Annotated in this window: 54 protein-coding genes, 2 tRNA genes, 4 pseudogenes and 1 riboswitch (2 of these 61 running past the window's edge); of the genes and pseudogenes, 22 read left to right on the forward strand and 38 right to left on the reverse strand. The window is 36.6% G+C overall.

Annotation, left to right across the window (positions count from 1 at the left end; genetic code table 11):
• A protein-coding gene (locus SUCMO_RS0107970; RefSeq protein ID WP_019880144.1) for a DUF3369 domain-containing protein crosses the window boundary here: on the forward strand, nt 1–13 show its 3' end. 1,550 nt of this gene lie to the left of the window's left edge; the window shows 13 of its 1,563 coding nt (coding positions 1,551–1,563); its start codon lies off the left edge, out of view; it ends in the stop codon at nt 11–13.
• A 116-nt stretch (nt 14–129) separates the two neighbouring features.
• Here SUCMO_RS0107970 and SUCMO_RS0107975 read toward each other — a convergent pair whose 3' ends face one another.
• Nucleotides 130–1,419, reverse strand: a complete 1,290-nt coding sequence (locus tag SUCMO_RS0107975; RefSeq protein WP_019880146.1) for an SH3 domain-containing protein — start codon at nt 1,417–1,419, stop codon at nt 130–132.
• 392 nt (nt 1,420–1,811) lie between these two features.
• Between SUCMO_RS0107975 and SUCMO_RS0107985 the strand changes: the two genes are divergently transcribed.
• Nucleotides 1,812–3,167: an anaerobic C4-dicarboxylate transporter gene (locus tag SUCMO_RS0107985; protein WP_019880148.1), complete on the forward strand. Its 1,356-nt coding sequence runs from the start codon at nt 1,812–1,814 to the stop codon at nt 3,165–3,167.
• Between the two features lie 55 nt (nt 3,168–3,222).
• Here SUCMO_RS0107985 and budA read toward each other — a convergent pair whose 3' ends face one another.
• A complete protein-coding gene (gene budA / locus SUCMO_RS0107990) occupies nt 3,223–3,969 on the reverse strand; it encodes an acetolactate decarboxylase (protein WP_156819273.1) in 747 nt (248 codons plus the stop codon).
• 58 nt (nt 3,970–4,027) lie between these two features.
• Nucleotides 4,028–4,702, reverse strand: a complete 675-nt coding sequence (locus tag SUCMO_RS0107995; protein ID WP_019880150.1) for a uracil-DNA glycosylase — start codon at nt 4,700–4,702, stop codon at nt 4,028–4,030.
• Between the two features lie 174 nt (nt 4,703–4,876).
• On the opposite strand from SUCMO_RS0107995, the gene SUCMO_RS0108000 reads away from it, so the two are divergent.
• The 6 genes from SUCMO_RS0108000 (at nt 4,877) to SUCMO_RS0108025 (ending at nt 11,763) form a co-directional block, all read left to right on the forward strand.
• Nucleotides 4,877–6,181, forward strand: coding sequence for a Na+/H+ antiporter NhaC family protein (locus SUCMO_RS0108000; protein ID WP_019880151.1), 1,305 nt, complete (start codon nt 4,877–4,879; stop codon nt 6,179–6,181).
• 212 nt (nt 6,182–6,393) lie between these two features.
• A riboswitch (adenosylcobalamin (AdoCbl) riboswitch) is annotated at nt 6,394–6,524 on the forward strand.
• Between the two features lie 93 nt (nt 6,525–6,617).
• The gene (nikB, locus tag SUCMO_RS0108005; RefSeq protein WP_028953959.1) at nt 6,618–7,562 is read left to right on the forward strand and encodes a nickel ABC transporter permease; all 945 of its coding nucleotides are present in this window, start codon (nt 6,618–6,620) and stop codon (nt 7,560–7,562) included.
• 1 nt (nt 7,563) lies between these two features.
• On the forward strand, nt 7,564–8,394 hold the full coding sequence (gene nikC / locus SUCMO_RS0108010) for a nickel transporter permease (RefSeq protein ID WP_019880153.1): 831 nt from the start codon (nt 7,564–7,566) through the stop codon (nt 8,392–8,394).
• 79 nt (nt 8,395–8,473) lie between these two features.
• A complete protein-coding gene (locus tag SUCMO_RS0108015) occupies nt 8,474–10,000 on the forward strand; it encodes an ABC transporter substrate-binding protein (RefSeq protein WP_051084579.1) in 1,527 nt (508 codons plus the stop codon).
• A gap of 37 nt (nt 10,001–10,037) precedes the next feature.
• Nucleotides 10,038–10,826, forward strand: a complete 789-nt coding sequence (locus SUCMO_RS0108020; protein WP_019880156.1) for an ABC transporter ATP-binding protein — start codon at nt 10,038–10,040, stop codon at nt 10,824–10,826.
• Nucleotides 10,819–11,763: an oligopeptide/dipeptide ABC transporter ATP-binding protein gene (locus SUCMO_RS0108025; protein ID WP_019880157.1), complete on the forward strand. Its 945-nt coding sequence runs from the start codon at nt 10,819–10,821 to the stop codon at nt 11,761–11,763. Before SUCMO_RS0108020 ends, SUCMO_RS0108025 begins: the two co-directional genes overlap by 8 nt.
• A gap of 168 nt (nt 11,764–11,931) precedes the next feature.
• On the opposite strand, the gene SUCMO_RS0108030 is transcribed toward SUCMO_RS0108025, so the two are convergent.
• The 18 genes and pseudogenes from SUCMO_RS0108030 to SUCMO_RS0108105 all read right to left on the reverse strand — a co-directional run bounded on the left by SUCMO_RS0108030 (nt 11,932) and on the right by SUCMO_RS0108105 (nt 24,759).
• On the reverse strand, nt 11,932–12,975 hold the full coding sequence (locus SUCMO_RS0108030; RefSeq protein ID WP_019880158.1) for a PocR ligand-binding domain-containing protein: 1,044 nt from the start codon (nt 12,973–12,975) through the stop codon (nt 11,932–11,934).
• Nucleotides 12,976–13,513: 538 nt separating this feature from the next.
• Nucleotides 13,514–13,589, reverse strand: a tRNA-Thr gene (locus SUCMO_RS0108035).
• 65 nt (nt 13,590–13,654) lie between these two features.
• Nucleotides 13,655–14,209, reverse strand: coding sequence for a phosphoribosyltransferase family protein (locus SUCMO_RS0108040; RefSeq protein WP_019880159.1), 555 nt, complete (start codon nt 14,207–14,209; stop codon nt 13,655–13,657).
• Between the two features lie 49 nt (nt 14,210–14,258).
• Nucleotides 14,259–14,777 (reverse strand): GNAT family N-acetyltransferase, encoded by a 519-nt coding sequence (locus tag SUCMO_RS0108045; protein ID WP_019880160.1) that lies wholly within the window; start codon nt 14,775–14,777, stop codon nt 14,259–14,261.
• 1,204 nt (nt 14,778–15,981) lie between these two features.
• Nucleotides 15,982–16,524, reverse strand: coding sequence for a hypothetical protein (locus SUCMO_RS0108050; protein WP_019880161.1), 543 nt, complete (start codon nt 16,522–16,524; stop codon nt 15,982–15,984).
• A 36-nt stretch (nt 16,525–16,560) separates the two neighbouring features.
• Complete coding sequence (locus SUCMO_RS0108055; RefSeq protein ID WP_156819274.1) at nt 16,561–16,872, reverse strand: hypothetical protein; 312 nt, start codon at nt 16,870–16,872, stop codon at nt 16,561–16,563.
• 117 nt (nt 16,873–16,989) lie between these two features.
• A complete protein-coding gene (locus tag SUCMO_RS0108060; protein WP_019880163.1) occupies nt 16,990–17,196 on the reverse strand; it encodes a hypothetical protein in 207 nt (68 codons plus the stop codon).
• 130 nt (nt 17,197–17,326) lie between these two features.
• Nucleotides 17,327–17,497: pseudogene (locus SUCMO_RS11640) on the reverse strand (tyrosine-type recombinase/integrase); the annotation flags it as partial.
• Nucleotides 17,461–17,757: pseudogene (locus tag SUCMO_RS11775) on the reverse strand (tyrosine-type recombinase/integrase); the annotation flags it as partial. The pseudogenes SUCMO_RS11640 and SUCMO_RS11775, both read right to left, overlap by 37 nt.
• A 397-nt stretch (nt 17,758–18,154) precedes the next feature.
• The gene (locus SUCMO_RS0108070) at nt 18,155–19,789 is read right to left on the reverse strand and encodes a hypothetical protein (RefSeq protein ID WP_019880168.1); all 1,635 of its coding nucleotides are present in this window, start codon (nt 19,787–19,789) and stop codon (nt 18,155–18,157) included.
• 12 nt (nt 19,790–19,801) lie between these two features.
• Nucleotides 19,802–20,149 (reverse strand): annotated as a pseudogene (locus tag SUCMO_RS0108075) (type I restriction enzyme endonuclease domain-containing protein); the annotation flags it as partial.
• A gap of 48 nt (nt 20,150–20,197) precedes the next feature.
• Nucleotides 20,198–20,683 (reverse strand): annotated as a pseudogene (locus tag SUCMO_RS11645) (IS3 family transposase); the annotation flags it as partial.
• Between the two features lie 19 nt (nt 20,684–20,702).
• Nucleotides 20,703–20,852, reverse strand: a complete 150-nt coding sequence (locus SUCMO_RS11705; RefSeq protein ID WP_342664659.1) for a hypothetical protein — start codon at nt 20,850–20,852, stop codon at nt 20,703–20,705.
• Between the two features lie 194 nt (nt 20,853–21,046).
• A complete protein-coding gene (locus SUCMO_RS11650; RefSeq protein WP_019880171.1) occupies nt 21,047–21,340 on the reverse strand; it encodes a transposase in 294 nt (97 codons plus the stop codon).
• Between the two features lie 701 nt (nt 21,341–22,041).
• Nucleotides 22,042–23,094, reverse strand: coding sequence for a phage/plasmid replication domain-containing protein (locus tag SUCMO_RS0108090; protein WP_019880172.1), 1,053 nt, complete (start codon nt 23,092–23,094; stop codon nt 22,042–22,044).
• Nucleotides 23,095–23,289: 195 nt separating this feature from the next.
• Complete coding sequence (locus tag SUCMO_RS10625; protein ID WP_019880173.1) at nt 23,290–23,517, reverse strand: helix-turn-helix domain-containing protein; 228 nt, start codon at nt 23,515–23,517, stop codon at nt 23,290–23,292.
• A 213-nt stretch (nt 23,518–23,730) separates the two neighbouring features.
• On the reverse strand, nt 23,731–24,132 hold the full coding sequence (locus SUCMO_RS0108100) for a helix-turn-helix domain-containing protein (protein ID WP_019880174.1): 402 nt from the start codon (nt 24,130–24,132) through the stop codon (nt 23,731–23,733).
• A 63-nt stretch (nt 24,133–24,195) separates the two neighbouring features.
• Nucleotides 24,196–24,759 (reverse strand): hypothetical protein, encoded by a 564-nt coding sequence (locus tag SUCMO_RS0108105; protein WP_019880176.1) that lies wholly within the window; start codon nt 24,757–24,759, stop codon nt 24,196–24,198.
• A 502-nt stretch (nt 24,760–25,261) separates the two neighbouring features.
• On the opposite strand from SUCMO_RS0108105, the gene SUCMO_RS0108110 reads away from it, so the two are divergent.
• From SUCMO_RS0108110 to SUCMO_RS0108120, 3 genes are all read left to right on the forward strand, one after another.
• Nucleotides 25,262–25,609: a hypothetical protein gene (locus tag SUCMO_RS0108110; protein WP_019880177.1), complete on the forward strand. Its 348-nt coding sequence runs from the start codon at nt 25,262–25,264 to the stop codon at nt 25,607–25,609.
• Nucleotides 25,610–25,909: 300 nt separating this feature from the next.
• Nucleotides 25,910–26,128, forward strand: coding sequence for a helix-turn-helix domain-containing protein (locus tag SUCMO_RS0108115; RefSeq protein ID WP_019880178.1), 219 nt, complete (start codon nt 25,910–25,912; stop codon nt 26,126–26,128).
• 80 nt (nt 26,129–26,208) lie between these two features.
• Nucleotides 26,209–27,387 (forward strand): tyrosine-type recombinase/integrase, encoded by a 1,179-nt coding sequence (locus tag SUCMO_RS0108120; RefSeq protein WP_019880179.1) that lies wholly within the window; start codon nt 26,209–26,211, stop codon nt 27,385–27,387.
• Between the two features lie 292 nt (nt 27,388–27,679).
• On the opposite strand, the gene SUCMO_RS0108125 is transcribed toward SUCMO_RS0108120, so the two are convergent.
• From SUCMO_RS0108125 to SUCMO_RS0108180, 12 genes are all read right to left on the reverse strand, one after another.
• Nucleotides 27,680–27,754 (reverse strand) — tRNA-Gly (locus SUCMO_RS0108125).
• Nucleotides 27,755–27,811: 57 nt separating this feature from the next.
• Nucleotides 27,812–28,813, reverse strand: a complete 1,002-nt coding sequence (locus tag SUCMO_RS0108130) for a methyl-accepting chemotaxis protein (RefSeq protein WP_019880180.1) — start codon at nt 28,811–28,813, stop codon at nt 27,812–27,814.
• A gap of 52 nt (nt 28,814–28,865) precedes the next feature.
• Nucleotides 28,866–29,300, reverse strand: a complete 435-nt coding sequence (locus SUCMO_RS0108135; RefSeq protein WP_342664666.1) for a flavin reductase family protein — start codon at nt 29,298–29,300, stop codon at nt 28,866–28,868.
• A 529-nt stretch (nt 29,301–29,829) separates the two neighbouring features.
• Nucleotides 29,830–31,659, reverse strand: coding sequence for a glutamine--fructose-6-phosphate transaminase (isomerizing) (glmS, locus tag SUCMO_RS0108140; RefSeq protein ID WP_019880182.1), 1,830 nt, complete (start codon nt 31,657–31,659; stop codon nt 29,830–29,832).
• Between the two features lie 274 nt (nt 31,660–31,933).
• Nucleotides 31,934–33,283: a phosphoglucosamine mutase gene (glmM, locus tag SUCMO_RS0108145; RefSeq protein ID WP_019880183.1), complete on the reverse strand. Its 1,350-nt coding sequence runs from the start codon at nt 33,281–33,283 to the stop codon at nt 31,934–31,936.
• Nucleotides 33,284–33,304: 21 nt separating this feature from the next.
• Nucleotides 33,305–34,909, reverse strand: a complete 1,605-nt coding sequence (locus SUCMO_RS0108150; RefSeq protein ID WP_019880184.1) for an NAD(P)/FAD-dependent oxidoreductase — start codon at nt 34,907–34,909, stop codon at nt 33,305–33,307.
• A gap of 15 nt (nt 34,910–34,924) precedes the next feature.
• Nucleotides 34,925–35,845 (reverse strand): CdaR family protein, encoded by a 921-nt coding sequence (locus tag SUCMO_RS0108155; protein WP_019880185.1) that lies wholly within the window; start codon nt 35,843–35,845, stop codon nt 34,925–34,927.
• Complete coding sequence (cdaA, locus tag SUCMO_RS0108160; RefSeq protein WP_019880187.1) at nt 35,842–36,672, reverse strand: diadenylate cyclase CdaA; 831 nt, start codon at nt 36,670–36,672, stop codon at nt 35,842–35,844. Before cdaA ends, SUCMO_RS0108155 begins: the two co-directional genes overlap by 4 nt.
• A 55-nt stretch (nt 36,673–36,727) precedes the next feature.
• Nucleotides 36,728–37,255 (reverse strand): YqeG family HAD IIIA-type phosphatase, encoded by a 528-nt coding sequence (locus tag SUCMO_RS0108165; RefSeq protein WP_019880188.1) that lies wholly within the window; start codon nt 37,253–37,255, stop codon nt 36,728–36,730.
• 57 nt (nt 37,256–37,312) lie between these two features.
• Entirely contained in the window at nt 37,313–38,848 is a 1,536-nt protein-coding gene (locus SUCMO_RS10630) for a sensor histidine kinase (RefSeq protein WP_019880189.1), read from the reverse strand.
• Entirely contained in the window at nt 38,849–39,544 is a 696-nt protein-coding gene (locus tag SUCMO_RS0108175; protein WP_019880190.1) for a response regulator transcription factor, read from the reverse strand.
• A gap of 100 nt (nt 39,545–39,644) precedes the next feature.
• Nucleotides 39,645–40,109 (reverse strand): NanQ anomerase/TabA/YiaL family protein, encoded by a 465-nt coding sequence (locus SUCMO_RS0108180; RefSeq protein ID WP_019880191.1) that lies wholly within the window; start codon nt 40,107–40,109, stop codon nt 39,645–39,647.
• Nucleotides 40,110–40,210: 101 nt separating this feature from the next.
• On the opposite strand from SUCMO_RS0108180, the gene SUCMO_RS0108185 reads away from it, so the two are divergent.
• Nucleotides 40,211–41,767, forward strand: coding sequence for an ABC-F family ATP-binding cassette domain-containing protein (locus SUCMO_RS0108185; protein ID WP_019880192.1), 1,557 nt, complete (start codon nt 40,211–40,213; stop codon nt 41,765–41,767).
• Here SUCMO_RS0108185 and SUCMO_RS0108190 read toward each other — a convergent pair.
• Nucleotides 41,760–42,047 (reverse strand): hypothetical protein, encoded by a 288-nt coding sequence (locus tag SUCMO_RS0108190; protein WP_033297141.1) that lies wholly within the window; start codon nt 42,045–42,047, stop codon nt 41,760–41,762. The two genes, SUCMO_RS0108185 and SUCMO_RS0108190, sit on opposite strands and share 8 nt — an antisense overlap.
• A gap of 36 nt (nt 42,048–42,083) precedes the next feature.
• Complete coding sequence (locus tag SUCMO_RS0108195) at nt 42,084–42,869, reverse strand: tRNA 2-thiocytidine biosynthesis TtcA family protein (protein WP_019880194.1); 786 nt, start codon at nt 42,867–42,869, stop codon at nt 42,084–42,086.
• Between the two features lie 129 nt (nt 42,870–42,998).
• Between SUCMO_RS0108195 and pcrA the strand changes: the two genes are divergently transcribed.
• The 5 genes from pcrA to gatB all read left to right on the forward strand — a co-directional run bounded on the left by pcrA (nt 42,999) and on the right by gatB (nt 50,539).
• Complete coding sequence (pcrA, locus tag SUCMO_RS0108200) at nt 42,999–45,221, forward strand: DNA helicase PcrA (protein ID WP_019880195.1); 2,223 nt, start codon at nt 42,999–43,001, stop codon at nt 45,219–45,221.
• Nucleotides 45,222–45,236: 15 nt separating this feature from the next.
• Nucleotides 45,237–47,231, forward strand: a complete 1,995-nt coding sequence (ligA, locus tag SUCMO_RS10635) for an NAD-dependent DNA ligase LigA (RefSeq protein WP_019880196.1) — start codon at nt 45,237–45,239, stop codon at nt 47,229–47,231.
• A gap of 77 nt (nt 47,232–47,308) precedes the next feature.
• Entirely contained in the window at nt 47,309–47,599 is a 291-nt protein-coding gene (gene gatC / locus SUCMO_RS0108215; RefSeq protein WP_019880197.1) for an Asp-tRNA(Asn)/Glu-tRNA(Gln) amidotransferase subunit GatC, read from the forward strand.
• A 12-nt stretch (nt 47,600–47,611) separates the two neighbouring features.
• Nucleotides 47,612–49,075, forward strand: coding sequence for an Asp-tRNA(Asn)/Glu-tRNA(Gln) amidotransferase subunit GatA (gene gatA / locus SUCMO_RS0108220; protein ID WP_019880198.1), 1,464 nt, complete (start codon nt 47,612–47,614; stop codon nt 49,073–49,075).
• Nucleotides 49,076–49,078: 3 nt separating this feature from the next.
• A complete protein-coding gene (gatB, locus tag SUCMO_RS0108225) occupies nt 49,079–50,539 on the forward strand; it encodes an Asp-tRNA(Asn)/Glu-tRNA(Gln) amidotransferase subunit GatB (protein WP_019880200.1) in 1,461 nt (486 codons plus the stop codon).
• A 184-nt stretch (nt 50,540–50,723) separates the two neighbouring features.
• On the opposite strand, the gene dcuC is transcribed toward gatB, so the two are convergent.
• Together dcuC and SUCMO_RS0108235 are read right to left on the reverse strand one after the other, a co-directional pair.
• On the reverse strand, nt 50,724–52,085 hold the full coding sequence (dcuC, locus tag SUCMO_RS0108230) for a C4-dicarboxylate transporter DcuC (protein WP_019880202.1): 1,362 nt from the start codon (nt 52,083–52,085) through the stop codon (nt 50,724–50,726).
• Between the two features lie 24 nt (nt 52,086–52,109).
• Nucleotides 52,110–53,201, reverse strand: a complete 1,092-nt coding sequence (locus SUCMO_RS0108235; protein WP_019880203.1) for a mandelate racemase/muconate lactonizing enzyme family protein — start codon at nt 53,199–53,201, stop codon at nt 52,110–52,112.
• A gap of 232 nt (nt 53,202–53,433) precedes the next feature.
• Between SUCMO_RS0108235 and SUCMO_RS0108240 the strand changes: the two genes are divergently transcribed.
• The 5 genes from SUCMO_RS0108240 to SUCMO_RS0108260 all read left to right on the forward strand — a co-directional run bounded on the left by SUCMO_RS0108240 (nt 53,434) and on the right by SUCMO_RS0108260 (nt 57,401).
• Complete coding sequence (locus tag SUCMO_RS0108240; RefSeq protein WP_019880204.1) at nt 53,434–54,879, forward strand: sodium:solute symporter family protein; 1,446 nt, start codon at nt 53,434–53,436, stop codon at nt 54,877–54,879.
• On the forward strand, nt 54,854–55,288 hold the full coding sequence (locus SUCMO_RS0108245) for a HutP family protein (RefSeq protein ID WP_028954003.1): 435 nt from the start codon (nt 54,854–54,856) through the stop codon (nt 55,286–55,288). Before SUCMO_RS0108240 ends, SUCMO_RS0108245 begins: the two co-directional genes overlap by 26 nt.
• A 143-nt stretch (nt 55,289–55,431) precedes the next feature.
• The gene (sdaAB, locus tag SUCMO_RS0108250) at nt 55,432–56,094 is read left to right on the forward strand and encodes an L-serine ammonia-lyase, iron-sulfur-dependent subunit beta (protein ID WP_019880207.1); all 663 of its coding nucleotides are present in this window, start codon (nt 55,432–55,434) and stop codon (nt 56,092–56,094) included.
• Between the two features lie 9 nt (nt 56,095–56,103).
• A complete protein-coding gene (gene sdaAA / locus SUCMO_RS0108255; RefSeq protein ID WP_019880208.1) occupies nt 56,104–56,976 on the forward strand; it encodes an L-serine ammonia-lyase, iron-sulfur-dependent, subunit alpha in 873 nt (290 codons plus the stop codon).
• Nucleotides 56,977–57,020: 44 nt separating this feature from the next.
• Nucleotides 57,021–57,401 (forward strand): RidA family protein, encoded by a 381-nt coding sequence (locus SUCMO_RS0108260; RefSeq protein WP_019880209.1) that lies wholly within the window; start codon nt 57,021–57,023, stop codon nt 57,399–57,401.
• Between the two features lie 52 nt (nt 57,402–57,453).
• Here SUCMO_RS0108260 and SUCMO_RS0108265 read toward each other — a convergent pair whose 3' ends face one another.
• On the reverse strand, nt 57,454–57,671 hold the 3' portion of the coding sequence (locus SUCMO_RS0108265; protein ID WP_019880210.1) for an FAD-dependent oxidoreductase. 1,237 nt of this gene lie beyond the right edge of the window; the window shows 218 of its 1,455 coding nt (coding positions 1,238–1,455); its start codon lies beyond the right edge, outside the window; it ends in the stop codon at nt 57,454–57,456.

Genomic DNA, 57,671 nt, shown 5'->3' on the forward strand with positions numbered 1-57,671 from the left:
ATTACCAGATTAAAAACACAGGTATTCCAAAAATAAATTGCTAAAATTATAGAGCATATTAATTCATGCTTCATGTTCTGCATTTATTTTAGTTGGATACCTGTGTTTTTTCTTTTTTAATTATTCCTATCAACGATAGTCTACAGCTGTAGTCAAGGTCTCTAGTAAAGATTTACCAGTGCGCATTAAAATATCTAAATCGGTAACAACAACTTTCATAATTGGAAGCCTTACTATTTCACCTTGAGCATTATATCTGCCTTGACTACCAAGTGCATGAATAACATATTGTTTTTCACCTTTCTCTCCCAAATACAACATTGTATGTCCATCCTTAAACAGTACTGTTGCTGGGGGTAAGCCTTTTATCAAAGCAACTTTATCGGCGTTAGACTTATTATTCAAACAAACAATACTAGCACTAGCAGTTTCTTGTTGGTCAGCATTACGTGGTAATTGTAAGCCAACCGTACGATATATATTTTCAATAAAGCTAGAACAATCTACACTATCATGTAAACCACCCCAACCATAAGGTTCTCCCTGAAATTTAAAAGCTTGCCTTATGATATTGGCTCTATTATAAGCAATATAACCTTCATTTACACCCTGAAGGCGTATTTTTTTACGCTGTTCTTGCAAAAAACCCTGATTATCTCGTTTTGGTAAAATAATTTCATACTCAGAACCTTTGGGTTTTTTAGTCAAAATTATTTTACTCCCCATCTGCCAAAGTAATTCTTCTTTTAAATTCATCATCTTCAAAAGTGGCTCTGTAACAATTAAAAATTTATCTGGGTTCGCATACTTTAACCAATCATTTTTATCTTTAGCTATTGCCAAATCTCTACTGTTTACCCATCCACGATAATTTTTAGTTTGCACGAAATAAAAATTTAAATCTTTACTTTGCCATAGTACTATTACAGCTTCACTTGGATCTATTGCTGTTTCTTGAAATAAGTCAAATTCCAAATCGTTTTTACTTTCATATACAGCTTCATCGCTCGGGAAAGTTCTTATATTACTGCGTCTAATAGTTACTGCATATTTAATCATTACTGTCGCTGGCAAATTTTCGATGTTTCTTTGCAATTCTAAATTTGCTTTCCAACCTGCATTTATCAATTCTCCTCGCCGATAAAGTTCTTCTCTAGGCATTTCCGCCGCACTCAAATAGCGAACTACCTCTTCTCTGTTTAAGTATTTAGGATATTCTATTAAATTTGGCATATCGCCAACTTGTAGCTGTTGAATTAAATAATTATAGCTTTTTATCTCCTCCTTCTCTAAAACAATTTCATTCAAACTTTCCTGTTCTAACCAAACTTTTAAATCTATTTTTTCCGCGACAACAAGACTATTGTTAGAAATAATTATCCCCATGAAAACTAGACTAATAACCACTATTTTTAACATATTATCTTCCTCCTATCAACGAAATATTATATATTTCTATTTGCAAATTATCAAGCTAACAATACTATTAAATTTATAATTATTAATACCATAATATTTTCCACTTAAACTAAAAATAAGCTATTTCCCAGAAAATATTCTTGTATTCTTGTATACTTTTCTATCTCTCTTGCCAAATTTAATATTTTGTTGTAAATTATATATTGTCATCTCAGTACTTCGTTTTTTCATACCAGATATACTCCTCTAAAAATTGCAATACTTAAATTCAAAACTATAAAGATTATTATATCTAATTTTTTTAAAAATTAGATATAATAATCAATTATGCAAAATATTTCAGTGTTGCTAATTGATTTTAAATTTAAAAGTTAAAGAGGAGTGTATTTTTTATGACCATGTTTTTAGGCTTTCTAGTTCTAATTGCTTGCTTAATCGTAGGCGTGCGTTTCGGTGGCTTAGGACTAGCAGTTGTATCTGGTATTGGCTTAACTATCTTCACATTTGTGTTAGGCTTAGTTCCAGGTAAACCACCTATCGATGTAATGTTAACAATTATGGCGGTTGTTACATGTTCTGGTTTTTTACAAGCCTCTAAAGGCTTGGATGTAATGCTTAAATTCGCAGAGAAATTTTTGCGGAGTAACCCCAAGTATGTAACAATACTTGCCCCAATGACAACTTGGTTCTTAACTGTTCTTTGTGGAACAGGACATATTGTTTATACGTTATTTCCAATAATTTATGATATTGCGATTAAACAAAATATTCGCCCTGAACGTCCTATGGCTGCTGCTTCTATTGCCTCACAAATGGGGGTTTGTGCCTCTCCTGCTTCTGTTGCAGTTGTATCTGTAGTTGCTATGTTAGCTAAATCGCCAATTCATTTCGGGGTTATCGAAATTCTTTCTGTTTCTATTCCAGCTAGTTTTTGTGGCGTTTTAGTTGCCAGTCTCTGGAGTATTCGTCGTGGCAAAGACTTAGATAATGATCCTGTTTTCCAAGCTAAAATTGCTGATCCTGAGCAAAAAGCTTATATATATGGAACTTCCGAAAATAGCACTATTGCAACTTTAGCCGATCAAAAACTGCCTTCTTCCGCTTATTTGGCTACGGGAATTTTTTTAGCCGGCATTGCGGCTATTGCTTTATTCGGTAGTTTCCCTGAACTCCTACCGCATTTTCCTAATGCAAAAGGCGCTTTAAAACCACTGTCTATGACCCTTACCATCCAAATAGCAATGCTTTTTATTGCAGCACTAATCATGATTGCTTGCAAAGTTAAAGTTGCTGATGTAACCAACGGTTCAGTGTTTAAAGCTGGAACTATTGCTGTTGTTTCTGTCTATGGTGTTGCTTGGATGGCAGACACTTATTTTGGGGCGTATTTACCCTTACTCAAAAAATCTTTAGGCCAAATTGTTATAGCTTATCCTTGGCTGTATGCTGTAGTTTTATTACTTGTTTCCAAATTAGTAAATTCACAAGCTGCAGCTTTAGCAATTATTGTGCCCATGGCTCTTAGTGTTGGCGTAAGTCCTTTAGTTATTGTTTCCTTTATAACGGCTTGTTATGGTTATTTTATTCTTCCTACCTATCCATCAGACTTAGCCTGCATAGGCTTTGACCGCTCTGGTACCACTGGAATTGGTAAGTTTGTAATTAATCATAGCTTTATCATCCCTGGATTAATCGGAATTTTCACTGGTTGCAGTGTAGGTTATATTTTAGTAAAAATTTTATATTAATGAAATTCCAAAATTTTAAGAGGTAAGATAGAATTCTATCTTACCTCTTTTTATACTACTTCTCTACCACAAGTAATTCTTTAGAATAATCTTTTAGGAGTTCTAACTTTTCCAGCTTATTTTCCCGAGGTAATTGCATCGTAAATTTGTCTATTTTACAAACTTCAACTTGTGCTTTACCCAAACTAGCCGCTAATAAATGCCCCCCTTTAGTTTTGTCTTGCGACAGAAAATGCAAATGATAACCTGGAACATTCACTCCTGCAACATATGCTGGACAATAAAATCCTAAAATTGTGCCCTTTATATTTTTATATTCAAAAACAGGTTGGTTTTTAGTTATTTCAACCAAGGGTTTATATGGTTTTTCTTGACTAGGCACACTTCTTGTTTTTATTTCTTTAAAATCCCCAGATACTTTAATAGCATAAAAATAATTTTTATCACTTACTACTTCATTTAATTTAGTTTGCAACTGTTCATAATTTTCCACATTAAAAATAACCCGACTAATCTCAGGGGTAAAATAAGTTACTGCGGCAAAGGGAGTTTTTACTTTATTAGCTACAAGTTCTACTTTTCCACTTGCTTTTACTTTATAAACCTGTCCATCTAAAAAAATCATTTCTCCATCTAATTTATCGAAAGTTCCTATGCCAAAATCTCCATATTTACTTAATGTCTGCATATCTATTTCCCCGTCATAATGACCACTCAACAAGGCATTTATAGTCGAGACTTGGTACAAACTTTTTAGCTCTTTGGCCTCCGCCCAACTAAAATTTAAAAATACTAAACACATAACTATTATTAATTTAAAACATTTTTTTTGCAATACATTCACTTCCTTGTTATCATTTTTAGATATTTTCAATTTGCCAATCAATAGGCTCTAAACCATGCTTAGTTAAGAACTCGTTAGCCTTGCTAAAATGTTTACACCCAAAAAAACCTCGAAATGCTGATAGTGGACTTGGATGAGGCGCTTGCAAAATCAAATGTTTAGGATTATTTAACAATGAAATTTTTTGTTGGGCTGGTCTCCCCCATAAGAAAACAACTACAGGACGTTCTATTTTATTTACAGCCTTAATTACCGCATCAGTAAATAATTCCCACCCCAATCCTTGATGCGAGTTTGCTTGGTGCGCTCGTACTGTTAACACTGTATTTAACAATAAAACTCCTTGTTTTGCCCATTTTTCAAGATAACCATTATTGGGAACATAACAGCCTAAATCTGTTTGTAATTCTTTGTAAATATTCATCAAAGAAGGCGGAATTGTTTCTTTAGGTGCTACGGAAAAACTAAGCCCATGGGCTTGACCTGGATTATGATAAGGATCTTGCCCCACTAACAGAACTTTTACTTTCTCTAAAGGCGTAAAGTGAAAGGCGTTGAATATATCTTCAGCTATTGGATAAATAACTTTACTATTGTATTCTTTTATTAAAACCTGTCTTAAATTCAAATAATATTGCTTTTCAAATTCTTCGCCAATTACAGTTAACCAATCATTATTTATTTTCGCCATTCATACTGCTCCTTCCTAACCTACTATGCTAAATTTTACTATTGAAAATCATATTTTACAATAGCTTACTTTATCAAAGGTGTTCAAAAGTAAATTGGCAGTCACCCTAATTTTATGTTACAATAATTTTGTTTTGTTTTTTATAGGTAAACATTTTAATGAAAGGACTAATATATGAACCAAGGAAATTTCAGTGGCTTGATGCCTATTATCGTCTTTCTTTTGTTATTTATCGGTAGCGGGATTATTGCAAATAGTTTCTATGCACTACCGACAATTGTTGCTTTTTTAATTGCCTTAGTTATTGCATTTTTACAAAATCGCCGGCTTAACTTCAACCAAAAACTTGCAGTTGTTGCCAAAAGCATGGGCAATGAAAACATTATGATTATGTGTCTAATATTTATTTTAGCAGGAGCATTTTCTGGGGCTGTGCAAGCTGCTGGTGGTGTAGAAAGCACTGTAAACTTAGGATTATCAATTTTACCAGCCAAAATAGCCGTAGCGGGCTTGTTTGTTATTGCCTGTTTTATTTCTTTGGCAATGGGCACTTCTGTAGGAACCATAGTAGCTTTAACCCCTATTGCCGTAGGCATCAGCGAAAAAACCGGCTTTCTCGGTGCAATGTGCATTGGCGCAGTAGTTTGCGGTGCAATGTTTGGAGATAATTTATCAATGATTTCTGATACCACAATCGCTGCCACTCGTACACAAGGCTGTGCCATGAAAGATAAATTCAAAGAAAATTTCTTTATTGTCCTGCCAGCTGCAATTATAACTATCGCTTTATTTCTTTTTTTAGCTTGGAATGCTAATTATCGCATTAGTGAAAACTTAAACTATGATTTACTGAAAATCTTGCCTTACTTAGTAGTTCTAGTTGGTGCACTATCCGGATTAAATGTTTTTTTAATTTTAATCGCAGGCACAATTTTATCTATTATAATAGGTGTGTTTACTAATTCGATTGCTGCAAGTAATATTTTTTCCGTTATCGCGAGCGGCAAAGACGGTACTGGTGGAATTATGAGTATGTATGATATAACCGTTATTTCAATTGTTGTCGCTGGAATCATTGGTTTAGTTAAAGAAAATGGTGGGATTGATTATTTACTTACGACCATAAAAAACCGTGTTCGCAGCAAAAAAGGTGCTGAACTAGGTATCGCTGCGCTTAGCTCCTTGGTAGATATTTCAACTGCCAATAACACTATTGCCATTGTTATGGCTGGTCCAATTGCAAAAGATATCGCTGATGAATATAAACTTTCTCCGAGCCGTACAGCGGCACTTTTAGATATTTTCACTTCTGTCTGGCAAGGGATTATTCCTTATGGAGCCCAACTATTGTATGCTAGTGCTGGCGCTACTGCTGTGGGCTTAACCCTTGCCCCCATTGAAATTCTGCCTTATTTATTCTATCCAATTTTAATGGGAATATTTGCTTTAATAAATATTATCAGCAAAAAAAACACCTAACAATTCATCATCACTGTCTCCATTTGACACTATATTTAAGCTAAATAAGTTACATCAGTAAAATAATTTTTATTATTTTGTTGCTTTTTTTACAAAAATATTTGTGTTTTTTACAAAAAGTAATTTCCAGCTTTACTATATATCTGGTATATGCTAAAATGTCCTTATCTTATTTAGTTTCTTAAAACATAATATTATAGTTAAAGGTGCCTAATTAGGCTTAAATCAAGGGAAGTTCGGTGTAAATCCGACACGGTCACGCCACTGTAAACACAATTTTGTGTAAGTCAGATCGCTGCCTTTAATTTTAGTGCTTTGCCTGCGAGTGACGGGAAAGCAGCTTGATTTATGATTGCTTTTACCTTGTAATTTAAAATCTCCTGCTGCTTACTATAGCAACAGGAGATTTTTATTTTTATATTTTCTAAGGAGGTTTATTTTGAAAAAAAAATTACTTTATAAAATTGGCCAAATATTATTGGTTTTGCTGGGAATTAGCTTTTTAACTTTTGCCTTAACTATGTTTTCACCTGGCGATCCTGTCAAACAAATGATCACCGGTGGCGAAGACTTATTCATCACTGAAGCAGAAGTGGAAGCTCTAAGACATGAACTCGGTTTAGACAAACCCTTTATTTTTCAGTATCTTGCCTGGTTAGAAAAAGCGGTGAGCGGCGATTTTGGTTATTCTTTTATGGCCAAATTACCAGTTACCACAATACTTTGGGAACGCTTACCAGCTACCTGCTTCTTGTCCTTAGCGTCTCTAGGCTTCATGCTAGTAGTCTCTGTCCCTCTAGGAGTTCTCGCGGCAGTAAAACGTAATGGCTTTTTTGATGCTGCAGTTCGTTTTCTAACTTTCTTCGGCATTTCTATTCCTGGATTTTGGTTAGGACTAATGTTACTTTGGTTATTTGGACTACATTTAGGGTGGCTACCTATTGTCGGCAGTCGCGTTGCCTTAGATACAATTATCTTACCGACCTTAACCTTAGGAATTGCGATGTCCTCTAAATATACCCGCCAAGTCAGAACGGCAATTTTAGAAGAACTTAATCAAGACTATGTTATCGGTGCCCGTGCCCGTGGTTTAAGCGAAAAACATATTTTATTTAAAGAAGTTCTGCCTAATGCCATGCTACCTTTAGTTACCCTTTTAGGTCTGTCTCTTGGCTCTTTATTAGGCGGAGCAGCCGTTATTGAAATAGTTTTTTCTTGGCCTGGCTTAGGTCGTTTAGCTGTGGAAGCAATAACCTACCGTGATTTTAATTTAGTTCAAGGTATCGTTCTCTGGATTGCTTTAATTTATATGTGTATTAATCTTCTAGTTGATTTTTCCTATAGTTATCTCGATCCTCGCTTAAAAAAAGGAGGTAACTAAAATGGATAAATTATTAATTGGTTTTAAAACTAATCGTCCTTTTGCAATTTATACAATTCTTACCGTTTTATTATTTACAACAGCCCTAGCAGCCCCCCTAATTGTTCCCTATAATCCAATTGATGCAACCTTGCAAAATGCATTTCAACCCCCTTCGGCAGAACATTTATTCGGAACGGACAAACTAGGACGTGATTGTTTTTCGCGTATTCTCTACGGAGCTAAATACTCCTTAACTGCTGTTTTAGCCTTAGTTACCAGTGTATTTATTATCGGCACTAGCTTAGGAGTTATTTCTGGCTATTTTGGTGGAAAAATTGATATTGTAATTATGCGAATTTCTGATATTATGATTTCTTTTCCAGGGATGATTTTAGCGATTGCTGTAGCTGGAATTATGGGCGGTAGTTTAACTAATGCAATTATCGCCTTAACTATCGTTAGCTGGACTAAATATGCTCGTTTAGCCCGTAGCTTAGTTTTAAAAATAAAAAAGCGCGACTTTATTGAGGCCGCTATTATTAATGGTGGCAAACCAACGCATATTCTTTGGACGCATATTGCCCCCAATATTCTTCCATTAATGATTATTACCGCTGCAACTGATATTGGCAGTATGATGCTGGAGTTAGCAGGTCTATCATTTTTGGGTTTTGGTGCCCAACCACCTACTCCCGAATGGGGCTTAATGCTTAATGAAGGCCGCCAACAACTGCAAACTGCGCCTTGGTTAATGCTCTATCCCGGTTTAGCAATTTTAGTTACTGTAGTAATTTTAAATCTTTGGGGCGATAGCCTCCGTGATGTCTTAGACCCCCGCCAAGAAGATTAAAATATTTATAAAAACAAAGGAAGTGTTTTTTGTGTGTAAAAATTTAAAAAAAGCTTTAGCAATCACCTGTATTGGTCTTATGTCTTTATCTGTTCTCGGTTGTGGTGGCGGCGATAAAAATAAAGCTGCCAACAAAGATACCTTGAAATTTGCTGTAACCAATTTTGCCGATAGTCTAGAACCTACAGATAACTATTTTGCCTGGGTAGTAGTTCGTTACGGTCTAGGTGAATGTTTAGTTAAATTTGATAAACAAATGAATAATACTCCTTGGCTGGCTGAAAGTTGGCAAATCAGCCCGGATAAATTAACTTGGACTTTTAAAATTAATGATAAATCTAAATTTTCTAATGGCAACAAATTAACTGCTGCAGCTGTAAAAAGTTCTCTTGAGCGGGTATTTGCTAAATCTAATCGCGCTAAAACTTTTTTCGAATATGCTGAAATAACTGCTGATGGGCAAACTTTAGTTATAAAAACTACCAAACCTTGCCCGGGATTACCTGGGATGCTTGCCGATCCATTATTTGTAATTATCGACACCAGCGTCAAAGATCGGGATTATGCTAAACAAGGTCCAATTTGTACTGGTCCTTATGTCGTTAAATCTTTTACTAAAGCTAAGTCCATAATGGAAGCTAATCCTAACTATTGGGATGGAACCGTGCCTTTTAAAACCATTGAAATTCCTTCTATTGATGATGCCAATACCAGAGCTATGGCCCTGCAATCTGGTGAAGTTGATATGGCTGTAAATATTGCCCCTGGGGATTTGTCTTTATTTAATAAAAAGGACAAATATAATATAACGGAAATTGCCTCTTTGCGTACAGCTTTAGCGCGCTTAAATGTTGCTACTGGACACCCTTTAAGTGACCAACGTGTGCGTGAGGCCTTAATTTCAAGTCTAGATAGAGAAACTTACAGTAAAGTGCTTTTGAAAAATACTTTCATTCCTGGGAAAGCGCCAATTCCACCTTCTCTTGATTATGGTTTTAATAAACTAGTTGATAAAAATGCATATAATGTAGAGCGCGCTAAAAAATTACTTGCAGAAGCGGGTTGGAAAGATAGTGATGGCGACGGCATTCTTGATAAAGATGGAAAACCTTTGACTCTAAACTTTGTATATTACAGTGGTCGAGCAGAATTGCCAATTTTTGCTGAAGCAACTCAAGCTGATGCTAAAAAGGTAGGCTTTGACATTAAATTAAAAAATGTTGACTACAATGTTCTTGACGGTATGGGGCAACGCGGTGAATTTGACCTAATAATTTCTAATATAATTACTGCTAACACTGGTGATCCTGAAATATATATGAATTGGTATTGGAAGACAAATATTAACGGTAGCAACCCACAAAATGGCGCAGGCTACAGCAATCCTAAATATGATGCCTTAAGCGATAGCTTATCGATCGAATTCGATGCAGCCAAAAGAAAAGATTTAATTATAAGTATGGAGCAAATTCTTATGGATGATGCCGCTGCAATTTTCTTTGGCTATCCTAAGACTAATATGATTAACAGTACTAATATCGTTGGCGCTGAAATTTTACCTGCTGATTACTATTGGATCACTAAAGACATAAAACCAGCAAAATAATTTATATTACCATTTACGAAAGGATAATTATAAAACTATGTTATTAAAAATTTCGGATTTAGATATTAGCTATAACGGTAATGCAACTGTTAAAAATGTTAATCTTGAACTGCAAGAGCAGGAAGTTATTGCCATAGTTGGCGAGAGCGGTAGTGGGAAAACAACCTTGATTAGAGCGATCATGTCTTGCCTGCCTACAGCAGCAACAGTTACAAACGGTTCCATCTTGTTTAACGGCGTTGATATTCTAAAAAACACGCCTAAACAAAATCGTGCCCTCTGTGGCCATGATATTTCCATGATTTTTCAAGATACAGGTAATATGATTAATCCTATTCGTAAAATAGGTACTCAATACATAGACTATATTTTAAATCATGCTCCTAATCTAGATAAAAATCAAGCTTATACAATAGCTACAGAAATGCTTCTTAAAGTGCATTTACCTAATCCTGAGAATATAATGTCTTCTTACCCGTTTGAGTTATCTGGAGGAATGCGCCAACGTGTGGGCATTGCTATGTCACTTACCTTTAATCCCAAAATACTATTAGCCGACGAGCCAACTAGCGCTCTGGATGTTACTACCCAAGCCCAAATAGTTCGGCAAATGATGGATATAAAGAAAGAATTCAGTACCGCCATAATAATTGTTACGCATAATATCGGGGTCGCTTCTTTTATGGCCGATAAAATTATCGTAATGAAAAATGGAGTTATTGTTGAAAGTGGTTCCTGCGAGCAAGTAATAAAAAACCCTCAACATGAATACACGCAAAAACTTTTAGATTCAGTAATTGAAATTGGAGGAAAACGTTTTGTCTAATACAATTTTAGAGATAAAAGGTTTAACCAAAAAGTTCTTAAATGAGCAAGGTCAAACACTTACTGCTTGTAATAACATTTCCCTAACAGCGACCAAAGGGCAAACTTTAGGCATTGTTGGCGAAAGTGGTTGCGGTAAAACTACTTTAATGCGCACTCTTACCCAAATATTTCCAGCCAATGGCGGCGAAATCATCTTAGATGGTGTTAATATCTTAAACTTAAGCGGTGAAGCCGCAAGGCAATCTCGTCGCAAACTACAGATGGTATTTCAAGATCCTTCATCTTCTTTCAACCCTAAAATGAAAGTAAAAGATATTATTTGTGAGCCTTTGTTGAATTTTAATTTAATTAAAAAAGCTGATGTTGACAACAAAGCTAGCGAGTTATTGACTTTAGTTGAGCTTCCACCTGACTTTAAAGACCGCTATCCTCATAGCATGAGTGGCGGACAACGCCAACGTCTCGGTATAGCTCGTGCTTTATCGCTAGAGCCAGAAATTATAATTTTTGATGAAGCGACTTCAGCTCTAGATGTTTCTGTACAAAATACAATTTGTGAGTTACTAGCAAAATTGCAACGTGAAAAACAGCTAACCTATTTGTTTATTTGCCATGATCTAGCTTTAGTAAATAGCTTTTCTCATAAAATAGCGGTAATGTATTTAGGCAATATTGTAGAAATGCTCGATAACACAAAATATGAACTATCGGCAGATGCTCTACATCCTTATACTAAAGCCTTGATAAAATCTGTTTTTACTTCTAACACCAAAATAATTGAACCCCTGGAAGGTGATATCCCTAGTCCTATAGATTTACCTAAAGGCTGTCCTTTCCAAAGTCGTTGTGCCATTGCCCAAGAAATTTGCAGTAGCGAACCACCTGTTTTAAAGCAAATTAAAGTTGGGCATCAAGCTGCTTGCCATTTAATTTAACCTACTTCTTCAACTTTAAAATATTGTCTTTTAAAAAAACTATTTGCTTATTTTCAATTGCTCATAATGCTAAAATACAACAGGGTTATCATGTAATGATACCCTGTTGTATTTTTTTGCTACAAAGTGTCTAGCCTTGATTTTTTTCAACTTAAAAAATTAAACTTATTACTTTTCATTAGCTAAATGATTCAGTTGCTCTGTTAAACTATGAATTTCTTCAATGCTAGCGGTTACTTCTTGAATTGCCGCCGCTTGTTGTTCTACCGTCGAAGATGTTTCGTTACCCATAACTACAGTTTTAGTTACAGAATCCCGAATCACAGTGGTAAACTCTTTTATTTTACCTACTGTTTGCTTAGAATCTTCGGCTAATTTACGAATTTCTTGTGCAACAACACTAAACCCTAAACCAGCTTCTCCGGCCCTAGCTGCTTCTATCGCTGCATTTAATCCTAATAATCGAGTTTGATCCGCAATCTCTTTAATCAAATCCATTACTTGATTAATTTGTGCTGTAACTACATCTACATTTTTTATTTCCGAATTCAATTTGTTTTGATTTTCGCTAACCGTTCCTGCAGAAGCTGCCATTTCTTCCATGGTTGAGGATATTTGCGCAATTCCATCATTTAAGACATCAGATATTGACTGTAATTTGCGTTGCTGGTAAGCACTTTTAGACATATTATTAGCGACTATAAATAATACATTAGCCGCAGCTTCAATCCCCTCTTTAGACAACTTACGAATATCTTGCACCGATTTTACATATTCCTCTTCATTTACACCTATTTCTTTAGCAATTCTACGATATTTCGCTTCGTCGGGTAATTCTGTTAGCACTTGCCCCCCTAAAATAGTACCAATTTGTCTTCCTTCTAATAAAATCGGAGCAGCAAAATCAATCAAACCCGCGTGACATTCATATACTACAGGTCGACCTAAACGAGCAGCTTCTTCTCCACCTTTTTTATGTGAAGCCGCACAACGCTTATCTCCGCAATCCGTAGAATGAGTATGATCGCAAAATCTTGTATAGCTACTTGGCTTAGTTACAGGATTGCCATCTGTATCAACAGTTACACTAGCAAGTCCAACCCCCTTAGCAAAATCATCTTGAAATCTTTGCAAAAACTCCAAATCAATTACATCTGTCAATTTAATGTTTTGCAAATCTTGAATATTTTTTGTTTTTGAATTTTGCATCATACTCTTTGCACTCCTCTTATTTTTTATAGCTAAAAACACTTTTTTTGTGTTTTAGTTACTTTGAAAATAAATCTTTCTGTTTCGGATTTTGAAATGTAGGCGTTTTAAAAAACATAAGTCTTTTCAGTAAGTACCAACTAACTAATTTGTTGTCAATATTTTAATTAATTGTAGCATATTCCGAAAAATGAAACAATACTTCTAGTAACAAGCCTTATATCAATCATAATAATTTATTTAACTATTTAAACCGATTTAGCCTATTTATAAAAATCATCTTCCCCTTATATTCCTTACTCTTTTACAAAAAACTCCATTTTCATTCTAAAAGCATTTTTTTCTTATGTTTCTCTATTTCTTGCCCCTGTGTTAATATAGTATCCTTTACAACAAACTTGACCTTTCCCATATTTGTACTTTATTTTCAACTATCGCTATTGTATAGCTTTAAGATTTTCGGAACCATGTGCACAATCCATGGTTTTCTATACACAAAAAAGAAAAAAGTCTGTATATCACTATACAGACTTTACTTACTTGGAGCTACTGACGGGAATTGAACCTGCGACCTGCTGATTACGAATCAGCTGCTCTACCAACTGAGCTACAGTAGCAAAATAATTGCAGTATTATTATCCACCTAAATTAAATTTCAGTCAAGTGTTTTATAAAAATTCATTTAATCTTTCATTATCGGAATAACCGCTGCATAAATTATATCTTCGCGCTTGTAGGCCTCATCTTCAGCTAAAACAAAAGCTTGTCCACAAACTTTTCCATCACATTTCTCTACTAAGCGCTTCATAGCCGCTAAAGAGGCTCCAGAACTAACAACATCGTCTACAATTAGAACTTTTTTCTCTGCCAATAAGATTTTTTTCTCTAAATCGAACCAAAGTTTTTGTTGCTTTCCCGTAGTTATCGTTTGCACACTTTCCGATATTGCCTGTGGATTATACAACTTTTGCTCTTTCCGGAATATCACCACATCTTTGTCGAACCTCTCTGCTAATGCAAAAGCTAATGGTATTCCTTTACTTTCCGAAGAAGCAATAACATCAAAATCACCTGCTATTTTTTCCTTAATTTTTGCACTTAAAGCATTCACAGCTGAAACTAACATCTTCCTATCAGACATAGTATCAAATAAAGCTATTTTCACCCCTGGACTAACTTCGATTATTGGTAATATATATTTTGTTTGGTCTAAAATTATTTCATAACCTTTTTGCATTGGTCCTCCACTTTATTACTTTTTTCACGAAAAAAATTATACCATATTTTTAATCATTCTTGTAGTTTACATGATATTTTTCTGCAAGTTCCGCTAATTTTTCACCGCTTAACCTATATACTGTCCATTCGTCCATTGCTTTAGCGCCCATTTGGTAATAAAATTCAAGCGAATTTTTATTCCAATCTAAACACCACCACTCCAGACGACCACAATTACGTTTAATGGCTAGCTCTGCTAAATAAGCTAACATTATTTTCCCTAAGCCTTTGCCACGCACTTCAGGGCGAATATATAGATCTTCTAAATATATTCCTGCTTTACCCAAAAATGTAGAGAAATTGTGAAAAAATAAGGCAAAAGCTACTGGTTCACCTAAGTATTCGCCAATTATTACTTCAGCTTGTTTTTTCACAAAAAGAGAATCATACAGTATTTCTTCCGTAGCCACAACCTCTGCTAGCAACTTTTCGTAGCCAGCCAGCTCTTTTATTAATTCTAAAATCAATTTATTATCCGCTGCCTGTGCAAAGCGTATCTTAAAATTTTTATTTATTTGTTCACACATATTTTAATCTATCCTTTATTTTCTAATAACTTTTAATAAATTTTCGCTAATTTATTGAATGCCCTAATAGTATATCATAATCATTGCTTGTTACTATGCCTATTTACTCCCAGCTTACTACCACTATTGCACCCACTCTGCACCCATTGATACACGGCTTTTTGCACGCGGGTTGCACGCATGACCTGCGGTTTTTTCGAGCAACAAAATAAAAAAAGCCTACACATTAGCTGTATAGGCTGAATTTACTTGGAGCGGGTGGCGAGATTCGAACTCGTGACCCACGGCTTGGGAATGCGGGAATTGGATTTGGTGTCTTTTGCTGTTAATGATGCGGAGCCTTAAAATACAAGGCTTCGCGCTATTAACATTTGGTGTTTGTTAGTTATATTTTGTAGTATTTGGTGAAAAATAAGCCACTAATAAGCCACTAAAAACGTATATGTATGCTGCTTTACTCTCAGACAAGATAGGGCAACTCACCCGCCGCCTTGTTTAGTCCGGATAGATCACTTCATCCCGGCTAATTCCATTTAACTTCTTGGCAAGGTAATGCGCCAAGCCGCAAAGGGCCTACTTCAAGATTGCCCAAGTTAGTAATTTGAGCGATAGGCTCATACTGACGGACAACCTTAGCCAAAATGACTTAAGCCAACTTGATCTTTGGCTTGCGCACTGAGTTCTCCGCTCCTTGTTTATTTCGGGTTATAACTAAAACGATTTAACCGTAGAACGCTAACCATACTTCATCAGTTAGTGTTGGTGAAAATACATCATGCCGCCCATAAGGCTTAAAGGTGTAACACCGTGCACGATGGTTGACGAGCCTGCGGAAAAGCTGGGGTTTTGGCAATTCCATACTGTAACATCTTGCACGCTGGTATACTACTTTTACTTAGTGGCGTGGTCAAGATGTGGTCATATTTCTTTTGAGAGAACACAAGTGAGATGAAATCTGCTCAGTCGATACTAATGCCTGAACAGTAATGACTATAGCTCTTAATCCGTCCGCTGGAATCGAACTTGTGCACCCGGCTCCGGCCGACTCGGCCCTACCCACCTATAGACCCTCGTAGTTGCTGCACTCGCGGCACTTTTTTTGCCCAAAAACTCCTGTTAACACGCTGTTCCAGTTAAGAAAATCATAACCAACTTTTTGCCAATTTCCAAGGCTTCCTATACATTAAAACTGTGTTAAATAGCCTTAGATTACATCAGGATAGGCTACTACTTGTTTCCACTCTTGAAGAACGGTTGATGCTATTTCGTATGTGAGTTTTTCTCCATTCTTGAAGGTAAAAACTACTTCTGCCTTATCCGCTGATTTTATCAGATTTACCAGTCGCTTTACCTTTACGTCATTTTCATTGTCGTAAACTTCTACTCTCGCTTCGGTTAGATATTTACCTTTGCTTTCGCCGTATAGCGGAAGCTTATTGAAGTTTCCTCGGGGAAGGACGTATGTTTTAGTTCCATCAAACTGGAGAGTAGCCTCTGTTATATAGTCTACAGATTCGTTTTCATTAATCGTCACGGTTTGATCAAAACCAAACCTATAACCTGTAATGCTTGGATAAAATAATTTCACCATGAATGCTTCAACTTTGATATCTTGATTAGTTATTATGTTAGATGAATTAAATATCGTTTGTCTAGGATCATTAACCTCACTTATCTTAGCAAAGCAGACAGACATAGTGAGAAGCATAAAACAACCTATCACGATTAGACATTTAGTTATTCTCATTAATATGTACCTCTTTAATAAAATTTTTCATCGACCCTAACGCCAGCCAGGAAAATCCTTTAACTTTTTCCCCCAGTATTCTCTCTCATATAAGTATTGTTGGCGTTTAGACCACAAGTAAGGCAAAAGTATTAGTCCACCCATGAAAGGGTACACCTTTGCAGGTTTAAGATGGCTTACAATGTCCAAAAAGAAACTACCAACTCCTAACCCTACGATAAGCATTGCAATCATACATATATTAGCCTTACGATTCCACTTATCATAACCACCTTTACAGTGATTATAAACAGTATTTTCTTGAGCAACAATCTCCTGTTTTACCTCTCCCCAAACTCTGTCAGACATTTGGTTTCTGTATTCTTCCTTAAATCTTGTTATAGCTTCCTGAAGTATCAGTTTAGCTTGGTCTAAATGTTTCTGCGTAACTCCTTCTTCCTCGTCACCCTCATAAAAAAGCAAGAACTAGTCCTTTATTTCATTAATATATGCTTCTGCGGCATCGTAGTCTTCAAGGCTTAATAAGTGCTGTTTATATGTCTCGAAATCGTTTATTTGAGCAAACCAATACAGTTTATCCTTAAAGAATCGATTCTCTATGTGTGGATGAACTTCCTCTAAATCCATCGTCCTTAGGCTTTGCCATAGAAGTTTTCCTACTGGTGTTACCATCTAAGTCCTCCAAATTTACTGTCAATCGTATCGTTCTGAATATTTTCTCCTCTTAGTCTATACCGAATATTACTATTAATAAGGGGGTAATTCCTGTTTTTTTAGATTGTAACCATTTACCAGTACATAGCTAAATTTTCACCGCATCCATAAAAACTCTTGTAGCAGCTGCAATTAGCTGTGTATAAATCAACGTTTTTCCTAGATCAGCATGTCCTAACCAATTTTGCACAGTAGTTATCGGCACTCCTTGGGTCAAACAATTTACAGCAAAGTTATGTCGGAATGTATGTGGGTGATTACGTTCATCGTTCTCGAATGCGTTTTCACAAGCAGTGGCAACCCAGTCTTCCTACCAATTGGAAAAAGCTTGTCCATGCGGCCCAACTGATTTTGGTTAATCCATATAGCAATCTCACCGATAAACTCTGTTTGGAGCGGAACAAAACGCACATGATTCTTTCTCTTTAATGTCTGAATATGAACCACCTTATTCACTAAATCAAGATCGGCCACAGATACGTTTAGTGCTTCGCTAATCCGACAGCCTGTCCGCCATAGAAAATGGCATAGAAATAGGCGTTGTAGTGCTTTTCATGCAAACTGTCACAAAGGACCATCCTTACTTCATAACTGATGAAGTATTTGGGGAAATCCCCTGCGGCAGCTGTTGAAAGCGCCAATGCTTTTTTTTGATTGAAACACTTTTGTTATACTTGTTCTACATAACATCCGTAATAATCAAGCATTCTTACATAAAAAGAGTCGTCCCGAACACTTGAGGGCACAAATTGGGAGGATGTATACGCCGCACAGACAGCTTTAAAGTCTGCTTAGGCGGTACTAACAATATAATCCTGATGCCAGAGCGCAACAAACCAATTAATGTGTTTTTGATCTTTATCAAGATTTGTATCAATACAATCACCTGTTTTTTCAAGTTCCTAGGCAGTTAACATTATTCAACGGGAGGACCATTATAGATGAAGTCCAGGGACATCATAGCTTTTTTTGCTGCGGTATGTGCTGCACTAAGCTCTGGTGATCGAAGAACAGCAAGGACACCCGGAAGGTCCTCATCTTCCGTTGCAGCTTCACAAAGCATGCGCGACCAATATTTCATCGCGTTATCGCTAATGGAATCAGCACTCTCTTGAGTTAGTTTCAACAGTACTACTCCTACAGCTATATCTCCTCGAGCTGCTAACTCAACCATCTCCCTAATATCATCTGGAAGTACTCTGATAGTATCAATGCTCCTTTTCAGAGCCTCTGCGAGATCCTCTCGTTTCTGAAGCGAGCCTTCATAGTGATTTAATATATTAGTGTAGGAGGAAGCTTTAGTTCCAGTCATGGGTTTCTGATCAAGAATAGCCTGTATCCCCATTAAAATATCTGGAATACGTCGTAGCAAATAACTCGTAGCATATTTCGATACACGTTTAAGTAACGATGATAATTGCCCTAAGTCTTCAGTTTTTCGAACTAAAAACCAGCACGGCCCTGGTGTTCCCATGACAGATAAACTTGAGGCTATGAAAGGCCAAGCCTCATGAGCAGTAATAGAACTTCGGTCACGTAAAATTGCCGTATTCTCTAATTTTAGAGTAAATAAATCATATACAACATCAGAGGGCGGTAAATCAATGAAGCCACTCGACAGCCTACCATTTGCAAGCGCTATATCACCATTCCACTGATCAACCATTCGAGTAAATTCGCGTTTTAGCAAATGTGGAGCAATAGGCAAAGCATATTTGTCATCCGGCCGTACCATTACAGGTATTGGCGTATCATTCTCTGAGCTAGTGGAGGGAGTGACCTTAAACAATTCTGCAACACTGGATTTTTGCAATACATTTAACAAGAAACATATATCTTCTTCCCCTGGAGCAACAGTGATACGTTCAAAGGCATCAATCCAATCTGGCGTTTCGCTCGGAATATCTGGCAATACAAGATAAACCGAAGATAAGCTCCGGCTTTTCTCTATTGAGTTCGTCGGTTCCTCTGTAAATTTTCGTGCTAGCTCTTCAATAATAAGCGTTCTTTCCTTTACTACCTCCGGAACCATCGGCAGATACTGTAGATACGGCTTGATACGGGTTGACTCTGAAAGAGTGCTCAGAAAATTTATGACGTCCTTTGCTAAAGTTAAACAAACGTCCCTAGAGGGACCATATCCGGCATGAAGACCTCCAGCCCTTGAAGCAATCAAAGTACGAAATTTCAGTGTCTGCGAATATAGATTATCCAAGTGTGCTTTTGATTCGGACACTCCTTGGGTTAGAAAGTTCGCCTTAGGTATCGGTTCTCGCAATAGACGCCTAAAATCATCTATAATTTGGCTACCCGTTTTAAACCGATTGTTAGTTGCAACTAGCAACCCCTTCATACCATATACTTGAACAATACAGGCACTCATTGCCAATTCGATAGAAGATCCAATTAGCCCAATAACCCCTGCGGTCTCTGTAGCAATATCTCTTGAAGAAAGTCGTCGCGGAACCCCTAACCCCAGTAATCCAAGCGAGAGGTTCTCAATACTGGCCTCTAGGAGTCTACACACATCTCGTTTTAAAAGAACAGGCATACAACCTCTCCTTTACCTATATTCGCCCATACTTTCAGCCGCCTTAGAATATCCATAAGCTGTAGGCTGTTCGTACATAACCTGATTCCCGCACATAAGCTCTGCCTGTTCCATTACCGTCTTAACCGCTTGTTCTTGCTTGTCTGGCGGATAGCCGTATTTCTTCAGGAGCTTTTTCACCGTCAGGCGCATCTTGGCTCGTACCGTTTCGCGGATGGCCCAGTCCACACCCAGATTATTTCTGATGGTGTTTGTCAAATCCCGGGCGATTTGCTTGAGGATATCATCGCCCATGATCATGACGGCCGCATCGCTACTGCCAAGGGCATCATAGAAGGCTAGTTCGTCAGAGGATAGCCCTTGAGATGGTCAAGCTAAATTGTAACGCAAACACTGATATTTTCAACTTTAACTAAATCTTTTTTCAAACGGTGTCAAGTATCCATTTGATGAATGCGGTCTAACATGATTATAATACACCCAAATATAGTTGTAAGTTGCCTCATTTAAAGCCTCATCACTCTCAAAACTATGATGATTTATGAAGTCTGCTTTGAACGTTCCATAAAAACTTTCCATTGGTGCATTATCATAAGGACACCCTGCTTTACTCATACTTTGTGTGATATTTTGTAAAGAGCAAAACTCAGTAAAATCTCTAGAAGTAAACTGGGTACCTTGGTCTGAATGCAGAATAAATCCGTCTTTTATTTTATTATGGTTTAATGCTATTTTAAGAGTTTCAATTGCCAATTCAGCATTAATGCGATTACTATTTAGCGTAGCAACAGGAGAACGATCGAATAAATCAATGATAGTACAATTATAACGTTTTGCTCCATCTTCAAGCCACATGTAGGTAAAATCAGTACACCACACTTTATTAGGGCATCCACTGTAAAATTTTGTTTCACTAGGTTGTCAAATTTTTTATAACAATCACTTTTTTATATTTTGGTTTTTTGCGTATAACAATAGAATGAATGCTTAGTTCCTTCATGTATTTATGAACGGTTAGATTACTAATATTAATATTTTTTCTATTGAGAAAAATCCTCAGCATTCGATAACCAGGTCTACCTGCATACTCGTGATAGATATCTTCTATGGTAGATTGAATACTGGACTTGTTGGCATAATAATCAGCTTTTCTATTCTTTTTATAATTATAATAAGCATTAGGTTTTATTTTGAACTTTGATAATAACCATCGTACACCAAACTTCTCATTATAAATATCAATGAATTTGTATTTTTCTAATCTAGTTCCTTTGCGAAGAATGCGGCGGCTTTTTTTAAGAAGTCATTTTCCTTTTTGGCTTCAGCTAATTCCTTACGTAACTTTAAGATTTCCGCCATTTGGTTTTTTTTATTATTTAATTCTGGATTTGTTTCGCATTCTTCACTGTAGTCACGAATCCATTTACGCAAACTACCTTCACCTAGATTGTATTCTTGATTTACACTTTTCATTTGACGTCCTTCTTCAAGGACTAATTTCACCATTTTTTTCTTGAATTCTGGTGTGTAAGTTTTTTTTATTCCTGCCATTGTAATAGCCTCACTTTCTTATGAATTATTTTATCATAAATATCAGCGTTACTGTTACAATTTTACTATACCATCTCACTCCTTGTTATCAAGACCTCTTATGTAAAATAATTCATAGAATGACTGTATGCTACGGGACTTCAATTACATCCCTCCTATTATGACTACACTGTAATTGTAGTTTAATTATTTTAGTATTGTCAATACCAAAATAATCTTTTCGGGTTATTTACAGCTTAATCTTATCGAAATTTTTATTTTATGGCTCAACTCGCCGTTTTTATATAATAGGCCAATTTTGTCCCTTTTTTTCTGGCTCTACCTGGTTAAATCCAGTAAACATGCAGGTACGGAGGATCGTTCACTATAATTCTATTTTTTCCCACGCAGAAAGTACAGAGTTAAATTACCGCGTGATTTCCTGCATTACCTATCCGTTTTTTGTTTTTGATAAAAAATCAAAAGGGTCAGCCACAATCTGAGTGACTGACTCGATTCTATATTCTATGCTGCAGGTTCATACACCTTTTCCGTTTTAGGAGCAGCAGGCTCATATAACAGGGCTGCTCTGGATTAAGACAAAACTCGTAATGCCGTTTTGATTCAATATAGTCTAATCCGGCACAGTGGTAGCTGAAAATCTCTTCGCTTCCGTGTGTAAATAACTAAAGAAGCCGCCATCTGGCGGCTAATTCATTTCATTAAGCTAACTTAGTGGTAGTTGAATCAAAAGATATACCTAACCTATCGTGTAGCAAACTATATATTCCGGGCAGATAATCAATATTCCAATCCCGCGGTATCGTCACAGGATTGATTCCCGAATCGGATAGTTTTTTGCAGTTGCGCCCGAATTGTTCCACCGAATAATTGAGCTGAATTACAGGAATCGTGTTCTTCACCATTATTCCTTCTGTAGTAATTTTTTGGCGTGCCGCTGATATGGATCTAGTTTGAGCGATAGCACGGAGAATGTTGTCACAGGCTCTTTGTTGTCGTGTAGACAGTCCCAATGCCTTCATTCGCTTTCCTGCTTCTGTTCGTGAATAATAATCTCCGGTCTTAAAAACACGGCGACAATAAGTAGTTAATACTGCTTCGGCACAATCTCGGGTAAAAAGCTCGCTTAACCTTCTACCTTCCAGACCGAACTTTTTGCGCAGGTACGTGACCTTGGGACTTTTGCACTGGACTTCAAAGCGAATAAGGTTCTTCGCCCGTTCAATCAACTCCGGGCTCTTGCCTTCCCTTGCCATCTGATCTGCCTTGTAATATACATTCGCCGTTGTTGATTTGCATTCCCAGTAGCAGCTCCCGTCTCGTCCGCTATACCTTTCCTTGTAGCTTTTAGGCTTATCACCCTTGTCAAAGAGCAAAAGGTATTCCCTGGGGTGCTCAGTATAAACGTCAACAGCAAAATCAATTCTGTGGACAAGCCAGTCCGGAAGATCCGGGAAGTCCTCATACCCCAGAGCTTCTGACAAAGCGCTGGCGAAGGCCGTAGCAAGTTCCGGTAGCAAATCGACATCCATCGTCTCAAACGCATCGTAGCCGTATAGTAACTTCGCAGGATTCACGATCAGCTTCAGTATGTACCCGAAATTATCACCTCTGGGGAAAATGCTTAGCTTAGTAATCCCATTAACATTTCCCGGACCTACAAAACGCATTGCCTCACTTGCTTCTAGTTCGTCCAGGAGTAACCCTGCCCGTAGTAATGATATATAAGTGTAAATCTCAAATGTGTGAACCATAATTAGCCCTCCTGGTAAATTAATCATTGTCGGACACCGGAACCGTGATTATCGTTGTTAGCCCTTACTGCTTGCAGACCGCATACACTGTGGGTTTTCACGGTTCGGCATCCGTCGTTCATGTCACCGATACTTCGCTATTCTTTATCCCTACCTAGTTTTTGACCTATAATCACAATTTTGTTCACTAAAACTCTAAAGAATTTTTTCCTTTGGTGCTTCGTCCAATAGAAAATACTCCGCCGATACATTGTAAAGGGCCATTAACAGCACCAAGTGCTCTGTGCGAAGTTTCGTTCTGCCGTTTTCAATGCTCCAGTAAGCGTTTTTGCTCTCAAATCCCAAATACTTTGCCACATCTTCCTGCCGCAACTGGAACTCTCTACGTTTTCTATTTAAACGTTGGCATAATGTCATTTTCATTTCAATCGCCTCTTTCTTATTAATAACGAAATTCGTTCCTAATAATATAATACCGGCGATTTTTCTTTATTGGGTCTAAGTCGTCCTCAGAATCATTGTTTTGGTGACTCTTTAGTTAATTTTGTGTAGTATATATCCCCTGGGCTATGTAGTGCACTTCCTATTTAAGGGTTGCGTTTTTTTGTGCCCGGCCAGGTCCAGTTTGTACTCATCTCAGATTACACTTCTTCTTTGCACAGGATTAATATCCGAAGCAGGTATTGTCCATCGACGACCACCGACTTCAATATTAATGTTAGATAGGTTACGTAGATTTCTGTTTTCAGCCATAAGTTCTTCATTTTCTATTATTAGCTCAAATATTCTAAGGCATTTTTCGTACAGTTTTAATAAATGGTATCGGTCTCTAACTTTTTTCCCAGTCTCAAGCTTATATAGTGTTGATTTGCTTATTCCCATCTCTGGTGCAAAATCTGAACGAGAAATACCCATTTCCTTCCGGCGTTTCATGAAGTCAGCGACCTCGCTTATCCATTGCAAGCGTTGCAACTCAGCAGCATCACGCTGTGCCTTTCTTTCTCCTTCTTTCTCGAGATACATAGTTACTAATTCCATTTGTATTTCCCCCTTAATTTTGTTTGTTATATTTAACCCCTTCGGGGATTCCAAATCACTTACCTAAGCTATCAATGTAGAAATCATAGCGCGCGCTACATTACCTGATATACATTCTGAGACTTGATTTACTTCATACATTGTGTACTGGTTTAAAGGCTTTAGCAAAACTAACCCATTCCGCTTGGCGAGATTCTGTAAGAACTTTTGTTGCTTCTCAGTAGCCAAAAGGTGTTTAAAAACCGCGTCTCGTTGTTCAATGTGTCGCTTGATGTTTATTTCGTTGCGAAAGCCGATTTGCTTATGACACTCGGTTAGTGACATTTTTGTCTTACTTTCTTTTTTGACACATTGCGTGTGAAAGTAATCCGGCAGGTGAAAATCAATGTATTGGCTTAAATCCTCGAGCAACTCTACATCACAATCGGAATCTTGTATCTTCCCGCTCGCCTTCAATGTAGCTACTAATAATTGCGCCAGCACACTCCTATCCACACGTTTCAAGATTTCTATGCACTCATGCACGTCTCCATGCTTCGTGAGGCTATCGATATAGCTTCTAAAAATCATGTTGGCAATGTGCTTGACCGCCTTACACTGAACCCCGGTCATGTTTTCTAGCTTCATAATTAAAATCACCGTTCCTTTTTTTGTTCTGTTACTGTTTCATGGTAAAACAAATAGCGCCCCGGCACCAAATAGATAGACCCCTAGCAGGATCTCTTACTTGGCGCCGAAGCGCTTTAACTTCGAAGTGAAGTGTTAGTGTAAAATATTTTCGATTTTACACTATTCATAGTGATGTAGCGTTCTGACGGAAGTCATACGCTACTGACGTCAGTCTACAATACCAAAACAGGTTCTGTCAACTATTATTTCTGGCACCTAAATTTTTGATGCCACTTCCCCTTCGGGGGTATGGTCGTTTATCAAAGGGAATCCGGGCATCCTCTTTAGCCAATGTGCCGCTTAGAAATCCACGTTAACCTTCAGCTATAGAACCCCCCATCAGTTTCTCCACGTACCTTCCTCGTCCTTCTTCCCTTACTCTATTTTCCCTCATCTAACTATTTACCCTCTATCCCCTAGGCCAACGTTGGCTAAAATCTAATTTAAAGGAGCAAATTCAATGAACACTTATGACAATGTAGCAAACGCAAAATGTCCAAAATGCGGAGCACCAGCCCGCGAAGAAAAAATTTTCGAGGTATGCCTAAAAAATCCTAAACGCAAGAACACACTTCAGGAAGTTATGGCCAACTGTGTTACCCCTGAAGCGCTGAAACAATTTCACGAGTCGGGCGTCGGTGCCGATCCCTGCGAACATTGTGAGCATAATGATATAATAGTTATCCCCGGAACGTTTATACGGGCGGAGCAAGTGGGTATAGAGCAAATGTGTATGACTAAATGGGCTCAAGTTCACCGCTGCCTCATTTGTCACACGACCTATAAAATCCCGATGCCCATTAGATAATTGCCGTAGGGCGCTTCTCATGAGCTCTGAGTAGCTCAAAAAGTCATTCTTGACGTCGCGAAAATTCTGTAGTACTATCTGAGCATAAGGCCAATCTTAAGGCTATTACTCTAGATAAGCAAACAGAAACTCAAAGACAACTAAATTACCAACCCATTTCGTTTGTAAAACACTACTAAGATAAAACTAGCGCGTTACGCGATAGTAAGGCATGTCACCCCTCTGGTGGCTTGTTTTCTATGCGTTACGCGCTTTTTGGTTTTGCTAATTTAAGCCTACAAACAGAAAGGGAGTAATACAATGAACAAGATGCTTAGCGCAAAAGAGGTCTGTCAATTTTTCTTTAATGGACATGTTTCCTACTGGAAGCTGCTCAATATGGCAAAGTCCGGAGAAATTCCGACAATTCGTGTCGGAAGCCGTTATTTGTTTAATATCGATTCACTTAACGAATGGGCAAAATCCCGGGAGCTTTCCCTTGCTTCTAACGATACCGGCCAGCTAAATAAGTGCTCCTAAAGTAGAAACTTTGTGGGCGGTATTACCTTTGGTATACCGCCTATTAAATCATTACTAATTCGTTAAAGGATGTGTCTTTAATGGCAGGATCAATCAAAAAACAACCTAATGGCAAATACTTATTAACTGCCTATTGTGGATATGATGCCAAGGGGAAACAAGTACGCATTCGTAAAACAATAGAGGCGAAGTCAGACCGAGAGGCTCAGAAGAAGTTGGCCCTCTTTGTTGCAGAGGTTGAAAATGGTGGTATAGCACAAACCGCAAATATGACACTAGCCGAGTTCGCCGATTACTGGCTCGAAAAGCACGCAAAGATGCATTTGGCCGATCGAACTCTTGAACGGCAGCTCGGAATATTGAAGACAAGAATACTTCCGACACTTGGACATCTAAAGATAGATAAAATAAAACCAAGCCATGTCCTTCATCTAAAGCAGCAGCTAATTGATTGTGAACGATTAGACAGGAAAGCCGGCAAATTATCATTGCGCAGTGTCGAAATGAATCTTGGCCTTTTACGCTCCATGCTAAATAAAGCGGTAAAATGGAAGCTAATATCTACTAATCCTTGTCAGGATGTTGATATTCCGAAGCCGAAACACCGCAAAATCCCCATTTACGACGAACAACAACTGGCGATATTCCTCCGATTACTGGATAGTGAGCCAACTAAATATAAGCTAATGGCTATGCTGGCCTTAACAACCGGTCTTCGTCGCAGCGAAATGTTCGGACTAGAATGGCAGCATATTAACTTTAATAAACGAACGTGTTCCATTGAGCAAAGCAGCTTGTATATCGTTGGCAAAGGATTAATAACCAAAGAACCAAAGACAGAGCTATCAGCCAGACTAGTTGCTGCTCCAACGATCACTATGGAATTATTTAAACAGCATTATGAAGATCAACGAATTGAGCAGGATAAGCTCCAAGACATGTGGTGTGGCAGCAACCGGGTTTTCACAACTTGGGATGGTCGTCCTATGCACCCAGATACGTTTAATACTTGGCTTAAGAAATTTATTAAGAAACATAACCTTCCGCACATCAGCCCGCACTCTTTCCGACATATGTCAGCTACCTTTGCTCTGCAGCAAGGTATATACCTTAAGTCGGTCTCTAGTCGATTGGGACATGCCAAGACCAGTACAACTGCCGATATTTATGCTCACGCGCTACAATCAGTTGACCGTGAAATCGCTGATAAGATGGACTCATTTCTTGATAGTATTAATGGAAATCAAATTCTAAACTAATGATAGTTACTAATGGTTTACCCCCATAAAAAGGCGCAAGCGTAGACTTATTTTGTAGCTTGCGCCTTTGCATGTTTAGCTATAGTAAATCGCTATAGCTGAATAGATAGCAATAAAAGCCTCTGCACCTGCACATTTAATCGCAACAGATGTTAATTATTCTATATGGTACACTAAGAAACTGCATAACTGACGATTCGCCGCACCTAAGTCAATTTGGCGATAAACCACTAATAAGCCACTAGGCATGAAAAAGGCCTTCCAAGCAAATGCCTGGAGGCCTTGAATTTACTGGAGCGGGTGGCGAGATTCGAACTCGTGACCCACGGCTTGGGAAGCCGGTACTCTACCACTGAGCTACACCCGCAAACAATTTAATTACTAGAATAGTTTAACATACTTTGTATATTTTTTCAAGAAAAAATTACATAACTTCAACCGCAATAGCTGACCAATTTTTTCCTCGATAAGCATTATAACCGCGAGTATGCGCATACCCCACTATTTTTGTTGCTCCAGTTCTTTGCTTTTCCAAGGTATAACCGTAAATTTCGCCTTTTATAGCTTCTTGTACACCTTGTAAATTGCTTAAATCAGTTTTTAAAATATCCTCATGGTCTTTGCTAGCAATTACATAACCATTTTTATTTACAATATAAATAGCTCCATTTTTCCCCACCCGTGCACTATCTAAAATATCATAGATAAACTCCCAATTAAACCGTGATGAAAAATAACCAATAATATTTTTCTGCTCATGATCATATATTGGACAAGAATAAGCTAAAGCTGGCCTATTACCTAGTGGGCAAATATATAAATCCGATACCGAAATCGCATTTACCTTTTGTACTTCCTTAAACCACTCTGCTTGAGCAACATTTTTACCTATATGCTCAGAATTATTACCAGTAGCCACAATATTTCCTTGTAAATCTATTACCAGTAATTCAAAATAAACTTCATAAATATCTATTATTTTTTTCAAAAATTCTCTAGTATCTTTAATTACAGATGCATCACTAGTACAAAGACATTTACGTACTCGATCAAAATTTGCCCAAGCTTGCGCATCACAATTTCGCTCAAATAAGTTGCGATCCACTTTGTCAATAGTGTCATAGGCCAAATCTGCTGTTCTTACTGCCATTACTTCATCTGCTCTAGTTACAATATTTTGGATTATTTTGCCGCTCTCTTTTGTGGATTCAAAACTTTTAGTTGCTAATTTTTTTATTTCTTCTGCAACCACACTAAAGCCTCTACCTGCTTCACCAGCACGTGCAGCTTCTATCGCTGAATTCAAAGACAGCAAATTTGTTTGTTTAGCAATATCTTGCACACCTTCGATTACTTTTTTCATGTCCTCACTGGCGGTTTTTAATTCTGTTAAGAGCACCGAAGAGTCAATGCTATCATTTACCATCTAATTCAACCTCACTTATTCAATTATACTTCTAATGTTTATTTATAAAAAATTATTTTTTCAATACATCTATTATTTCTGCAATGTATAGATAATGGTTGTCACCAGCTTTGTACCAAGTGTCAAGAATGCTTTTATCTAAAAAACTCTCATCTTTAAATTCTTGCACGAAAAGTTTTTTACAAATCAATACTAACTCACTTTCCTCAAAATATGGGACTTCTTCTTGATAAGTTAAACTTAATCCAGCTTTAGCAATCTTATCCTCATCACGACCTGATACAGAACCCAAATAACTTAATTCTTTTCTGAATTTTTCCGGCAAAAAACTTAACGAAAAGCTTTCTGCTACATCTATAAACTCCTTAGTATATCGTTGTGGGCGAATTACCACATAAGCAACTTTTTTCCCCCACATTACACCTAGACCACCCCAAGAAGCTGTCATTGTGTTAGACTTTCCTTCTTTAGCCGCGGTTATAAGCATCCATTTTTTTCCGATCAGTTCAAATACATTTTCATTTAACTCGCTTAATTTATCCACTAAGTTTCCTCCCATTTTACATTAGTTTTATTTTCAGGCTAACTTTTTTACATTTATTATAATATCAAAGGAATTTCTATTATGCAAACTAAATATTTTATACATAAACATAATTTTTTCCTGGGTAATTGTCATTGATTAACTTAGCTTATTTCTTTCTAAAATTTACTAAAACATCGCTTTTGCTAAAGCTTAAAATAGTGCCTCAACTAGATTTCCCCCAAATGGACATTGAAGCAAAGTACCTCCTGTCTTTGCAGGGGAAAACTCTTTGGACAAGCTATCTTGGAAAATACATTAAAAATGAGAACTAAAGGCTTGAGCCATCGAAAAATCAGCGAACATTTTGTCCTTACTGCCAATAAGTACGGCAACTCTTAGAGCGTTACCGTAGAAAAGAGAGCAAAGAAAGAGGCCACCTCAATAATTTCTTATTGAGACAGCCCCTTAGTCGATATTTCTATTTTTTTAATTATTCAACGGTTACGCTTTTAGCTAAATTTCTTGGTTTATCAACGTCACATTCTCTAGCTACTGCTGCATAATATGCAAAAATTTGCAATGGCAACACCGAAAGAATTGGTGCCGTATATTTATCTGCTTTTGGTATAAATATAGTATGATCTACATATTTAGAAATACTATCATCCCCAGCTAAAGCAATTCCTAGAACTTCAGCATCACGGGCTTTAACTTCCTTAATGTTACTTAAAGTTTTTTCATATACATCATGTTGAGTTGCTAGCACAATTACAGCAACACCTTCTACGATTAATGCTAAAGTTCCATGCTTTAGTTCTCCTGCTGCATAAGCTTCGGCATGAATATATGATATTTCTTTTAATTTTAATGAGCCTTCTAAAGCTACAGCATAGTCTAGTGACCGTCCTAAGAAGAACATATCCTTAGCTTCTTTATAGCGATATGCGTGTTCTTTTATATTAGTCACATCTTTTAATAACTCATCTAACTGTTCTGGTAAAATATGTAAAGCATGCACTAATTCTTTACTTCGTTCCGAACTTAATACATTTTTAATATTCCCCATGTAAATTGCCAACATTAACATTACTGCCAGTTGTGTTGTATAGGCTTTAGTAGAAGCAACAGCAATCTCTGGTCCTGCATAAGTATAAATAACTTGATCAGCTTCACGAGCAATTGAAGAGCCTACAACATTTGTTACTGCCAGCGTCCTAGCCCCCAGGCGTTTAGCCTCTTTCAAAGCCGCTAAAGTATCACTAGTTTCTCCTGATTGGCTAATTACAATAGTCAAAGTGCTTTCATCAACAAGAGGTTTGCGATAGCGAAATTCTGAAGCAATATCAACCTCAACTGGAATTTTAGCAATCTGTTCAATATAGTATTTACCAACTATTCCGGCATGATATGCTGTACCGCAAGCAATAATAAAGATTTTTTTTATATTATCTAAATCATCTTTTACCCAATTCAATTCATTAAAGATTGTTGTAGATTCGTCTTTAGCAATTCTAGAGCTCATTGTTGCTCTTACCGCTTGTGGTTGCTCATAAATTTCTTTGAGCATAAAGTGGTCATAGCCACCTTTTTCTGCAGCTTCAGCATCCCAATATACTTCAAAAACTTTTTTACTAATTGGAACACCATCGCGATCTTCTACCCAAACACTATCTTTAGTAACAACCGCAAATTCACCATCACTTAAGATATAGTTTTTGCGCGTATAATTTATAATCGCTGGAATATCCGAAGCAATGAAATTCTCACCTTCACCTAAACCAATAACCAAAGGATTGTCTTTTTTAGTGCAAATCAGCTTATCAGGAGCATCCGCACACATAAATACCAAAGAATACGAGCCTTCAATTATTTTTAAAACTTTTTTTACGGTCTGTTCAAAATCTCCATTATAGAGTTCAGCCATCAAATGCACTACAACTTCTGTATCAGTTTCTGATAAAAAAACATGCCCTTTAGCAATTAAATCTTCTTTAATTACCAAATAATTTTCAATTATTCCATTATGTACCACTGCAAATTTCCCACTTGCATCGGCATGTGGATGACTATTTTGATCAGAAGGACGACCATGTGTAGCCCATCTAGTATGCCCAATACCAATCGTCCCTGTGGGAACATGTGCCCCTATTTTATCGCGCAAACGATCCAATCGGCCAACACATTTTTCTATATTAATTCTTTTACCATCAAAAACTGCTATCCCCGCTGAATCATAACCCCGATATTCTAATTTACTCATTCCATCTACTAAAAAAGGGGTAGCTTCATTAAATCCGATATAACCAACAATCCCACACATATACTTGTATTCCTCCTAGTTTTTTCTGCCTACTAATAAGTTTTTTGTACTAAAGTCACCTTTAGGCTTTAAACTTATCTATCGTTGATAGGCCAACGGAAGGCACCCGCTGAATTTTCGATAAACCTTCACCTCGTCTACTTTTTGCAAGTACAAGCGCTTTTATCCCTTTCACTCCCTTCGCAAATTTTAGTTCAACTTAAAGATGCTGCGAAAAAACTACTTTTCACAGCATCTTATAATCTACACTTTGTCTAATATACTATAAATTCTATTATAGGTCAAATTTTCTTTGTTCAGCTATAATAACTTCAGCAATTTTGTGTGCTAAGCAATCCAATTGTTCTTGATTCTCGCCTTCAGCCATAACTCTAATTAAGTTTTCTGTACCTGAAGCGCGCACTAAAATTCTACCATTCTCCCCTATTTCTTGTTCTGCTTTGGCAATTTCTTGTGAAATTGTAGGATTTTCTTGCCAACCTTGTTTGCTTTTTACCTTGGCATTAACTAATATTTGTGGATAACGAACCATAAGTTTAGCTAATTGGGAAACCGGTTGATTGTTTTTTACCATGCTTCTGATTACTTGTGTTGCCGTTACAATTCCATCTCCCGTAGTTGCGTAATCTGAAAAAATAACATGTCCTGACTGTTCTCCACCTAACAAATAGCCCGCTTCTAGCATTTTTTCTAACACATATCGGTCACCTACTGGCGTAACCTCACATCGACCCCCATGCTCTTTCATCGCACGATGCAAGCCAATATTGCTCATTACCGTTGTCACTAACACATTATCTTTCAGCTTGCCAATTTTCATTAATTCTAGCGCACAAATAAGCATTATCTGGTCGCCATCTACTTCTTGACCTTGTTCATCTACAATCAGGCAACGGTCAGCATCACCATCATTTGCAATACCTATATCCGCCTTATATTCTAAAACAGCTCGCTTTAAATTTTCTAAATGCGTAGAACCACAATTTTCGTTGATATTTATCCCATTAGGCTCGTTGAAAATTGTAATAACTTCAGCCCCTAGGCTTCTCAAAATCACTGGTGCTACTTCATAACCTGCGCCGTTTGCACAATCTAAAACTACTTTTATGCCGCGAAAATCACAATCTAAAGTTCCAACTACATGTTCAACATATTCTTGTGCTAAGTTAAAATCAACATCAATTATACCTACTTGTTCGCCGATTGGTCGATTAGCATAGTCACAGTCATTATTAATAATCTCTTCTATTGCATCTTCCACCGTGTCAGGCAACTTATGCCCAGTACTTGAGAAAAATTTTATTCCATTGTCCATAAATGGATTGTGTGAAGCCGAAATCACAACCCCAACTGTTGCCTGTTTTTTACTGGTCAAATAAGCAATTGCTGGTGTCGGCATTACTCCTACCAAACAAGCATCACCACCCGCAGAACAAATTCCTGCCGCTAAAGCACTTTCTAACATTTTGCCAGATAACCTTGTATCTCTACCGATTAAAATTTCTGGTTTACCCTCTTTAGCAAAATATTTTGTCACTGCTCTCCCCAGCTTAAAAGCCAGTTCTGGAGTTAAAACACTATTAGCTACGCCTCTTACTCCGTCTGTACCAAATAATCTACTCATTTATTATCCCCCTACGCACCTTTACATATCATCAAATTTGCGATATTGTTTCATTATTGCCACTGCCGCATGATAACCATCTACAGCCGCACTCATAATCCCGCCAGCATAACCAGCACCCTCACCAGTTGGATATAGTCCTTGTACATTCAAAGATTGTCGTGTTTTTTCATCACGCAAAATCCTTACTGGTGCTGAAGTTCTTGTTTCTACACCAATAAGCAAGGCATTTTGTGTGAAGCCGGGCATTCTTTGTTCATAATATCGCAGAGCTTTTTTCAGACTTTCTACAACACTAATCGGTAAAATATCTTGCAACGCACAAGCTCTAACTCCTGGCAAATATGAGCTTTTAAAATCTACTGCTAGACTTGGCCCAGAATCATTTAAAAAGCTCTGCGCATCTTGAGCTGGGGCAAAATAGTCTTCGCCTGCCGCTAGGTAAGCTTTGTGTTCATATTTTTCTTGAAATTCAATTACCGCCAATGCTTCTGTCCCATAATCTCGCTCATCAACTGTAACTACCAAGGCAGCATTTGCTAATTCATTATCGCGTTTAAAAAAACTCATGCCATTCGTAACCACACACCCAGCTTGATTAGTTGAAGCAACTACTTTGCCACCTGGACACATACAAAACGAATACACCGCTCGCTTATTTTCTTTATCCTGATAAATAACACTATAATCAGCTACATCTAATAATGGTGAGCTAGCGTATTCTCCATATTGTAATTTATTTATATAATCTTGTCTATGTTCTATCCGCACTCCAACTGCTAATGGTTTATTTTGCAACTGTACATTTTTAGCCAACAGCATTTTGTAAGTATCTCGTGCACTGTGTCCAATTGCCAAAATTAAATTTTCACAAGAAATTTTTTCCTGATTGTTAACAGTTATCGCCACCAACTTGTCTGCATTAATTTCTAAGTCAGTTACTTTACTAGAAAATCTTATTTCGCCGCCTAGTTGACGTATGGATTTTGAAATATTTGTAACAACTTTTTTCAAAATATCCGTACCTATATGCGGTTTATGCTTATATATAATTTCTTGTGGTGCGCCTTGCTCTACAAAGATTTCCAAAACTTCCCTAATTATTGGATCAGAAATGCGTGTTGTTAATTTCCCATCTGAAAAAGTTCCCGCTCCACCTTCACCAAATTGCACATTTGATTCTAAGTCTAATAACCCTTTTTGCCAAAATAAGGCTACATCTTGACTGCGTTCTAAAACTGCCTTACCTCGTTCTAATAACAAAGGTCGATAACCATGCTTTGCTAAAAAATAAGTCGCAATTAACCCTGCTGGACCTGCACCAACAATTACAGGTCGTTGTTTTATTGCTTGTACTCCATATTCAATTTTTTCTTTTTGTTCCAATTCTACCAAACTAATATCTTTGTCTTTACCTATGAGTTTTATTATCTTCTTATTATCTTTTAACTGCACAACTACTGCATAAACCAGACAAATATTATTCTTTTTACGCGCATCGATAGATTTTTTAATTACTGAAACCAGTAAAATTTCCTCAACAGCCACCATTAATTTTCTAGCTACCAGTTGTTCTAGGGTTTGTTTACTGTTTAAACCCATTCGCAAATTAACTATTTTTAACAATATATTCTTACCTCATTATTTTTTATTAATACTAATTTTAACTTCTACTTCCGAATGTGATGCTACTGCGTCAATAATCGGCAATAACTTAACTTTTAAAGTTGTACTTTTTGTTATTTTAGATAAATCGATGGCTTCTATTTCAACTTCATTTATCTTCGCCAATAAATCTGGCGTAGCTGTCAAACTAACTCTTTCTGGCTCAGTAGAAATTCCTGCAATTGTTATACCTTCTGGTAATAAGCCTATTGTATTTATTTTTACAGGAAAAGTGCCTTTGGCTAATTTTTGCAATAGTTTTGCGGATACACTAACCTTATCTGGTTGAATTATTACATCTTCCACTATGATATTTTTAGAATCTAAAGCCACTAACTTCAAGTCTTTATTAAAATCTTTCTCTTGGTCATTTAAATCTAAATAGGCAATGATTTTAGCTACAGAAGATACTTTGCTACCACCACCAGACACAACTACTTCGTTAGGCGAAACAATGGTTTTCCCAACCGTAACGTTAGAGGCAATGTTCCCCACAAAATTAATATCAACTGGCAAAACTCTTTGTGCAGCTTTGTCCAATTGCAAATTTGCAGTATTAGGTTGCATATCAAGTATTTCTAGCACCTGTGGGATAGAGGCTTGAATTGGCAATGAATACTTTCCTTCTTCTCGCCCCTTCAATTCTACATAAGCCTTTAAATCACTAGCGGAGATCTTACTTAATACCGTTCTAGGCGCACGAACTTTAAGTTTAATTTTTTCGGGCATACCTGTAACAATCAATTTAGGTCCCAAATTATGTTGTTCTACGGTTATATTAAAGGTTGTTTCAATTGGTGGATTTTGTTCATTAATTACGTATAGCCATAAGGCACAAGCAACTACTACAGATATAATTTTAGCAAAAAGAGTCGGATGTCTTCTAAAAATAGTCATTTTTTCCTCCTCAAGTTATTAAAAAGTTCTTGCATAATATCTTGCCAAGTCAATTTTGTATCGCACATAACTGGCCTTAAAATATCTTTAATTTGTTCTGGAGTCAAATATCGCTGTAATTTCCCTTCATGTGCTAAAGATATAGTTCCTGTTTCTTCACTTACAATTATGACATATGCATCTGTTTGCTCTGTCAAGCCAATTCCTGCTCGATGTCTAGTTCCTAACTCCTTACTTAAACTCCGATCCTCTGTTAACGGCAATAAACAACTAGCAGCCATTATTTTAGAACCTTTGATAATTACAGCTCCGTCATGTAAAGGTGTATTAGGTATAAAAATATTTATCAAAAGTTCATTGGAAATATCTCCATCAATTCGAATACCAGTATCCATGTATTCTGTTAAACCAGTTTCTTGCTCTACAACAATTAGCGCCCCGATTTTATGACGAGACATTGTAATTACCGCATTTGTCATTCCTGTTAAAATATTTTCCAGTTCTTCTTTGTCAAGAGTATTCTTGCGGAATAACTTTCCCCTACCAATTCGTTCTAGGGCTTTACGTAACTCTGGTTGAAAAACAACCGGCAATGCAACTAAAACCACTGTCATACTTTTTTGTAATAGCCAATTAATAACATGAAAATCTAACCAATTACTCAATAATGTCCCTATTATCAATACCACCAAGCCTTTTAGCAAAGCGGCAGCTTTTGTATCTTTTATCATATTGTACATATAGTATAGTACATAAGCTACTATTAAAACATCTACTAAATCCCATAGTCTCAAAGTTGCGATTATTGCATTGATCTGTGCTGGCATTTACTACACCCCCTCTAAAAAACTGTTCATATTATTATACAAAAAAAAGACATATCTAACAATTGCTAGATACATCTTTTTTTGATATTTGCAAAATTTTTAGAACTTTTCGCTCAATTTTTCTGATAATTTTGGTATAGAAAAATTCTTTTTGATATCGTGGTGTAACTAATGCCGTATTTAACCCCATTTTATTTCCACCCCAAATATCTGTAAACAATTGATCTCCGATTACTAATACCTTATTCTTATCACCACATCCTAAAAGCTGTAATGCTTTTTCGAAGGGTCTTACACTGGGCTTTGCTGCCCAGCTAATATACTTTATTCCAAATCTAGTTGCAATCTTTGACAAACGTCTATTGCCGCTATTGGAAATTAAAATTATTTTAAATTCATTCTTTAACAAGAGTTCTAACCATTCACCTACACTGCTTGAAACAGTTTCTTCATTCCAACCTGTAATTGTGTTATCTACATCTAAAAAGATATATTCATATTTTTTTTCCCGCAACCAATCTAGACTTATTGTTTCCACACAAGAAAATAAATATTTCGGTCTAAATTTTTCCCAAAAGTTCATGACCTTACCCCTTATCCTATAATTAGGCCGCACTTTACAGTGCGACCTATATCATATCTATTCGCCAATCGGAAAATCAATACTAATACTAGTCCCTCGATTTAATTCACTTTCTACCTTTATTTGTCCTTTGTGCAACATAACAATTTCTTTCGCAATTGCTAAACCTACACCAATTCCCCCATCAAGACGCGAGTGCGATTTATCAACCTTATAAAATCGCTCCCAAATATAAGGTAAATCTTCTTGTGGAATACCTTTACCCGTGTCTCTAATTTCTAAAACAGCTCTATTGGCGACATTATTTAAACTAACCTTTATTTCCCCTTGTGCTGGCGTATATTTTATAGCATTATCTAACAAAATAATCATCAATTGTACTAAGCGATCACCATCTGCTAAAATTTTTATTGGTTCTAAAGCTAAAATAAAGCTTATGTCTTTCCCCTGCACTTTTATTTGCATTTTGTCGACTACGTCACTAACTAACTCTGCTAACGGAATTTTTTCTTTTAAAATCACTTGTCCAGCCTGTAAGCGACTTAAATCCAATAAATCCTTGATTAGGCGTTCAAGACGCTGTACTTCATCGCGAATAATGTTTTGGTAGCTTTTAATTTTCTCTTGATCTTTAACCGTTCCATCTGATATTGCTTGGTTATAACCGCCAATAATAGTTAGTGGCGTACGCAATTCATGAGAAACATTAGCCACAAAATCACGTCTTATTTTCTCTTGAGTTTGCATTTTTTCAACAAAAACATTTAAATCTTGAGCTAATGAATTTAAAGAACGGCCTAAATCAGCAACTTCATCATCGCCCTCAATATTAATTTCTTGACTATAATCACCTTTAGCCATTGCTGCTGCACTTTTTTGCATAGCCAAAAGCGGTGCAATAGTATTTTTAGAAAAATGATTAACCAAAACCAAACTTAAAAAGATTGCAACTAACATAACTAAGCCGATATAAACATAAACTCCAACTATAAAATCACGCATTCCACTTACAGCACTAGATATTAATACTGCACCCACTACCTTGCCTTTATCCATAATTGGGATACCCACAAATAACACTTGTTCTTGATAAGTTGGGTGATAAAAATCTTTTTTGATGATTTTGCCCTCATAAATTGGCTGCAAAAAATTCAAAAAATCATCCACACGATTTTTTTCCTGCGGTTTAGGCGCGAATGGTTTTTCTTGTAATTCACGTTCGTGATGCTCCAAGTTCGAGTTCAGCATAGCCTTACGCTGTTTATTATGCATACCATTTTCGCCATTCATTCCCATCATTGGGGCTCTTGATATTGCTATTACCTGCTTACGTTCATCTAAAACCCAAATTCGTGCTTTTATTAGACCGTCTACTCGGTTTAAATAGTTTTGTAAAGCAGCACCTTGTAAGGTGTCTTCACTTTTTTCCATATTTATCGCAATTTCTTGTGCATAACGAATTAGTTCATCACGCTTAGCTTCAAAAAAATGTTCGTAAATTAAATAAGATATACCGATTGCCATACTCAATAGGAGCGCAATAATTATCGCTGCAAAATTATAAAACAGCTTTGTTCCTAATGATTTACGCATTTATTTTAGCACCTCAAATTTATAGCCTACACCCCATACTGTCTTGATATCCCAGTCACTGCCTTCTTGAATATCAAGTTTGGAGCGCAACCTTTTAATATGAGTATCAACCGTACGTGTATCTCCATAATAGCTATAACCCCATATACTTTCCAATAATTGTTCACGCGAATAAACCCGCCCAGCATGTTTAGCTAAAAACCATAATAACTCCATTTCTTTGGCAGTCAACGCCAATTGTTTGCCAAAAGCTATAACTTGATATTCTTGTAAATCTATTTTCAGCTCACGAAATTCTAATACTTTGTCGTTATTAGGCATTTTTTCATCAGCAAAACTAACTCTTCTTAATATGGCTCGTGCTCTAGCTACTACTTCTTTAGGGTTAAACGGTTTACCAATATAATCATCTGCGCCCATTTCTAAACCCATAATTCGATCATCATCTTCGCTTTTGGCTGTCAGCATAATAATCGGCACCGTCGATATTTTTCGCACCTGTTTGCAAACTTCTACCCCATCTAATACTGGCATCATTATATCTAAAACAATTAGATTAGGCGCAATGCTTTGCAAGCTCAGTAACGCTTGTGCTCCATCTACTGCTTCAAAAACTTGAAACTCTTCTTTTTCAAAATACAAACGCAATATATCTCTAATTTGCGGCTCATCATCAACTATCAATACCTTTATCATTTAATCACAACCTTAAATAACTAGTTTGCGGTTTTCGCTAACTATACTTTTAACATATCTAGCCATGAGCAACAAGCAAACTTTTTGTGAAATTTATAATTTATTCTCTTAACACTTTAATAACCAGTTTTTTTACTCGACAAGAATTTTCTCCAACACTACATCCTGGGCGATGTACTTCCCAAGGAAAATATACAGCAAAAGTTTCACCAGCTAAAACATGACTAGTTGATTCTTGCACTTTGTAAAAACAAGCATCTTTGCTTTCCAATAAATCCTCAACAACTTGTAATGTTTCTTGCCAAGGATGCGTATAAACCCGTTCTTCACCACTAATTAAAAACTGAATATCAATATATTTAGCATGGGTTTCGGCTTTTTTTTCTTCACGTGCTAGAGTGCTGTATTCACTTATTTTGGCATAAACTTTTTTTCCATCAATGGGATAATCCCCTACTTCTGCGGTTTTTAAATCTAAGTCAGCTAAAAACGCCAACCCTTTTTTTAGATTTCCTTGTACATATGGTAGTAAGTTTTTTATACTGCTTCTTTCTTCAATTATCATTTTTAACACTTCCCTTTTTAAAAATTATATTTTTTGACAAACATTTAGCAAATAAGTTAAAATACCTTTATTAAAATTTAAATTAAGAGGTATTTCATTAAATGAGTTTATTAATTGTTGAAAATGTATCCCATGATTTTGGCGGTCGCCATATTTTAGAAGATGTCTCTTTTCGTTTAGAAAAAGGCGAACACATCGGCCTAGTTGGTGCAAACGGGGAAGGGAAATCTACTTTTTTAAACATTGTAACTGATCAGCTAATGCCAGATGCGGGAAAGATAGAGTGGGCAAATAAAATTACGATTGGTTATCTTGATCAACACTCCACCCTTACTCGCGGAAAAACAGTTAAAGAAGTTTTAAGCGAAGCTTTTAATTACTTACATGACCTAAATGCCAGAATGTTAGACTTGTATGAGCAAATGGGTGATACTGAGCCTACACAAATGGATAAGTTGCTGGCTGAAGTTGGCGACATTCAAGATACCCTCGAGCATGCTGACTACTATGCTCTTGATGCCAAAATCGAAGAATTTGCTAACGGTCTAGGTCTAGCTAGTGTTGGTCTCCAACGCGATGTCGCTGATCTTTCCGGTGGTCAACGTAGCAAAGTTCTGCTAACAAAATTATTGCTTCAAAACCCAAATATTTTAGTGTTAGATGAACCTACTAACTATTTAGATGAAGAGCACATAGCTTGGCTAACAAAGTTTTTGCAAAACTACGAGAATGCTTTTATTTTAGTTTCCCATGATATCACTTTTTTAAATAGTGTAGTAAATGTTATTTATCATATCGAAAACTGTGAATTAACTCGTTACTCTGGTGATTACAACAAATTTCAAGAGTTATATTCAATCTACAAAAATCAGCAAAATGCAGCCTATGAGCGTCAACAACAAGAAGTTGAGCAATTAGAAGATTTTATTGCTCGTAATAAAGCTCGCATATCCACTACCGGTCGTGCTAAAAGTCGCCAAAAGAAATTAGATAAAATGGAGCTTATTGAAAAACCAAAAGAAAAGCCTAAAGCTACTTTTGTGTTCCGCGAAGCTCGTACGCCTAGTCGCTTTATAGTTCAGGCCAAAGACTTAGTTATCGGTTATGATACGCCACTGACTAGACCTGTTAGTTTCAATATTGAACGTGGCCAAAAGATAGCTATTAAGGGTGTTAATGGTTTGGGTAAAACTACTTTATTGAAAACCATTCTTGGTCTTATTCCACCTTTAAGTGGCAGTATCACTTTAGGAGACTATTTAGAGCCTGGTTATTTTGAGCAAGAAGAAAGTAGCAAAAACGAAAATACTGCCTTAGAAGATGTTTGGCAAGAATACCCTGGCCTTACCAATTACCAAGTTCGCCAAGCTTTGGCAATGTGCGGATTGACCAGTGAACATATTACCAGTAAGGTTTTTGTGCTAAGTGGCGGCGAAGCAGCTAAAGTTCGTCTTTGCAAACTAACCCTTAAAGATATAAATTGGCTAGTTATGGATGAGCCAACCAACCACCTTGATGTTGATGCCAAAGAAGAACTTAAACGTGCCCTAAAAGCTTTTAAAGGCAGTGTTCTTTTAGTTTCACATGAACCTGAATTTTATCAAGACTGGATTACCCAAGTTCTAAATGTTGAAGATTGGACTACAAAAACTATTTAGATAAATAGCCATTTTTCAGCAAGTAATTGTGACTGTAATCATCGCTGGCGATAAAACCCTTTTCTAATTTACTTTTAATATATAACTTATTATAGAAAAAGGGAAATACAAACCAAGATATTCCAGCCGTTAAACCTGCTGCAATCAATTGAATTATAGTGTATTTCAGATCACCCCGTAATAAAGGTACAAAAACTCCAAAGAAAAAATTAGTCCAAGAAAAACCAGTTGGACAACTAATTATCATTTCATTTGCTGGGTTTTTCAAATAAATCATCATCACACCTCTTTTTTATACTTATTGCGTTTCAGAGCTTCATTGTTCTGAAACGCTTTTTTGATACCAAAAATCACGATGTTTTTTAGCCAAAACATCTCTATTTATTTTTTCAGGCCATAGGTCTTGTTGTGGAGCCAACCGCATTGCCGCCGCTAAATGTTCATAAGCCTGAGGGTCAATATTGGTATTTAAATATTGTAAAAGGCTTTTCACTTCTTCTCGTTTAGTGCAGCCGTTATATGGGCAGGGGCTTTTAATCGCTTCGATAGCATACTTTCTGTTAAATTCAACAATTTCTTGCTCGCGATAGTACACTAATGGTCTGAGTACCTGCAAATCCATTTTACTTAAATAAGTCACTGGCAAAAAAGTCTTAACCTGGCCAGAAGTTAAGATATTCATAGTAAAAGTTTCCACCGCATCATCATGATGATGTCCTAAGGCTACTTTATTAAAACCTTTTTCTTTAGCAACACGATTTGTGCCAGCTCTTCTAAAATAGGCACAAGTAAAGCAGGGACTTTTATATTTTTTTTCAGCAATAACACTTTTTATATTTACTTGCTCGTGAAAAAAATCAATCTGCAAACTTTCGCAAAATTTTTCTAATTTACGCATTGGAAAATCTTCAGTAAAACATGGATCAATGGTAAATGCTGCCACTTCTATTTTAAAAGGCAGAATTTTTTTTGCCAAACTAAAGCACTGTAACAAAAAGGAACTATCTTTCCCCCCCGACAAACCAACTAAAATTTTATCATTGGCCTGCAACATATCAAATTCAATTACTGCACGCCAAAATTTACTTAATGTTTCCTGCAAAGCAACCATCCTTTATTCTTTAAAATCCAAGCAAATTATTTGGTTTTGTGTTAAAATATATAGATATCTCAAGGTTATTATAAACGAAAACTTAAATATAACCAAACAAAAAGATTTTTAGGAGGCACAATGTCTATTAGCTTAAATGGTTTAAATCCCCAACAACAACAGGCCGTGTGTAACATCAACGGTCCTTTATTGATTATGGCAGGTGCTGGTTCTGGAAAAACAAAAGTACTAACTAGTCGTATCGCTTATTTATTGGAAAAAGGAGTGCCAGCTTATAAAATTTTAGCAATAACTTTCACCAATAAAGCCGCGGGAGAAATGCGCCATCGTGTTGCCAATATTGTTGGCGAAACCGTGGCCAAAGATATTTGGATTCATACTTTCCATGCTTTTTGCTCCAGATTTCTGCGGATTGAAGTGAATAATATTGCTGGTTATTCTCCGAACTTTGCAATTTACGATTCTAGTGATTCTCTAAATATTATCAAAACCTGTCTTAAAGAATTAAATTTAGACGATAAAAAATTCTCACCCTATAGTGTTAGCTCTACTATTTCTAAAGCTAAAAATAATCTAATGGATGCTGCCCGCTTTGAAAAGCAAGCTACAGGATTCTTTGAAGAAAAAATAGCCGCTATTTATAATCTTTATGAAAGTAAACTTTTGGCTAATAATGCTTTAGATTTTGACGATTTATTATTAGTTACAGTCAAAACACTCTCAGTAAACCCTGAGGTATTAAAAAAATATCAAACAAAATTTAATTATATACTTATCGATGAGTACCAAGATACAAACAAAGTTCAATACCTCTTAGCTCAAATGCTAAGTGAAACCCATAAAAATATTTGTGTAGTTGGAGATGCTGACCAAAGTATTTATGGTTGGCGAGGTGCCGATATGCAAAACATCTTAGATTTCGAAAAGGATTACCCAACCTGCGCCACAATTTTACTCGATAAAAATTATCGCTCGAGTAAAAATATTCTTGATGCTGCTAATGCAGTTATTCAAAACAATGACTTACGCAAAGAAAAAAATCTTTGGACTGATAATGATCCTGGGGCTAAAATAACCTATTATCGTGCCCATGAAGAAACAGAAGAAGTTAACTTCATTACGGATCGAATTAAAGCTCTTGCCGCTAATCCCAACAAATCTTTTAGTGACTTTGCCATTTTATACCGCACCAATAATCAATCTCGCCTTTTTGAGGAATCACTCTTAAGTAAATCAATTCCCTATACTATGGTTGGGGGGCTAAAATTCTATGATCGCCGTGAAATCAAAGATATCATTGCTTACTTACGAGTAATTTTCAATCCCCAAGACAACTTAGGTCTACTTAGAATTATTAACGTGCCTCGTCGTGGTATTGGTGATGCAACTATTGGCAGAGTTCAAGCCTTCGCAACGCTTAATTCTTTTAGTTTATTCCAAGCTTTGGAACAAGCTAAAGAAATCGAAGAACTTTCTGCGCGTTTTGCGAGTAAATTGGTAATATTTATTGAGCAGTTAAAAAATCTCCGTGCCCTATATGATGAAAGCAAAAGCATCGAACAATTAATCAATGCTATTTTAAATGTTACTAACTATCTTGCTGAACTACAAGCCGATACACCAGAAAAGTTGCAAGAGAAAACTGATAACATTTATGAACTTCTAAATTTAGCCAAAGAAGTTTCTCAAAAAAATAGCGATAATCCACTAGAATCATTCTTAGAGCATGTCGCCCTAATTAGTGACCTCGATTCTGCAGATACTGAAAACAATGCCATAAAATTAATGACTTTGCATTCTGCTAAAGGTTTAGAATTTGACACAGTCTTTTTAGTAGGCCTAGAAGAGGGACTTTTCCCACATTCACGAGCACTTAATGACATTAAGGAATTAGAAGAAGAACGTCGCCTTTGCTATGTGGGTATTACTAGAGCCAAAACCGAACTATACCTATCTAGTTCAGCCACACGCATGATGCATGGAAACTTTGTTTCTTTTCCTGAATCTCGTTTTATCGCTGAAATTCCCAGTGAAATTTTAATCCGTAAACCAGATCGAACAAGTAAACAAGGTCGACAAAATTCTCGTAAAGCCAATAATCGACCAGTAATTCTAAGCAATTTCGGTTTCAATAAACCCCAAACTAGTTTTACCACAACAAGTTCTGGGCCGAGTTGTTCCTATGCTCCTGGCGACAAAGTTCAACATAAAGTTTGGGGAATAGGTACTGTAAGTGCAGTAAAACCTAGCAATAGTTACCAAGAATTAACCATTCAATTTTCCGATGTTGGTAGCAAAACCATAGTTAGTATGGGTGACTTTATATCTAAAATAAACAATTAAAAGGTGTGATAATTCTTGACTGAGCAACAAGCTTTAGAACATATTAATAAGTTAAAACAAGATCTAGCTCTACATGCTCATCAGTACTATGATTTAGACAGTCCGCTCATCAGTGATGCAGAGTATGATGCCTTAATGCAACAACTTATCAGCTTAGAGAAAAAATTTCCTCAACTTATAACTGCTACCTCCCCTAGTCAAAAACTGTTGTCCAAACCCGCCAAAACTTTTAAACAAATTACACATCTTACGCCGATGCTTAGTCTAGCCAATGTTTTTTCTTTAGAGGAGTTAAATACTTTTTTAGAACGACTTGATAAACAAAGTGACTTTCTCTGCTTTGTTTTAGAACCAAAAATTGATGGTTTGGCAGTAAGTTTAATTTACGAAAACGGACATTTAGTTAGAGCTGCTACGCGTGGCAACGGAAAAGTTGGGGAAAACATCTTGGCAAATGTAAAAAATATTGCTAGTATACCCAAGACTTTGCCACAAAGTAGCGAATTACCTGAGATTTTAGATGTACGTGGTGAAGTTTACATGTCCTATCAAACTTTTGAAGAACTAAACAATTTGCAACTAGAACAAGGTAAACCTTTATTTGCTAACCCCCGCAATGCTGCCGCAGGCTCTTTAAGACAGCTAGATCCGCAAATAACACGTGAACGCAATTTGCAATTTTTCGCCTATGCTCTTGCTACAGGTAGTAAAGCTGAACACTGGCAAAATCTGCAATTTTTAAAAGAACTTGGTTTTCCAGTAAACGAGCATTGCCAAAAGCTAAAAGCAAAAAAAGATATTGAGCAGTATATTCGAGATTTTCAAATTCAAAAAGTCTCTCTTGCTTATGCCACAGATGGAGTTGTCCTAAAAGTCGATAGTATTGCTATGCAAGAACGACTTGGATTTACGGGAAAAGATCCCAAGTGGGCTGTTGCTTACAAGTACCCAGCTGAAAAATCCTATACTAAACTTTTAGACATCATACCTTCAGTCGGTCGTTCTGGGAATATTACCCCTATTGCAGTTTTACAACCAGTCTTACTCTCAGGAAGTATGGTCGCAAGAGCCAGTCTACATAATTTTGATAATCTCTTTCAAAAAGATATTCGCATTGGTGATACAGTCCTCGTACAAAAAGCCGGAGAAATAATCCCAGAAGTAATTGAAGTCGATTTTAAAAATCGTCCCAACGATAGTAAAATTTACGAACTACCAGATAGTTGTCCAAGCTGTTATCACCCTTTAATTAAATTACCTGGACTCGTTGCTTACAAATGTATAAATTCCAAATGTCCTGCAATTAATCAAAAAAGTTTTGAGCACTTTGTCAGCAAGCAAGGAATGAATATCAAGGGTTTAGGACGTTCTATTATAGCTCTCTTAATCGAAAATAATCTTTTACACAGCCCTGCAGATATATATCAATTATCTTTAGAGCAAATTGCTAACTTACCTGGTTTAGGTCAAAAATCAGCCGAAAATCTCCTAGCTGCAATAGCCGAAAGCAAGCAATTGGATTTTGCTAATGTGCTTTACGCCTTGGGAATTCCACACATTGGCTACAAAACAGCAACACAACTAAGTATTCATTTTAAAAGTATCGACAAACTTATGACCGCCAGCAAGGAAGATTTGCAACTCATTTCTGATATTGGCGAAAAAATCACAGAAAGTATTTTATTGTACTTTGCTAATCCTGAAAACATTGTTCTGATTAAAAAACTACAAGCCGCAGGTTTGAATTTCACTGTTACTAAAACTACAGCTTCACCCAGTAACTCAAAATTGCTCGGTAAAAATATTATCTTCACCGGAAGCTTAGAAACACTAACTAGAGAACAAGCTGCCAAATTAGCCTCAAGTTTTGGAGCTAACATTGTCAATTCAATCAGTAAAAATACTGATATCGTTGTTGTAGGCAACAAGGCTGGCAGTAAATTAAAAAAAGCTCAAGATTTAGGTCTTAAAATATTAAATGAAGAAGAATTTTTGAATATTTTAAAATGATTATTCACAAATATTGCTTTAATATGCTAATATTATCTTTGTTATTATTAAATTATATATGATTAGGATGGTGTAAAATGAAACTTTCAGCAAAGGATGTCGCTCATGTAGCTAAACTATCAAGATTGTCAATTGACGAACAAGAAATTGATACTTTTACAGCTCAATTTAACGATATACTTAACTATGCAGAAATTCTTAATAATCTCGATACAACTCAAGTCCAGGCAACTGCACAAGTATTGCCTTTAAAAAATGTGCTACGCCCCGACGTCGTTTTTGCTTCCTTGCCTAATGAGATGGCTCTAGCAAATGCGCCAGAAAAACTTGATGGGTGCTATGTCGTGCCTAAAGTAATCGATAATTAGGAGGATTTGAAGGTGGAATTATATAACGAAACAATAAAAAGTTTACACAATAAGCTTGTTAATAAAGAAATCAGTTCTATCGAGCTAACAAACAGCGTTTTTGCGCGTATTGACGAAGTAGAGCCAAAAGTGCAAGCTTATATTTCTTGCAATAAAGAGCTCGCTCTAGATACCGCTAAAAAAGTGGATGAGAAAATAGCGCGTGGCGAAAAAATAGCTCCTTTAGCTGGTATTCCAGCTGCGCTTAAAGATAATATGTGTACGCAAAATATTCTTACAAGTTGTGGCTCTAAAATGCTAGAAAACTTCATCCCCCCTTACAATGCAACTGTTGTAAATAAGCTAATTGCTCAAGACTATGTTCTAATTGGCAAAACTAATATGGATGAATTTGCAATGGGTTCTAGTACGGAAACGTCCTATTTTCACAAAACTTATAATCCCTGGAATTTAAATAATGTCCCTGGCGGTTCTTCTGGAGGTTCAGCAGCTGCTGTAGCTGCCGGAGAAGCAATTTGGACTTTGGGTTCTGATACTGGTGGCTCTATTCGTCAGCCAGCTTCATTTACTGGTATTGTTGGTTTGAAATTAACCTATGGCTTAGTTTCTCGTTACGGCTTAGTGGCCTATGCTTCCTCATTAGATCAAATTGGTCCTTTAACTCGTTCTGTAGAAGACTCAGCTATTGTTTTGAATAGTATTGCTGGACATGATCCTTTAGACTCTACTTCCATCGATTTATCAATCCCAGATTATACCAAAGCCTTAGTTAATGATATTAAAGGCATGCGCTTCGGACTCCCCAAAGAATATTTCGCTAAAGGTTTAGACCCTAAAGTTGCTGAAGTTATTAATGCAGCAGTCAAACAAATTGAAGCTTTAGGTGGTGAAATTGTTGAAATTTCTTTGCCACATACTGAATATGCGGTAACAACTTATTATATTATCGCCCCCGCTGAAGCATCTTCGAACCTAGCGCGTTATGATGGGGTAGGTTATGGCTATCGTAGTAAAAACGGTAAAAATCTTGTAGAAATGACTACTAATTCTCGTACAGAAGGATTTGGCGCCGAAGTTAAGCGAAGAATTATGTTAGGTACTTATGTACTTAGTTCAGGTTATTATGATGCATACTATTTAAAAGCGATGAAAGTTCGTACCCTTATTAAACAAGATTTCGATAAAGCTTTTGATAAAGTTGATGTAATTTTAACTCCAGCGAGTCCAACTGTCTCCTATCCAGTAGGTGCAATGGTTGATCCACTCTCTGCTTATTTACTAGATGTCTATACTATTCCCGTAAACTTAGCTGGTTTGCCAGCAATATCAGTTCCTTGTGGCTTCTCAGACGGACTACCTGTTGGTCTGCAATTAATTGGTAAGCCATTAGGTGAAGAGAGCTTATTAAGAGCAAGTTATACTTTCGAACAAAATACTAGCCACCACAAATTTATAGCTAAGTTAGGGGGGCAATAAGCGATGAAGAAAAAATATGAAACAGTCATTGGCGTTGAAGTTCACGTCGAACTAAAAACTAAATCTAAAATTTTCTGCGGTTGTACTACCGAATTTGGTGGCGATAGCAATACTCATGTTTGCCCAGTTTGCTTAGGTATGCCAGGGAGCCTACCTGTACTCAATAAACAAGTAGTAGAATTCGCTATTAGAACTGGTTTAGCACTTAATTGTGAGATTCTACAATTCAATAAAATGGACAGAAAGAACTATTTCTATCCCGATTTAACTAAAAACTTTCAAACTTCCCAATATGATTTGCCAATTTGCTTAAATGGGCATATTGATATTGAAGTAAATGGCGTTACCAAAAGAATTGGCATCACCAGAATTCATATGGAAGAAGACGCTGGTAAATTAGTACATTCTGGTAATACAATTAGTGATTCCGATTACTCATTAGTTGACTATAATCGTGCTGGCGTGCCACTTATCGAGATAGTTTCCGAGCCAGATTTAAGGTCACCTGAGGAAGCCAGAATTTTCATGGAAAAATTAAAAGCTATTTTGGAATATATAGATGTATCGGATTGTAAAATGCAAGAAGGCAGTTTACGTTGTGACGCCAATGTTTCTTTGCGTCCTTACGGGCAAGAAAAATTTGGCACACGTAGTGAATCTAAAAATATAAATTCTTTTAAAGCTGTGCAACGTGCTATTGAGTATGAAGAAATTCGCCAAGCGGAAATTTTAGACGATGGTGGTAAAGTTATTCAAGAGACACGTACTTGGGATGACAATAAAGGAATTAGCTTGTCTATGCGTTCTAAAGAAGAAGCTCACGATTATCGTTATTTTCCGGAACCTGATTTAGTTCCCATCCTAATTGATAATGCTTGGATTGACAGTGTTAAAACTAATCTTCCCGAGCTACCAGAAGCTCGCAAAAACCGTTTAATCACTGATTATAATCTACCTGCCTATGATGCCGAAGTAATAACTTCTACCAAAGCCATGGCTGAGTTTTTTGATGAAGTAGTTGCTCAAGCGGAAGATAAAATTCGCGATGCCAAAGCTATTGCTAATTGGCTAATGGGTGATATTTCTGCTTATTTAAATAACAATAATGTTGCTATTAGTGACTTTCAAGTTTCTGCAGCTAATATTGCTAGTCTAGTTGCTTTTATTAATAAAGGTGTGCTTTCTAGCAAGCTTGCAAAAACAGTTTTTGAAGAAATGATAGCTAGCAACAAACAACCTGCCGTGATCATTAAAGAAAAGGGTTTAGAACAGATTAGCGATACTAGCGCCATAGAAAAAATTGTAGAAGAAACAATTGCCGAAAATCCTAAATCTGTTGAAGACTACAAAGCAGGTAAAGAAAAGGCTATTGGCTTTTTAGTTGGTCAAGTAATGAAAAAAAGTCGTGGTAAAGCAAATCCTGATATGGTAAACAACTTGCTTAAAGACAAACTTAATCAATAGCCACCAGTTTATCCTTAAAAATTCAACAAACTTCTGAAAATAGTAAATGAGTTAGACTACTTGTAGTAGTCTAACTCATTTTTATTGATTTTAAATTTTTACCATATTTTCAAGACTCAAAAAACCAAGGGGCTATAAAAACCAACCCCTTGGTTTAATATTTAATCGATGCTCTTTACTAAATTTAATAGAATAAAATAAAGTTCCCAAGAACAATCATAAGTAAAGCTCCTGCCATCGGTATAGCAGTACGTTTTACTAAATCAAAAGGTGAAATATTTGCCATTCCCGCCGCTACAACAATAACAGCAGTTATTGGCGACATTGTTCTCGCTGCACTAGCTGCAAAGTGCATTGGCAATAACATAACTACTGGATGCAAGCCCATTTTAGCAGCTACAGTCGGAGTTAAGGCTGCAAAAGCAAAGAAAGGTGCATTGCCCGAACCCATAACTACTGAAGATACAGCGATAATAGCAATCATAACTAAAATCATGCCCGCGCCACCAAAACCTGAAGATTGCGCCGAACCAATAATGCTATCAATAGTACCGATTACAACCAACCCACGTGCAAAAGTTTCCCCAGCTACGATTAGGGTAATTACATTAGCCATTTGCATTCCTAAACCATCAAAGAAAACTTGTAAATCAGTAAATACTTTTTTTCCATCACGTAAACGCATATATTCAAAGATCATGCCTAAAGTAACCCCAATAAACATCGCTTTTATAATATCCATTTTAATCCAAGTTATCCAAAGATTACTAAATGCTAAAATTAACGCTAGTGGTATAGTTGGTAATATTGCATAAAATCCCGGTGTTGTATCGTTTTCCTCAACTTTTTCTAATTCAATAGGCTTTACAACATGACCATCACGTTTGTCCATCCATTTTTGCACAACAAAATGTAAAACTGCAACTACTGGAATTACAAGCATCGCAATCGGCACTTGATAATTAGTCCAATATAAAACTGGATCTAATCCAGCTGTAGTTGCTGATAAAATTGTCCCTGTATCACTTGGGCTCCAGTCTAAACATAAAGTCGTTGCAATTGCAGCTGTAGCCGACAATCTACTTACACCTAAACTAATTAAAACTGGGAACATCGTAACCATCAATAACATAGCTAAGCCAGAAGCACTGTTGATACATAGACCTAAGAACATTCCTAATACCCAACAAGCCGCCAAAACAACATAAGGAGACTTTAATCTTAGCAATGGTTTAATGGTCATTTTTACCAAGGCTCTACTCGCTCCAATATGATCCATATATTTAGCAAACCCGCCTACAGCCATAATGTTTAAACCTAAACCAGCAGCTCTTGAGCTAAAGGTTGCTTTAATAAATTCGTAAGCATCAAATAACATTAATCCTGTAGAAGCTGTCTTACCTGGTAAAATTTTCCCAACTCCCAAAGCTACCCCAGCGAACATTAAAATCATCCCGCCGATAAATAAAACTGGTTGTGGTTTATATTTTTTTACAATTAGATAACCTACCCAAAATGTTACAATCAGAGATATTACTAAACCCACTTTATTCACTTCCTTTTATTTTTTCTAACAAATTTTTATCCAACCTTGAATATCAGTAATTCCCAAACCAGGTGTTTCTGGCAAAATAAGCTTATCTTGTTCAAAGCTAACACCACCAACTATTGGATCGCTTGCTAATAAAACTGCCGCGTCTAGATCAGTTTTAGTGATGATGCTTTTCCCAGCTGCAATACTTGCTGCCGCTGTTATCCCAATCTTGCTCTCCAACATACAACCCATCATACATTGTACACCCATCGTTTCCGCAAAAGCTGCAATCTTACTTGCATTGTGCAAGCCCCCTGCTTTCATCAACTTAATATTGATTAAATCACAGGCACGCATACTTAAGAGCTTAAAAACTTCATAACAACCAAAAGCAGATTCGTCAGCCATAATATCCGTATCTACATTATCTGTAACTTTTTTAAGACCTTCAAAATCATACGCTTTAACAGGTTGTTCAATAAGCTCAATTCCGAGACCTTGGTCTTCGAAATTTCTAATGATGCGAATTGCTTCTTTAGGAGTCCAGCCTTGATTGGCATCTAGCCTAATCAAAATTTCATCGCCTACTGCCTTGCGAATTGCCTGTACTCTTTTTAAATCCAATTGTACATCATTGCCAACCTTCAGCTTTAAAGCCTTATAACCTTCACTTATTGCTTCGAGAGAATCTCTAACCATTTGTTCAGGCTCATTTAGACTTATTGTCAAATCGGTAGTCATATAGTTAGTATAGCCGCCAAATAATTTGTACATGGGAATTTTATATTTTTGGGCAAACAAATCATGGGCTGCTATATCAATAGCTGCTTTAGCCGAACTATTGTGGATGGTAGCGTTAGAAATTATGTTTTTTATTTCTTCCAAGGCATCTACTGGCAAACCAATTAATTTAGGCGCAATAGCTTCCTTAATAGCAGCAACAATTGAGTCTTGTCCATCTCCAGTAATCACTAAAGTAGGCGGCGCATTACCATAACCAATTTCGCCTGAGTCTGCAATCATTTTTATCACAATATCTTCAGCGGAAGTAACTGTGCGTAAGGCCGTCTTAAAGGGCTTTTTCAGTGGTATACTTATTTTCCCGATTTGAATTTCTTTAATTTTCAAAATTTTCTCCTCCTTTCCTAATGTCTACACTATATAGATTCTATTTTTATTTTAAAATACCTGCTAAAAAAAACAAAATACATTATACTTTTCTGCTTTTTTTAATTTTTTAATTTTTTCAATCTGAGAAGATTATTTTACTTTGTTCATTTTTTTTGTTATGATATAGGTTGTAGAATTGTAGGATTGTGTTTATATATTTTGTATGTGTAGAAAGGTAGAGTGGTTATTTATGTCTATTCAATTATTTATTGTTCTTACCTATGTTATAGCTTTATTTTCTGTGAGTTTTTATGTTAAAAATCGAGCCAGTAGTAATTCTACCGACTATTTATTTGCTAGTAGAAAACTATCAGCATCATTAGTTGCAGCCAATATTACTGGACTTGCAGTTGGTGCTGCTGCCACAGTTGGGGTAGCCGAAAATGCCTTTTCTAACGGTATGGGAGCCGGGTGGTACACTGGGGCTTGGGCCGTTGGTGCCTTAGCTATGGGATTACTCGCTGCGGGCAAATATCGTCAGTTAAATTGCACTACGATCCCAGAACTTTTTGAAAGGTATTACGATACCAAAGGACGCGTAGTGAGTGTTATTGGTCTTATTACAATCCAATTAGTTATTACTTCTCTACAGTATTTAGCAGGTGGTGCAATTTTAGCTTCTTTATTACCTGATATTTTTACTTTTAAAACTGGCATGCTTGCCAGTGCCACTGTTTTTATCAGCATTACTTTTATCGGTGGCCTGTGGTCTTCCGGAATTTCCAACCTAGTAAGTGTTGTTTTAATCTATTTTGGTATAACTTATTCTTCTTTTTCAGCTTTAGCTAATTTTGGTGGTCTAGAAAAAGTTATGACTAGTTTGCCAAATAACATTGCTTGGTTTTCTCCTTTGGGCGGTTTAGGTCTAGCTACAATTATTAGTTGGATGGTTGTATTTGTGACACAATCTATTACTGCACAAGGACCAGTGCAAATAGCTTGCGGTGCTAAAGATTCTGCCACTGCACGCAAAGGCTTTGTTTGGGGGGCAATCTTAATTTTCCCAGTAGGTTTTTTGTGTGCTTTGCTAGGTATTATATCGCGAGTAACTTATCCTGATATAACTGCTACAATGGCCTTACCCAAAATAATTATGAGCTTAAATCCAGTAGCTTCGGGAATAACTTTGGCTGCATTATGGGCGGCGGACGTTTCTACTGCTTGTACCATTCTTCTTGGTGCTGGAACTTTATTCTCTCAAGATATTTACAAAAGATTTTTCAATCCTAATATTAGTGAAAAAAATTATCTTCTAGTTAATAAATTGTCTATTTTATTTTTAGGTTTAGTAACCTTATGGTTTGCGTTTAATGCTGTAGGAATTTTAAAAACAATGTTAGTTGGCTTAAGTTTAGCGACTGCTTTTACTGTTGTTTTCTTATTTACAGTATTCGCTCCAAGTCTTTGTCGAAAAAATTCTGCCTTTGTTACCACTGTAGTCGGAATACTAACTTTAGTAGTTTGGGAATTTCTTCCTTCCTTTAGAATTTTTAGTCATCCGATTTACATGGAGTGGACTGCTTGTTTAATAGCATTTTTCTTAACTGCTGTTTTAGACAAACAACCCATAAAAATACTTTCTACCGAAAACGCTCAAAGGAGTGCTGTATATGTCCGAGAGGAAAGTTTTAACTAGTGTTGATGTTGGAAGATGCGCACTTAAATTAGCTATTTCAAGTTCACGCATTGAAGAACAAACACTCCGCCAAAATTTAAGTAAAAATGATATTATCGCCGTAGCGGTTGATTTCGGCGGCGAATTTACACAGTCTATTGTGAAAATAGTTGAACGTGCCGTGGTCGCTTCGCAACGTCAAAATCTAATAACCGAAACTCACATTAGTGCTGGTGCAGTAGCTGGAGCCGTACATGAAGCTTTAAGTCAAGTTGTTAATAAAGCTATCGGCTTTAATGTCGGCGGTAAAATAGGAATTGCTCGCTACGGCGAACATCTCTGCGTTGCCGTATATATGGGTATTGGAGTTTTAAATTTAAATGAACTAGCCGTTGGTTTAGCGCATCGTTGTCTTCCTCAAGAACTATAAATACTAAGCAAGGCCTACCTTAAACAGGTTAAGCCTTGCTTTCTGAGCTTTATCTAGAATACATTAATTATTTATGCCTTTTTTGATATTTCCCCAATAAATACTCCCATAAATAAAATAAATTGAAAGGAGAATCAATTATTTTGAATATCTTAGACATCATTGGCCCCATCATGATTGGTCCTTCTAGTTCACATACCGCTGGAGCAGTTCGATTAGCTTTATTAGCCAAAAACATCTTTAATGAGCCGATAGAAAAAGCTGAAATATTTTTACATGGCTCTTTTGCAGACACCTACAAGGGGCACGGTACTGATCTAGCTTTAATAGCAGGCTTACTAGGTTTCAAACCAGACGATGGTAACATTCCTCACGCTTATACTATTGCCCAAGAAAAAAAATTAGCAATATCCATAGAGAAAATTAATTTGGGCGAATTAGCCCATCCCAACAGTGTAAAGTTTATCTTGCACAGTTCTAAGAATCGTTGCGAAATAATTGGTTGCTCGCTAGGTGGCGGCCGAGTTTCTATTTCCGAAATAGATGGTTTTATTGTTGATATCAATGGACAAATGCCCATATTATTAACTATTCACAATGATAAACCTGGTATAATTGCTTTAGTTTCTAGCATCTTATCTAATAGCGGCATTAATATTGCTCAAATGAAAGTTTTCCGGCAAAATAAAGGCGGCTTAGCTTCTATGGTTATCGAAATCGATCAAATTATCGATAAATCAATTGTTCAAGCAATTACTACTTTACCCAACATCCAAAAAGTACGTAGCATCAATAATGTGATATGAGGTAAAAATATGACACAACTCAACAAATTTTCCTTAACAGAATGGTTAAACCAAGCTCAATCTGAGGGTATAGACTTCGCCGATTTTCTCTTAAGATATAATTCGCAGAACTTAGATACATCCAAAGATAAAATTCTTTTAGAAATGAGTGCTATGCTAGAAGTAATGAAAAACTCTATACTTAGTGGTTTACAAGGCTTAAAATCACCTAGTGGCATGGTTGGTGGCGCTGCAAAACAAATCTGCAATTCAACCGCTCCCTCTTTAATAGGTTTGCCGTTACGTCAAGCTCTTATGCGAGCAATTGCAGTCGGCGAAGCTAATGCCAGTATGGGAAAAATAGTTGCTGCGCCTACGGCTGGAGCAAGTGGAATTATCCCTGCTGTATTATTCACCTTACAAGAACAACTAGACTTGAATGATTCTCAACTTATCAAAGGCTTAATTGTTGCTGGGGGCATTGGTTTAGTAATTGCCTCACGTGCATCTTTAGCTGGCGCTATAGGTGGTTGTCAAGCTGAATGTGGTTCAGGTGCGGCAATGGCTGCTGGTATGGCTGTGTATTTAGCTGGTGGTTCAAATGCACAAATTGCTAATGCAGTGGCAATAACTTTAAAAAACATGCTAGGTCTAGTATGTGACCCAGTTGCTGGTCTTGTAGAAGTTCCTTGCATTAAACGCAACGCGGGTGCTACCGCCCAAGCCTTAGTTAGCGCCGAATTAGCTCTTTTGGATATTGTAAGTGTTATTCCTGTCGACGAAGTTATTGATGCTATGAAACAGGTGGGTGATGCTTTACCTTGCTCTTTACGTGAAACTGCTCAAGGCGGGCTTGCAATCACCCCTACAGCTTTAAAACTAAACAAACAAATTTTCGGTTAACGGACCAAATATCCAACAACTAATATATTAAAACGGAGGTCATCATGAACAAAATAATTTCAACTAAACTAGCACCACAAGCAATTGGCCCTTACTCTCAAGCTATCAAAGTTCAAAACCAATTGTTTGCCTCTGGACAAATCGCTATCAATCCAGCTACAAACGAATTCGTTGGTGGCGATATAACTAGTGAAACTCATCAAGTAATGAACAATATAAAAGCGCTCTTACAAAGTGAAGGTCTCACTTTTGACAACGTGTTTAAAACTACTGTTTTTTTAGCAGATATGAATGATTTCCAAAATTTCAACAGTGTTTATGCTACTTACTTTCCTAATATAAAGCCAGCTCGTTCTTGTGTTCAAGTAGCCCAATTACCTAAAAATGCAAAAGTTGAAGTTGAAATAATCGCTAGTTATGAATAAAATAATATCCCCAGTTAGATATTATATCTAACTGGGGATATTATTTTAGAATCTATTTTTCCGATCTTATATTTTCAATAGCGGTTTCGGCAGCTATTATCCCTGAATTAACAGCAAAACCTAGACTATTCCCTGGTAATATAAATACGTAGTCTGGATCACATATGGAGTTAGCATCTGTTCCTGCTGCATATAATCCAGGTATTACATTTTCTGAGTTGTCTAAAACTTCCATATTATGGTTAGTTTTAATACCACCTAAACTTCCAT

It is taken from the genome of Succinispira mobilis DSM 6222, from assembly GCF_000384135.1.
In the GTDB taxonomy this organism is placed as follows: domain Bacteria; phylum Bacillota; class Negativicutes; order Acidaminococcales; family Succinispiraceae; genus Succinispira; species Succinispira mobilis.

Bases quoted from the DNA above. Each gene is read 5' to 3' on its own strand.
- SUCMO_RS0107975 (WP_019880146.1), bottom strand. From the start codon at position 1,419: ATGTTAAAAATAGTGGTTATTAGTCTAGTTTTCATGGGGATAATTATT.
- SUCMO_RS0107985 (WP_019880148.1), top strand. From the start codon at position 1,812: ATGACCATGTTTTTAGGCTTTCTAGTTCTAATTGCTTGCTTAATCGTA.
- budA (WP_156819273.1), bottom strand. From the start codon at position 3,969: ATGTGTTTAGTATTTTTAAATTTTAGTTGGGCGGAGGCCAAAGAGCTA.
- SUCMO_RS0107995 (WP_019880150.1), bottom strand. From the start codon at position 4,702: ATGGCGAAAATAAATAATGATTGGTTAACTGTAATTGGCGAAGAATTT.
- SUCMO_RS0108000 (WP_019880151.1), top strand. From the start codon at position 4,877: ATGAACCAAGGAAATTTCAGTGGCTTGATGCCTATTATCGTCTTTCTT.
- nikC (WP_019880153.1), top strand. From the start codon at position 7,564: ATGGATAAATTATTAATTGGTTTTAAAACTAATCGTCCTTTTGCAATT.
- SUCMO_RS0108015 (WP_051084579.1), top strand. From the start codon at position 8,474: ATGTCTTTATCTGTTCTCGGTTGTGGTGGCGGCGATAAAAATAAAGCT.
- SUCMO_RS0108020 (WP_019880156.1), top strand. From the start codon at position 10,038: ATGTTATTAAAAATTTCGGATTTAGATATTAGCTATAACGGTAATGCA.
- SUCMO_RS0108030 (WP_019880158.1), bottom strand. From the start codon at position 12,975: ATGATGCAAAATTCAAAAACAAAAAATATTCAAGATTTGCAAAACATT.
- SUCMO_RS0108040 (WP_019880159.1), bottom strand. From the start codon at position 14,209: ATGCAAAAAGGTTATGAAATAATTTTAGACCAAACAAAATATATATTA.
- SUCMO_RS0108045 (WP_019880160.1), bottom strand. From the start codon at position 14,777: ATGTGTGAACAAATAAATAAAAATTTTAAGATACGCTTTGCACAGGCA.
- SUCMO_RS0108050 (WP_019880161.1), bottom strand. From the start codon at position 16,524: ATGAGAATAACTAAATGTCTAATCGTGATAGGTTGTTTTATGCTTCTC.
- SUCMO_RS0108055 (WP_156819274.1), bottom strand. From the start codon at position 16,872: ATGTCTGACAGAGTTTGGGGAGAGGTAAAACAGGAGATTGTTGCTCAA.
- SUCMO_RS0108060 (WP_019880163.1), bottom strand. From the start codon at position 17,196: ATGGTAACACCAGTAGGAAAACTTCTATGGCAAAGCCTAAGGACGATG.
- SUCMO_RS0108070 (WP_019880168.1), bottom strand. From the start codon at position 19,789: ATGCCTGTTCTTTTAAAACGAGATGTGTGTAGACTCCTAGAGGCCAGT.
- SUCMO_RS11705 (WP_342664659.1), bottom strand. From the start codon at position 20,852: ATGCTGAGGATTTTTCTCAATAGAAAAAATATTAATATTAGTAATCTA.
- SUCMO_RS11650 (WP_019880171.1), bottom strand. From the start codon at position 21,340: ATGGCAGGAATAAAAAAAACTTACACACCAGAATTCAAGAAAAAAATG.
- SUCMO_RS0108090 (WP_019880172.1), bottom strand. From the start codon at position 23,094: ATGGTTCACACATTTGAGATTTACACTTATATATCATTACTACGGGCA.
- SUCMO_RS10625 (WP_019880173.1), bottom strand. From the start codon at position 23,517: ATGAAAATGACATTATGCCAACGTTTAAATAGAAAACGTAGAGAGTTC.
- SUCMO_RS0108100 (WP_019880174.1), bottom strand. From the start codon at position 24,132: ATGGAATTAGTAACTATGTATCTCGAGAAAGAAGGAGAAAGAAAGGCA.
- SUCMO_RS0108105 (WP_019880176.1), bottom strand. From the start codon at position 24,759: ATGAAGCTAGAAAACATGACCGGGGTTCAGTGTAAGGCGGTCAAGCAC.
- SUCMO_RS0108110 (WP_019880177.1), top strand. From the start codon at position 25,262: ATGAACACTTATGACAATGTAGCAAACGCAAAATGTCCAAAATGCGGA.
- SUCMO_RS0108115 (WP_019880178.1), top strand. From the start codon at position 25,910: ATGAACAAGATGCTTAGCGCAAAAGAGGTCTGTCAATTTTTCTTTAAT.
- SUCMO_RS0108120 (WP_019880179.1), top strand. From the start codon at position 26,209: ATGGCAGGATCAATCAAAAAACAACCTAATGGCAAATACTTATTAACT.
- SUCMO_RS0108130 (WP_019880180.1), bottom strand. From the start codon at position 28,813: ATGGTAAATGATAGCATTGACTCTTCGGTGCTCTTAACAGAATTAAAA.
- SUCMO_RS0108135 (WP_342664666.1), bottom strand. From the start codon at position 29,300: ATGCTTATAACCGCGGCTAAAGAAGGAAAGTCTAACACAATGACAGCT.
- glmS (WP_019880182.1), bottom strand. From the start codon at position 31,659: ATGTGTGGGATTGTTGGTTATATCGGATTTAATGAAGCTACCCCTTTT.
- glmM (WP_019880183.1), bottom strand. From the start codon at position 33,283: ATGAGTAGATTATTTGGTACAGACGGAGTAAGAGGCGTAGCTAATAGT.
- SUCMO_RS0108155 (WP_019880185.1), bottom strand. From the start codon at position 35,845: ATGACTATTTTTAGAAGACATCCGACTCTTTTTGCTAAAATTATATCT.
- cdaA (WP_019880187.1), bottom strand. From the start codon at position 36,672: ATGCCAGCACAGATCAATGCAATAATCGCAACTTTGAGACTATGGGAT.
- SUCMO_RS0108165 (WP_019880188.1), bottom strand. From the start codon at position 37,255: ATGAACTTTTGGGAAAAATTTAGACCGAAATATTTATTTTCTTGTGTG.
- SUCMO_RS10630 (WP_019880189.1), bottom strand. From the start codon at position 38,848: ATGCGTAAATCATTAGGAACAAAGCTGTTTTATAATTTTGCAGCGATA.
- SUCMO_RS0108175 (WP_019880190.1), bottom strand. From the start codon at position 39,544: ATGATAAAGGTATTGATAGTTGATGATGAGCCGCAAATTAGAGATATA.
- SUCMO_RS0108180 (WP_019880191.1), bottom strand. From the start codon at position 40,109: ATGATAATTGAAGAAAGAAGCAGTATAAAAAACTTACTACCATATGTA.
- SUCMO_RS0108185 (WP_019880192.1), top strand. From the start codon at position 40,211: ATGAGTTTATTAATTGTTGAAAATGTATCCCATGATTTTGGCGGTCGC.
- SUCMO_RS0108190 (WP_033297141.1), bottom strand. From the start codon at position 42,047: ATGATGATTTATTTGAAAAACCCAGCAAATGAAATGATAATTAGTTGT.
- pcrA (WP_019880195.1), top strand. From the start codon at position 42,999: ATGTCTATTAGCTTAAATGGTTTAAATCCCCAACAACAACAGGCCGTG.
- gatC (WP_019880197.1), top strand. From the start codon at position 47,309: ATGAAACTTTCAGCAAAGGATGTCGCTCATGTAGCTAAACTATCAAGA.
- gatB (WP_019880200.1), top strand. From the start codon at position 49,079: ATGAAGAAAAAATATGAAACAGTCATTGGCGTTGAAGTTCACGTCGAA.
- SUCMO_RS0108240 (WP_019880204.1), top strand. From the start codon at position 53,434: ATGTCTATTCAATTATTTATTGTTCTTACCTATGTTATAGCTTTATTT.
- SUCMO_RS0108245 (WP_028954003.1), top strand. From the start codon at position 54,854: ATGTCCGAGAGGAAAGTTTTAACTAGTGTTGATGTTGGAAGATGCGCA.
- sdaAA (WP_019880208.1), top strand. From the start codon at position 56,104: ATGACACAACTCAACAAATTTTCCTTAACAGAATGGTTAAACCAAGCT.
- SUCMO_RS0108260 (WP_019880209.1), top strand. From the start codon at position 57,021: ATGAACAAAATAATTTCAACTAAACTAGCACCACAAGCAATTGGCCCT.